We start from the raw sequence: 52,517 nt of genomic DNA on the forward strand, positions 1-52,517 counted from the left end.
TTTTCTACTTTCTTTTCCTTCTTTTTTTCTTCTTTTTTAGGTTTAACTTCTTCTTTTTTTTCAATTTCCTTTGGTGCAACGATAGGTGAACCAGGATTAGGTGAAGTTTTGGTAGCTACAAAAGTTATAGGAACCACCTTATTTAATTTTTCATCTCCCAATCTATTGTTCATTTTAAAAATCAAGAGAAAACTCAGATGAAAAATTAAAGAAATTAGAATATATTTCTTCATAGATTACCCCTACTCATAAAAATTTAAACCTAAATTTTCAACATCATTTTCTTTTATTTTTGTTATTAAATTCATAATTGTTTGATATCTTAAGTCTTTGTCAGCCGAAATTGTAGCTTCTTTTACACTTTTCAAGTGTTCATCCAATTTTTCAAATTCTACTGCATAAATTTTTCCATTATCTGAGATATGGTAAGTCCCTTGTTTATCAATTATGATCTCTATACTCTTATTTTTATCTGTTTTTTGAATTGTGGAGCTCGGTAGATCAACCTGAATTGAACCAAAGTTATTAAAAGTTGTTGTCACCATAAAAAATATTATTAATAAAAAAACAACATCTATTAAAGGAGTTAAATCAGGTTGAACAGAAGCTCTTTTTTTTCTATACTTTCCCATAATTATCTCCTAAAAATATTAATTATAGTTGTAGATATTTTATCTATTTCATTTTCAGCCTTCTCTAACCTTCTATTCAAATAATTGTATACCACTATTGTTGGAATAGCTATTATAAGACCAAATGCAGTCGTTAAAAGTGCTTCTGCTATTCCATCTGCTACTATAGTAGCATCTCCAGAGCCAAACTTTGATATGTTTGTAAAAGCTTTAATCATACCTGTTACAGTTCCTAAAAGCCCAAGCATAGGTGCTATACCTATTACACTTGCTAAACAATTAAGTTTTGATTCAAATGGAGCTGTCTCTTCTATTATGATTTCCTTTATTATATTTTCATAATCTTGGACCTCCAAATCCCTTTTAGAACTTATTAGAAATCTTTCAATTGAGCTAGCTACACAACTTTTCTTGCTTTTGCATAATTTTATAGCTTCCTCTATTTTATTTTCTAAAATCAATTTATTTATTTCAATTTTAAAATCTTTCCCTATTCCTCTTTCATTTCTTGAGAAAAATACTATCCTTTCAATTATCACTGAAAGCGTTAATATAGAGATAACACATAATATCCATAATATTGGTCCACCAACTTTTAAATAATGTAACATAGATCCTCCAAAATACTTTTTATATAGATATTTTTAACTTATATTATTTTAAAAGTCAATATATTTTTTTATAAAATTATATAAGCTTATAAAAATACTTATTTTAAAAAAAATCTTCTCATTAATTTTTCTATTTTTATTTACTTGCTCATATAAAAATTTAAAAAATATATTAATCTTATGTTTTTTATATACTAAAAAAATACTGCCCTGAAATTTTTATACTTCACAGCAGTATTTTAGATAAATTAATCTTAAACAGAGAAATAAATTTCTTATTTCTTTTTACTAGCTTCAAATTTTTCCCAAATTCCAGCTTTAGTTAGAATAGATTTAACTGTTCTTGTTGGTTGTGCTCCATTTTGTAAGAATTTTAAAATTTCTTCTTCCTTTAAAATTACCTTAGAATCTTCCAAAGGAAAATAATTTCCTAAATAAGCTACAGCTCCACCATCTCTCTTTGATAAAGCTTCCATAGCTACAATTCTATAAGAAGGTCTCTTTTTATCCCCTAATCTAGTAAGTCTTAATTTTAACATTATTTCACATCTCCTTTTTATTTATAAATTTTTATTTTAATATATATTTTTAAAAGGGAAATTTCCCTCTACTTCCCATAATAGAACCAAAATTTGGTAGTTTTCCCCCACTGAACATCTTCATCATAGACTTCATTTGTTCAAATTGCTTTAAAAGCCTATTCACATCAGCAACATCTGTTCCACTACCCTTAGCTATTCTTTGCTTTCTACTTGCCTTTAAAAGTTCTGGCTTTTTTCGTTCTTCCTTTGTCATAGACTGAATTATGCACTCAACCTTTTTCATCTCTTTTTCAGCTGGAGCCAAATCTCCAATTTGTCCCATTCCTGGTATCATCTTTAGAATGCTCCCCAATGAGCCCAACTTTTTTATTGTTTGAAGTTGTTTTAAGAAATCTTCTAAATCAAATTTTTGACTTCTTATTTTTTCTTCTAAACTTTTAGCCTCGTCTTGATCTATTGCTTCTTGAGCTTTTTCAACTAAAGAAACTACATCTCCCATCCCTAATATTCTAGATACTAACCTATCTGGATGAAATAATTCTATGTCATCTAATTTTTCGCCAATTCCTATAAATTTAATTGGTTTCCCTACAACAGCTTTTATAGATAGAGCTGCTCCACCACGAGTATCTCCATCTAATTTAGTAAGTATAATCCCATCAACACTTAAATTTTCATTAAAAGACTTTGCTAAGTTTACAGCATCTTGCCCTATCATAGCATCTACTACAAGTAATATTTCTTGGGGTTTTATAGCTCTTTTTAGTTCTTTTAATTCCTCCATAAGCGACTCATCAATATGAAGCCTTCCTGCTGTATCAACTAGAATATAGTCAACATTAGTTTCTCTTCCCTTTTCTATAGCCCTTGTTGCAATACCAACTACATCTTTATTCTCTTCCTCAGAATAAACCTCAACTCCTACCTGCCCAGCAAGAACCTGAAGTTGTTTTATAGCAGCTGGTCTATAGACATCTGCTGCAACAAGAAGAATTTTTTCATTTTGCTTTTTCAAATATTTGGCAATTTTTCCAACAAAGGTTGTTTTTCCAGCTCCCTGTAAGCCTACCATCATAATAACTGTTGGTTTTTTAATACCCTTTGTAAGCCTTGAGCTTGACCCACCTAAAAGTTCTACCAACTCATCATTTACTAATTTTATAAATTGTTGAGCTGGATTTATGCCTCTTATAACTTCTGTACCTATAGCCTTTTCACTTATTTTATTAGTAAAATCTTTAACAACTTTATAGTTTACATCTGCTTCTAAAAGAGACATCTTAACTTCTCTTAAAGCTTCTTTTATATTATCTTCACTTAATCTTCCATGTCCACGGACTTTTTTAAAGATTTCCTGAAATCTATTTCCTAAATTTTCTAACATAAACTCCCTCTATTAGATTATCTCATCTATTATTTTATCCAATCTCTCAATGACGAAGTCAGCTTTTAATTTTAAAAGCTCTTCTTTCAATTCCAGTTTCTTTTTATATATACCTAATTTTGCTTCATAGTCATTTAAAATTACTACTCCTCTTTTGATATTATCATGAACTGCTTGACGACTGACATCTTTACTTTTCGCTATTTCAGAAAGAGAAAGATCTTTTTCAAAATGCTCTATCATATATTCTTTTTGTTTTCCACTCAAAAGTTCTGAGTATATATCTAAAAGACTAGCAATTGTAACAAATTCTTCTAAGTTCATAAATATCACCCACTAATTATAGTCTATGTATTTTATTTTGTCAAGTATTTTTTCTTTACATTATTTTTTATTTTAGCTCATAAACTTTGTTAAGTCCTCATTTGATGTTTCATTTAACATCTTACTTATGTTTATTAACTCTATCATTTTCTTATTTTTATCTTCTTCTGATAAGGTTTGATTTGCACTTAAAATCAAATTTGCATATGAAAATATACCTTGAATAAATATAGCTTTCTTAAAGGTACTCACATCTTCCATAAAAATAAATTCTAAAAGTTCTTTCTTTAAATTTTCAAAAATATCATTTATCAAAGACTCATTATTAAAAACAGCTACAACTATATCTACTTTTTTCTCATTTTTTCCCATGCCTTTCACCTCTCTTAATCCTATTTTATTATTTTCTATTAATATACAATATTTTAAAATTTTGTAAAGCTATTTTTTATAAGTACCTAAATGAATTTTATTCTTCCGAAATACTTAAAAATTCTATTTATTTTAAAATAAAATTTATAGACTATTATTATTAAATTATGTTATAATCAATAGAATATAAATTTTTAGGAGTGATTTTTATAAATGGTTGAAGCATTTAAAATTATAGGTGGAAAAAAACTTACAGGAAATTTAGCTGTAGATGGTTCTAAAAATTCTACACTTCCTATTATGATAGCGACTTTAATTGAAAAAGGAACTTACATCCTGCATAATGTTCCTAATCTCAGAGATATAAAAACTCTTATCATGCTTCTGGAGAGTTTGGGACTGAAAATAGAGAAATTAGGTGATAATTCTTATAAAATTATAAATAACGGTCTAACAAGTATTGAAGCAAGTTATGATCTAGTGAAAAAAATGAGAGCTTCATTTTTAGTTATGGGAGGAATGCTTGCAATAAGTAATGAAGCAAAAGTTGCTTTACCAGGGGGGTGTGCAATTGGAGCTCGTCCAGTTGATTTACACTTAAAAGGCTTCGAAGCTTTAGGAGCAAAAATCAATATTGAACATGGTTATGTTAAGGCTTCTGCTGAAAATGGTTTAACAGGTTCTACAATAATTTTGGATTTTCCTAGCGTTGGTGCCACAGAAAATATAGTCATGGCTGCTGTTAAAGCTAAAGGCCTAACAATTTTAGAAAACGCAGCAAAAGAACCAGAAATTGAAGATCTCTGTAATTTTTTAATAAAAATGGGAGCAAAAATCAAAGGTGGTGGAACAAGCAGAATCGAAATCGAAGGTGTAGAAAAATTAAATGCCTGTGAATATTCAATTATTCCTGATAGAATAGTCGCTGGTACTTACATCATTGCTGCAATACTTTTTGATGGTTCTATTACTATAAGTGGTATTGTGAAAGAACATCTTTTAAGCTTTATTTTAAAATTAGAAGAGATGGGTGTAAAATTTGAAATTAAAGATAATAAATTAAAAGTTTTATCTAAGTTATCTGAGCTTAAACCTACAAAAATAACTACCATGCCTCATCCAGGTTTTCCAACAGATTTGCAATCTCCAATAATGACTCTTATGTGCCTAGTTGAAGGAGTAAGTGAAATTAAAGAAACCATTTTTGAAAATAGATTTATGCATGTTCCTGAATTAAATAGAATGGGAGCAAAAATTGAAATTGACTCTTCCTCTGCAAGTATTACGGGAGTTGATAATTTCTCATCTGCTGAGGTTATGGCAAGCGATCTAAGAGCTGGAGCTTCACTTATTTTAGCTGCTTTAAAAGCTAAAGGTCAGAGTATAGTTAATAGAATTTACCATGTAGATAGAGGTTATGAAAATTTTGAAGAAAAATTTAAAGCTCTAGGTGCTGATATTGAAAGAATTAAAGTTGAAGCATAAAGGAGAAGTATGGAAAGAATAATTGGAGTAAATGCCGTGACAGAGGCTCTTCTAAATAAAGAAAAAAATATTGAAAAACTTGAGCTATATAAAGGTTTAAAAGAAGAAACTACAAGAAAAATTAAAGAACTTGCTTCTAAAAGAAATATAAAAATCTTCTATACTGGTAAAAAAATAGAAAACTCCCAAGGTGTTGCTGTCTATGTAAGTAAGCATGATTATTACTTAGAACAGCAAGTCGTTTTTGATGAATTAACTCGAAAAGATAAATCTATCATTTTAATTCTAGATGAGATTCAAGACCCCAGAAATTTTGGTGCAATAATAAGAAGTGCTGAAGCTTTTAAGGTGGACCTCATAATAATCCCAGAAAGAAATTCAGTTAGAATAAACGAAACTGTTGTGAAGACTTCTACTGGAGCAATTGAATATGTAGCTATTACAAAAGTAACAAATCTATCAGATACAATAAACAAACTTAAAAAAATGGGATACTGGGTTTATGGTGCTGCTGGTGAGGCTACACTGAATTACAACTTGGAATCTTACCCTGATAAAATTGCTTTGGTCTTGGGAAATGAAGGCAATGGAATTAGAAAAAAAGTCAGAGAGCATTGTGACAAACTTATAAAAATTCCTATGCATGGCAAAATTAACTCCTTAAATGTTTCTGTTGCTGCTGGAATTTTACTTTCTCGTTTTACCAATAGCTAAGAGGTTCTAGATGGATATAGATAATTTGATTATTAAAGCACAAAATGGTGATGATGAATCTATGGATGAAATCATCAAAATATATTTCCCTCTTGTTTCTACAAATGCAAAAAAATTTTTCTTGGTAGGTGCTGAAACTGAAGATTTGGTTCAAGAAGGTCTGTTAGGACTATTTAAAGCAATAAAAGCCTATATGCCTCAAAAATCTTCTTTTAAAACCTTCGCGAATCTATGTGTGAAGAGACAAATTTTTTCAGCCATAAAAACAGCAAATAGTCAAAAAAACTATCCTCTTAATGAGGCTATTTTAAATTTTAATAATTACAATAAAAAAGATGATAATTTAGATGATAATTTTTTCTCATTTGATATATCACCTGAAAATATTTTTTTTAATAAAGAAAAATTACAAAATTTTAAAGAATACACTGAAAAAAATTTTAGTAATTTAGAAAAACAAGTTTTTGAATACCTAATCAGAGGCTATACATATAAAGAAATTGCAAAACAACTTAAGACTGCAACAAAATCCATTGATAATGCTATACAAAGAATTAAAAAAAAATCTGAATCATGGATGAAAAAATATAATTTGAATAATTTATAGAGGTGGAGAAATTGAGAGAATATAATTTTAAGGAAATTGAAAAAAAATGGCAAGAAAAATGGGAAAAGGGTAATATTTTTAAAACTGAAAATGAAGTTCTAGGAAAAGAAAATTACTATGTTTTATCTATGTTACCCTATCCATCTGGAAAATTGCATGTAGGACATGCTAGGAACTATACAATAGGAGATGTTATATCAAGATACAAAAAAATGAAAGGTTTTAATGTTTTGCAACCTATGGGTTGGGACTCTTTTGGTCTTCCAGCTGAAAATGCAGCTATACAAAACTCTATTCACCCTGCAATTTGGACTAAATCTAATATAAAGAATATGAAAAGGCAGCTGAAACTTATGGGGTTTTCTTATGACTGGGAGAGAGAGATTGCAAGTTACTTACCTGAATACTACAAATGGAATCAATGGCTATTTAAGAAAATGTATGAAAGAGGCTTAGTTTATAAGAAAAAATCGCTTGTCAACTGGTGCCCTGATTGTCAAACTGTTCTTGCTAATGAGCAAGTTGAAAATGGAAAATGCTGGCGACATTCAAAAACTGATGTTATCCAAAAAGAGCTAGAACAATGGTTTTTTAAGATAACTGATTATGCTGATGAGCTATTGGAAGGGCACAAAGAGCTAAAAGATGGCTGGCCTGAAAAAGTTCTAACCATGCAAAAAAACTGGATAGGAAAATCTTTTGGAACTGAATTATCCTTTAAAGTCCTTGAAACTCAAGAGCTTCTGTCAGTTTTTACAACAAGAATTGATACTATCTATGGAGCTTCTTACCTTGTTGTGGCTCCTGAACATCCTATTGTGGATAAAATACTTCAAACTAATCCTGCCCTTAATGATAAAATTCAAGCTATGAAAAACACTAATATGATAGAAAGAACAGCTGAGGGCAAAGAAAAATTTGGTGTTGATACTGGCTGGAAAGTTGAAAATCCTATTTCTAAAGAAATTTTACCTCTTTGGATAGCTGACTATGTACTGATGAACTATGGCACAGGAGCTGTCATGGGAGTTCCTGCTCATGATGAAAGAGATAATGCTTTTGCAAAAAAATATAATCTTCCTATTATTAAAGTAATCGAAACTTCTGAAGGAGAGGATAGCTTTTCTTACAATGGAAAATTAATAAATTCAGAGCTTATAAATGGTTTATCTCCTAAAGAAGCTATAGAAAAAATGAATGCCTATGTTGAAGAAAGGGGTATAGGTAAAAAAACAACTAAATACAGGCTAAAGGATTGGGGAATTTCAAGACAAAGATATTGGGGAACTCCTATTCCTGCATTACATTGTGAAAAGTGTGGTACAGTTCTTGAAAAAGATGAAAACTTACCAGTTTTATTACCAAACGATATAGAATTTTCAGGAAATGGAAATCCACTTGAAACATCTGAAAATTTTAAAAATGCTATCTGTCCTTGTTGTGGAGGTCCTGCAAAAAGAGACACTGATACTATGGATACATTTGTTGACTCATCTTGGTATTTTTTAAGATACTGTGATCCTAGAAATTTTAAAGAAGCTTTCTCAAAGGAAATTGTAGATAAATGGACTCCTATTAATCAATATATAGGCGGTGTTGAGCATGCTGTTATGCACTTACTTTATGCAAGATTTTTCCATAAAGTTTTAAGAGATTTATCTATGCTCTCTTCCAATGAACCTTTTAAAAGACTTTTAACTCAAGGTATGGTTTTAGGGCCTTCTTACTATTCTGAAAAAGAAAATAAATATCTAAGCCCTAATGAAGTTGAATTAAAAGCTGATAAAGCCTTTTCTAAAACTGGTGAAGAATTAACTATTAAAATTGAAAAAATGTCTAAATCAAAAAATAATGGAGTAGATCCAGAAGAAATTATCCAAAAATATGGTGTAGATTCTGCTAGATTATTTATAATGTTCGCTGCACCACCTGAAAAAGAATTGGAGTGGAATGAAAATGGTTTAGCTGGTGCTTATAGATTCTTAACAAGAGTCTGGCGTCTTGTCCTTGAAAATTCTGATAAAATAAATGAAGCTGAGATAGAGTATAATAAAATTTCAAAGGAAGACAGAAATTTAATTATAAAACTCAATCAAACTATTAAAAAAATGACAGATTCTATTGAAGCAAACTATCACTTCAATACTTCTATTGCGGCTTGTATGGAGCTTATAAATGATGTCCAAGCATATATAAATAATCCGTCTGTAAGTGAAGAAGCTCCTAAAATATTAGGCTTTGTTCTTAAAAAAATAATTTTAATGCTTTCACCATTCACTCCACATTTTTGTGATGAATTATGGGAGTTATTGGGAGAAAAATCTTTTCTGTTTAACGAAGCTTGGCCTAATTATGATGAAAAATTCTTATCTACTGATGACGTAACAATTGCAGTCCAAGTAAATGGAAAAATGAGAGGAAGCTTTGAAATAGCTAAGGATAGTTCTAAAGAAAAGATAGAAAGAACTGCCCTTGAACTTTCAAATGTTCAAAAACATCTTGAAAATATGAGTATTGTCAAGCTTATTGTTGTACCAAATAAAATAGTTAATATTGTTGTTAAGCCTCAGTAAAATAAAAAAATATGAAGAAGAAAGTGCCACATTTTATTTTTAAAATGTGGTATTTTAATATAATTAAGTTATACATCCATATTTCCAAACTATTTTCACCTTAAATATAAGAAAATTAACATGCGCTAATCTTTAACAAAAAAATAGTTCCAGATTTTATTTTTCTGGAACTACATAAAAATTTATTTGATTTTTTCATCAACACCATTTGGCACAGAGTCAAAAAAAACAGCCTAAGCTGCCTTCTAATCTTTATAATGGCGGGAGTGACGAGGCTCGAACTCGCGACCTCCTGCGTGACAGGCAGGCGCTCTAACCAACTGAGCTACACCCCCAGAATTTTTTATGGTGGTCGCAATAGGACTTGAACCTATGACCCCCTGCTTGTAAGGCAGGTGCTCTCCCAACTGAGCTATGCGACCATTATTTAAAATGGTGCCCAGAGGCGGAATCGAACCACCGACACGGGGATTTTCAGTCCCCTGCTCTACCGACTGAGCTATCTGGGCTTTTATTTTAAATGGCGGAAGGCTAGAGACTCGAACTCTAAAGTCTTACGACGCCGGTTTTCAAGACCGGTTCCTTACCAATTAGGATAGCCTTCCAAAGTGGTACCCCGTAGGGGAATCGAACCCCTGTTTCCAGAGTGAAAATCTGATGTCCTAACCACTGAACGAACGGGGCATTTAAAAAAAATGGTGGATCTAGTTGGACTTGAACCAACGACCACTCGGTTATGAGCCGAGTGCTCTGACCAAACTGAGCTATAGATCCACAAGTGGCGTGTCTGAAGGGATTCGAACCCCTGACCCACGCCTTAGAAGGGCGTTGCTCTATCCAGCTGAGCTACAGACACATATAGATGGTGCGTCATACAAGATTTGAACTTGTGACAACACGATTAAAAGTCGTGTGCTCTACCTACTGAGCTAATGACGCTTAAAAATAAATGGAGCGGGAAACGAGGTTCGAACTCGCGACATTCAGCTTGGAAGGCTGACGCTCTACCAACTGAGCTATTCCCGCATAATTCATAATATTTATTTTTGGTGGCGGGGGCAAGATTTGAACTTACGACCTTCGGGTTATGAGCCCGACGAGCTACCAGACTGCTCTACCCCGCGATATAAATGGTGCCTAGAGCCGGAATCGAACCGGCACGGTACTAAGTACCACAGGATTTTAAGTCCTGTGCGTCTACCTATTCCGCCATCCAGGCATTTTTATTGTTATATCCCTTAGGACATTAGTTATAATACCATAGCTAGAGAATATTGTCAAATACTTTTTTACTTTTTTAAAAATTTTTTTGTAAAATTTTAATTTTAATTGATTTTAAAATACTTTCTTCCAAAAAAGTTGGCTGCTCTATGTATAGTTCCTTTTCTCTTTTACTTTTTGACTTAATAAATTTCTCCACCTTAGATGCTTCAGATCTATCTCCACAAGAAAAAACTAGCTCTATTTTTACAGGTTTATACATTCTTGTATATTTTGCTCCTAAGCCTTTCCTGTGCTTTTCAAATCTTTCAGAAGCATCCTTAGCTATACCAGTATAAATATTATTTCCTTCACAACGCAATATATAAACTTCATATGCCATAATTTTCTCCTTGTTTTATATAATACTAAATTTTTAAATACTTGTCTATCCTTCCATCATTTTATTGCTATACTTTCAATAATAATGTATAATTATTTTAAAAATCTAATCTATGGAGTGATATATGGATAAATTTGCTAAAAGAATTAAAAATATAGAAATTTTGACCTTTTTTTTGGCTACAATAATATTAGTTTCATTTTCAATCTATATTATATATGAAAGAGAAAATGTTTTTCTTGGACTTTTTAAAATAATAACTTCTCCAGCAATTCTTGTAACTGACTTCATTTTGGTTGGTGGAATAGGTGCTGCATTTTTAAATGCTTTTTTAATTTTTTTCTTTAATCTTTTTCTTGTAAAAATATTTAAAATCAAGATTAACGGAATAGTTATTGCCTCTTTTTTTACTGTTTTTGGTTTTTCTTTTTTTGGAAAAAATATTTTAAATATACTGCCCTTTTATTTAGGAGGTATACTCTACAGTATATACTCTTCAACTAATTTTTCAGATTGCCTAACTACAATTTCATTTTCTAGTGCCCTAGCTCCTTTTGTAAGTGCAGTTGCTTTTAATGAAAATAGTATAACCAATGAAGCGTCCTTTATCAATGCTATATTAATAGGAGTTCTTATAGGTTTTACTATAGTTCCTCTGGCTAAAAGTTTCTATGATTTCCATGAAGGTTTCGATCTTTATAATTTAGGCTTTACTGCTGGAATATTAGGTGCTGTTATTATCGCTGTCTTAAAAATGTATAATTTTGAAATTGCCAGGCAAAATTTGATTTCTACAGAATATGATACTGCCTTAATAATAATATGTGCCTCAGTTTTTCTTTCTCTTATTATCATTGGATTTTTTATAAATGATAACTCTTTTAGAGGATATCTAGATTTAATTCAAGATAGTGGTTACAAAGCTGACTTTACTTCAAAATATGGCTATGGACTTTCTTTTATAAATATGGGTATCTGTGGTTTCGTTGGAATTATTTTTGTTGTTATGACAGAGCAGACATTTAATGGCCCTGTTTTAGCTGGACTTTTTACTCTTGTTGGTTTTGCTGCAAATGGAAAAAATATCTTAAATACCATACCTATACTTCTTGGAATCCTCCTTGGAAAATTTGGAACAAATGTCAGTTCTTTCACTTTAGCTATATCAGGTTTGTTTGGAACTGCACTTGCTCCCATTGCTGGGGTTTTTGGTCCTATTGCTGGAATAGTTGCTGGTTGGTTACATCTAGCTGTTGTTCAAAATATAGGTTTGGTTCATGGAGGCTTAAATTTATATAACAATGGTTTTTCTGCTGGGATAGTTGCTGGATTCTTACTTCCTATTTTTAATATGATTTCGGATAATAACAATACCAGAAAAATTAATCTTCAAAGAAAACACATGCTCTTCTTAAAAGATGTACAAAAAGCTATAAAAGAAAGGAATAAGGAAGAAAATAGATGAGAATATTAAAAATACCTGAGCTAAAATTTCTTAAAATTGCTCTTAAAAAAAACCCAAAAGCAAATTTTAATTTTGAATACTTGGAGAAATCTAATGCTATTGCAACACTTATATTAAATAAATCTGAGACAAAAACTCTACTTGTTAATCAGTATAGACCTGGAGCAAAGACCAATCTCTTTGAAATTCCCGCTGGTCTTATTGATGGAGATGAAAAACCTATTGAAACTCTTTATAGAGAAGTAAGAGAGGAAACAGGTTTTGAAAAAGAGGATTATGAAATAATCTATGATTCTAAAAATGGTTTTTATGTATCTCCAGGTTATACAACAGAAAAACTTTTTCTATATATAATAAGATTAAAATCTGACAATATCTCTCCAAAAGAATTAAAACTTGATGAAGGGGAAGATCTTTTTTCAAAGTGGTTTCCATTAGATGAAGCTTTTAAAGTTTCTATTGATATGAAAACTACATTCATACTTAATATTTATCTAAATTTAAAAGGAGTTGCTGCAATTTAAAATCTAATTTGCAACAACCCCTTTTATATTATTTTTTATAATTCATTTCTCCATTGTAGTAAAACCTTATTTTCATTTTCTCCTATCACCCCTTGTTCTTTAGCAAGTTCCAATAAGACATCATAATTAGTCAAAGTAGTAAAAGGAATTTCAGCCTCAGAGAATTTTTGTTTAGCCTTCTCTAAATTATAGCTAAATATAGCTATAACACCTAAAACTTGAAATCCTTCTTCTTGTAATGCCTTTACTGCAATAACGGAAGATTTCCCAGTAGAAATTAAATCCTCAATTACCACAACTTTCCTCCCCTTCTCTATCTTTCCTTCAATCTGATTAGTCTTTCCATGTTCTTTCGCAGAGCTCCTAACATAGAGCATAGGTAAATTCATAATATCACTTATCCAAGCAGCATGAGGAATACCCGCAGTTGCAGTTCCAACAATATATTCAACCTCAGGATATAGATTTTTAATTTTTTTTACAAAGCCTTCTGCTACCTGCCTTCTAATTTTAGGATATGACATTATAAGTCTATTGTCACAGTAAATTGGAGATTTTATGCCCGATGTCCATGTAAACCAGTTTTCCTTATTAACTCTTAACTCTACAGCTTTAATTTCTAATAATGAATTTATTATTTCTCTATCTAACATATTTATCCCCCATTTCAAACATAGTTTTTATAAGCTTATATCTTTCTTCTGGATTTGCATTTCCAGTTATCGACCTACCCACAACAACATAACTGGCTCCATTTTTATTTGCATCTATTGGCGTTGCAACTCTCTTTTGGTCACCTTTTGAATCTTCTGCTAATCTTATCCCTGGATTTATTATTATAAAATCTTCCCCACTTTGCTCTCTAATTTTTTTTGTTTCAAGAACAGAAGATACCACTCCATCAACTCCACTTTCTTTTGCAAGCCTTGTATAATTTAAGACAGATTTTTCTATACTTGTTTGAATATTTTGCTCTTTTCTCATATCCTCTTCACTTGTTGAAGTGAGTTGAGTAATAGCAATAATTTTTGTTTTTACTCCTGCTTCTATTATGGCTCTTTTAGCCCCTTTTAACATTTCAGAACCTCCAGCAGCATGAACAGTAAGTATATCAATATTAAGTTTTGCTAAGCCTTTTACAGCCGAGTAAACAGTATTTGGGATGTCATGCAATTTTAAATCCAGAAATATTTTGTGACCTCTTTTTTTTATCTCATCTATTACTATTGGACCATTTTGTAGATATAGCTCCATTCCAACTTTTACAAATAATTTTTCCTCTTTAAATTTATCTAAAAATTCCAATGTCTTTTCCAATGTTGAAAAATCTAAAGCTATTATTACTTCCTTCTTCATATTCCTCCTTATATTTTTATCTAAAAGCTCTTCCTTTTAAATCTAAAATATGTCTAGCTTTTAATTCATCCAATGCCAACTCCAATTTATCTATTATTTTAGGACAAACTAAAGGATCTGTAAAATTAGCAGTTCCTATTGCAACAGCACTTGCCCCTGCCGAAATAAAGTCTATTACATCCCATTCATCCATAATTCCACCCATACCAATTATTGGAATATTAACTGCTTGTGCAACTTGATAAACCATTCTGATTGCCACAGGCTTTATAGCAGGGCCTGATAATCCTCCTGTTATATTAGCTATTATTGGTTTTCCAGTTTTTCTATCAAGAGCCATACCTACTAAAGTATTTATCATTGTAAGCCCATCTGCTCCACCCTTTTCAACAGCATGAGCCATAGTAACTATATCTGCTACATTGGGAGATAGTTTAACATAGACTGGTACTGATGAAACCGCTTTTACTTTTTCAGTTAAATCTTTTGCTACACTTGGATCTGTACCAAATTGTATGCCTCCACATTTTACATTGGGGCAGGATATATTAAGTTCTAAAGCTTTTACATTAACTACCTTAGAAATTTTATCGGCCACATAAATATAGTCATCAATATCACTGCCAGCAACATTTGCAATTATTGGAACATCATATTTCTCTAATTGTTTTAATTGATTCTCTATTATTTCATCCACTCCAGGATTTTGTAGACCTATAGCATTTAACATCCCACTTGCCGTTTCTGTTACTCTTGGAGTTGGATTCCCAAACCTTGCTTCTTTTGTTGCTGCCTTTATCATTATTGCACCCAACTTCGAAATATCATAAATTTGGGCATATTCTATACCGAATGCAAAACAACCAGATGCTGGCATAATTGGATTTTTTAAATCTAGACCTGGAATTTGTACTCTTAATCTCTCACTCATTTCATACCCCTATTATTAAATCTCAACATCACTGGCTAAATAAACTGGTCCGTCATAACATACTCTTGTGTAATCTACTTTTTTATTGTTGATAGAAGCTCTTATTTTGTTTTTCTTTTTACATACACAGGCGTAACAAGCTCCTATTCCACAGGCCATTCTATTTTCAAGTGAAACATAACCATCTTCTCCAAGTCTATCTATCAAAGCTTTCAACATTAAGCCTGGTCCACAACTATAGTACTTATCAAAATTCAAAGAGTTTTCTTCTTGAAGTTTCTTTATAGTATCAGTTATGAAACCTTTTATACCATAGCTGCCATCAACTGTTGAAATATAAGTTTTTCCTAATTTAGAAAATTCCTCTTCATAAAAAATTTCTTCCTTTGTATTAAAACCCAATAGATGAATTGTTTTTACTCCCTTCTGATTAAACTGTTTTGCCAATTCATATAGTGGTGGAATGCCTATCCCTCCACCTATTAAAAGCGCTGTTTGTTCTTTTTTTAATGAAAAAATATCAAAACCTCTACCTAAAGGTCCCATTATATCTATTTCATTTCCTTTTTTTATATTAGCTAGAAATTTTGTTCCCTCTCCTACTATTCTATATACTATAGTTACTAAATTATTTGTCCTATCTATTTCGGAGATTGAAATAGGTCTTCTTAATATATGTTCTTTCCCATCTCCTATCCTGATATTTATAAATTGCCCAGGAGTTCTACATTCCTTTACAAAATTCCCCCTAATTCTCATTTTATATATATCTTTTGCTATCTGTATGTTTTCCTCAACGATACAATCTTCCATTCTCATAAAATTTCTCCCATTTCCTTATATACTTAATTCCTATCCTATACTACAGTGCTTGCACTCTAAAAGACATTGCTTCAATTACCTTTAACAGTGCATTTGCAGTATCAAGAGATGTAAAACTTATTATTCCATTTTCTGTTGCCTTTCTTCTAATTTTAAAACCGTCTTTTTCACTTGATTTACCTTTAGTAGTAGTATTGATAACTATATCAACATCTCCATTTTGTATTGCATCTAAAACACTATATTCAGACTTATCTATTTTACCAATTTTTTTAACTTTTAAGCCATGTTCTTCAAAATATTTTCCTGTTCCTTCTGTAGCTAAAATTGAAAAGCCAATATCAGAGAATGCTTTCCCAAGTTCTAAAGCTGCAGCTTTATTCTTATCATCTATAGTAAACAATATTCTACCGTAATCTTTAATTTTTATTCCTGCAGCCGTAAGTCCTTTATATAACGCCTTTGCTAGACTTCTATCTGTCCCTATTACCTCTCCTGTAGACTTCATTTCAGGACCTAAAGTTGTGTCAACATTTTTCAATTTTTGAAAACTAAATACTGGAACTTTAACTGAAATCATTTCTGCTAAATCTGCTAAATCCTTTTCATAGCCCAAATCTTTTAATTTTTTTCCTAATATACATTGCATTGCAATGTTTGCAACTGGAATTCCTGTTATCTTGCTCATAAATGGTATAGTTCTTGAAGCTCTCGGATTTACCTCTAATACATAAACTTCATCTTTGGTTACCACATACTGTATATTTATAAGCCCTTTAACTTTAAGACCTATTGCCAATTTTTTTGTATAATTTATGATTTTATCTATTTCAATCTGACTCAAACTTTGCGGTGGATATATAGCTATTGAATCTCCACTGTGTACTCCTGCTCTTTCAATATGTTCCATTATCCCTGGTATGAATGTATGTTCACCATCACAGATAGCATCAACTTCAATTTCTTTTCCTACTAGATATCTATCAATTAAAACTGGATGTTCTGGATTTACATTTACAGCATTCTTCATATACTTTTTTAAATCTTCATCATTATAAACTATTTCCATAGCCCTACCTCCTAAAACATATGAAGGTCTGACTAAAACTGGATAGCCTATATCATTTGCATTTTTTAAAGCTCCCTCTACATTAAACGCTGTCTTTCCTAAAGGCTGTGGAATTCTTAATTCTGATAATAAATGCTCAAATCTATCTCTATTTTCAGCAGTATCTATAGATTCAAGAGAGCTTCCTAAAATTTTTACCCCATGAGAGGAAATTTTCTCAGCTAGGTTTATAGCTGTCTGTCCTCCAAACTGTACTACAACTCCCAGTGGTTTTTCAAAATCTATAATTGCCATTACATCTTCCTCTGTCAACGGCTCAAAATATAATTTATCAGATATTGAAAAATCCGTTGAAACAGTTTCTGGATTATTATTAATTATTATGGCTTCATACCCCATTTTCTTTATAGCCATAATTGCATGCACAGTTGCATAATCAAATTCAACCCCTTGTCCTATTCTTATTGGACCTGAACCTAAAACTACTATTTTTTCATTATTAAATCTCACAGATTCATTTTCTATTTCATAAGTTGAATAGAAATAAGGAGCGTTAGCTTCAAATTTTCCAGCACAAGTATCAACCATTTTAAACACTGGTTTTATATCATTCTTCTGTCTGAGATCAAAAACTTCTCTCTCCTTCATCCCCCATCTATGAGCAATTATCTTATCAGAAAAACCAAAAGTTTTAGCCTTCTTTAATAATTCTATATTTTCTTTATTTTCTTTTAATATATGTTCCAACTCAATTATATGCTTAAATTTATTTAAGAAAAATAAATCAATTTTTGTATACTCGTGTATCTCTTCAATAGATACATTCCTTCTAAGTGCTTCACCTATAAAAAATAATCTTTCATCTCCTGCCATTTTTATTCTTTTTATTATTTTTTCTAAAGAAAATTCCTCCCCGTTTGGCAGACCTAAATGATGAACTCCATATTCAAGTGATCTTATAGCTTTCAATATAGACTCTTCAAAAGTTCTTCCTATCGCCATAACTTCACCTGTTGCTTTCATTTGAGTACCTAAATATCTATCTCCATCTCCAAATTTGTCAAATGGAAATCTCGCAACCTTACTCACTATATAGTCAACTGTTGGCTCGGATATAGAGCAAGGAAGATTTGTAATAGGATTTTTAATCTCATCAAAATTTAAGCCTACTGCAATTTTTGCTGCTATTCTTGCTATCGGAAAGCCTGTGGCTTTCGAAGCCAGAGCTGATGAACGAGAAACTCTTGGATTTACTTCTATAATATAATAATTTAATGAGTTTGGGTCTAATGCTATCTGTACATTACAACCTCCCTCTATCTTCAATGCCCTTATAATTCTCAAAGAAACATTTCTAAGCAAAGTAGTTTCTTCCTCTGTAAGAGTTTGAGTTGGAGCTACAACTATTGAATCACCTGTGTGTATTCCAACGGGATCTACATTTTCCATATTACATACTACGATTGCATTATCTGAGCTATCTCTCATAACCTCATATTCTATTTCTTTATAGCCAGCTATAGATCTCTCTATTAAGCATTGTCTTACAGGAGAATAATTAAGACCATTGTTTACAATCTCTCTTAGTTCCTCATCACTGTTACAAATTCCTCCACCTGTACCCCCCATTGTAAAAGCAGGTCTAACTATAACAGGATAACCTATTGTTTTCACAAAATTTTCAGCTTCCTCTAAACTATGAACTATATCAGATTCAGGAACAGGTTCATTTAGTTCATTCATCAAATTTCTAAATAATTCTCTATCCTCAGCTTGCTTTATTGAATGCAGCTTAGTGGCTAAAATTTCAACTCCACTTTCATCTAAAACTCCACTTTCATGTAAAGCTACAGCTAAATTTAACCCTATTTGTCCTCCTAGTGTTGGAAGAAGTGCATCTGGTTTTTCCTTTCTTATTATCTTTGTTAAAAATTCTAAGTTCAAAGGTTCCATATATATTTTGTCTGCAATTTCCTTATCAGTCATTATTGTAGCTGGATTAGAATTTACAAGTATTACTTTATAACCCTCCTCCTTTAAAGATAAGCAAGCTTGAGTTCCAGCATAGTCAAATTCTGCAGCCTGTCCAATAATAATCGGACCAGACCCTATAACTAATATCGTCTTTATATCTCTTCTCTTTCCCATTTCTTTTACTCCTTATATATCCATTATAGAAACTTTTACTTTTTCCTCAGCCCTAATTTTTTTTGTCAAACTTCTTGTGTCTATTCCACAGATCCCAACTATTCCCATTTCTTTTAAAACTTCATCTAAATTATATTCTGCACTGAAGTTTGATGGTTTTTCACACAACTCTTTTATTATCATTCCTTTTAAAGTTCTTTTCATATTCTTAAAGTCTTTAGAATTAACTCCCGAATTACCTATCAAGGGGTAAGTAAACAAAACTATTTTCCCTTCATAATTTTCATCCGTTAAAGTTCTCTGATAACCTGACATAGCAGTGTTCAAAACTATTTCTCCCTCTACATTTCCATCAGCACCGAAGGCAAAGCCAGTATACTCTGTTCCATCTTCTAAAACTAATTTTTTATTACACATAGTCATCTCCCGTATATTTTAATTTTTTCCTTTTATTTCATCTTTATCAAGATATACAATTTTTCCATCGCAAATTGTTAAAACTGGAATCCCATTTACTTTTTTCCCAGCATAAGGTGTGTTTTTTCCCTTACTTAAAAATTTTTCTGTATCTATTATCATTTCTTTTTCTAAATCTATTACAACTAAATCGGCTAAAGCACCCTCTTTCAATTTACCATAAGGTAAATTAAAAAGCTGTGCCACATTTTCATTCATTAATTTAACAAGTAATTCTAAAGAAAAAATATCTGTTTTTACAAATTTAGTATAAAGCTGTGAAAACGCAGTTTCTGAACCAACTATACCAAATGAAGATTTAGCTATTCCTCTCTCTTTTTCAGCCTGAGTATGAGGTGCATGGTCTGTTGCAATTATATCTATAGTTCCATCTAAAATTCCTGCTATTATTGCATCTCTGTCTTCTCTCCCTCTTAAAGGAGGATTCATTTTCCACATTCCATTGTCTTCCAGTATATCCTCATCACAGCTAAGTAGATGATGTGGTGTGACCTCACAGCTTACTTTTATTCCATTTTTTTTAGCTTCTCTAACTGCTCTTACAGACTCCTTAGCAGATATATGACAAACATGATAATGACAGTTCGCTGCTTCAGCTAAAAGAATATCTCTTGCAACTTGAACTGATTCACATATTGAAGGAATTCCTGCTAAACCTAATTCAGCACTCCTTTTTCCTTCATGCATTCCTCCTCCCCTTATAAGAGAATTATCCTCACAATGAGCTACAATAGGCTTTCCTAACTTAGCTGCCTTTAGCATTGCCTCATACATTATATTTGCACTTTGAACCCCTCTTCCATCATCTGTAAATGCAAAAACATTCTCAGCAATAGCTTCCATATCAGAAAGCTCTTTTCCATATTCTTCCTTTGTTATAGCACCATAAGGTATAGCTCTTATACACGAGTCCATATTTATAATATCAAGTTGTTTTCTTAAAGTTTCAGCTGAATCTGGTACAGGATTTAAATTAGGCATGGTCATAACCGTTGTAAACCCTCCTCTTGCCGCTGCTCTCGAGGCTGTATAAATAGTTTCTTTTTGTGAAAATCCAGGTTCTCTCCAATGCACATGAACATCTATAAAACCTGCTGTTACAAATCTTCCCTTCACATCTATTGCTTCTCCATCACATTTTATATTTTTTTCTATCTTTTCTATTTTTCTGTCTTTAATTAGGATATCGCTTTCAATCAATTTTCCGTCTTTTAAAATTTTACAATTTTTTAATAACATTTCTCCTCCTATAAATTATTCTTTTCTATTATATATTCAAGTATGGCCTGCCTTATAAACATTCCATTTTTCATCTGTTCAAAAATACGCGATTTTTCGCTTTCAACTAAAATATCAGCAATTTCCACATCTCTATTTACAGGAGCTGGATGCATTATTATAGCTTTGTCTTTTAATTTTTTATATCTTTCCTCAGTCAAAGCATATTTTTTGTGATAATCTTCCTTAAAAAATATTTTTTTATCCTCTTGCCTATGTCTTTCATGCTGTACTCTTAAAAGCATGCAGACATCTAGCTCTTCTATCACATCATCTAGCTCCACAAAATTTCCTAATTCTTTATCTTTCCATATATCAGGTGCTACAAACCTGACTTTCGCCCCCAATCTTGTCAGTGCTTTTTTATTACTTCTGGCAACTCTTGAGTTTTTTATATCTCCTGCTATTATTATTTCTAAATTTTCAAACTTCCCAAACTCTTCATAAATAGTCATTAAATCTAGCAAACATTGCGAGGGATGTTCACCACTTCCATCACCCCCATTTATTATAGGAATTTTTAAAGCCTCTAAATCCTTATAATACTCATTTTTTGAATGTCTTATAACTAAAATATCTATACCTATCATTTCTAAAGTTTTGCATGTATCATATAAACTTTCTCCCTTTTGAATAGATGAACTCTCTGTTTCAAAGTTTATTAGATTCATTCCTAGCTTTCTTTCTGCTATTTCAAAACTTTTTTTAGTTCTTGTTGAATTTTCAAAAAATAAATTTGATACAAATAAATCTTCCCTTTTCTTGGGTTTTCCTCCTTTTTTCAACTCAATTGCTCTTTTTATAAGAATTAATATCTCCTCATCATTCAAATCATTCATTGAAAATAAATTTTTCATAAAAAAACCTCCTAAATAGTTTCCTACTTAGAAGGTTAAAATTTGGGCAATCTAAATAGGAAAATTTAATGGCTCTGTTATATTTTAAAGACTTCATAAGTTTAACACTCATGCCTTTCTAATTTTTCTAAAGATTTAGATTATAAGTAAAACTTTAAAAGTCTAACTTTGAACAAGCCTTTTCAAAAATTATAAAATTAGCTAAACTAAATTATAAATACACACTCCTCTCCATCAAATTCTTGAAGATGAACTTCTATCTTTTCATCTCTTGATGTTGGAATGTTTTTTCCTATAAAATCTGCTCTTATCGGTAATTCTCTATGACCTCTATCAATTAAACATGCCAGTTGAATTTTTGCTGGTCTTGCAGTATTAAGTATGGCATCAAGTGCTGCTCTTATTGTTCTTCCCGTGTATAGCACATCGTCAACAATTATAACCACTTTATCTGTTAAATCTGTTTCAAATTTATGTTCTTTTATATCCAAATTTTTCTTGTTAATATCATCTCTATAATATGTAATATCAATTGTTTCTAAGGGAATAGAAATTTTTTCAAGTTCTTCTATCCTATTTTTTATCCTCTCAGCTAGAATATCTCCCCTACTTTTTATTCCTAAAAGAACTAATTTATCTATGTCCTTATTTTTTTCAATAATTTCATAACAAATCCTTGTCATTGATTTTTTCATACCAATCTCATCTAACAAAATTTTCATAGTCAACTCCTCAAAATTTTATATAAAGAAAACCCAAAGTAAATTACTTTGGGTTGAATACACAAAAAAAGATGGATTTTTTCCATTATTTTATATATAACCCTTGTTAGCCTCTCTGGACCCACTTAAAAGGAATTTTTTATCTCTATAATTCTATAATAAAAACACTCAAAAGTCAATTTTAAAAATAATATTAGACTTTTGAATTTGATTATTTATTATTAAAGCATTATAATAAACAAAACAATAAAACTAGGGGGTAAGTTAATGAAAAAAGAAAAGTGGGAATATTTAGAAAAATTAGTAGGAAAAACTCCTTTGTTAGAAATTAGATTTGAATATAAAGGGGAAGAAAGGAGAATTTTTGTAAAAAATGAAACTTATAACTTAACAGGTAGCATAAAAGATAGAATGGCTTTTTATACTTTAAAAAAGGCTTATGAGAATGGTGAAATAAAAGAAAATTCTCCAATAGTCGAAGCAACTAGTGGAAATACTGGTATTGCTTTTAGTGCCATAGGAGCAATCTTGGGGCACCCTGTAACTATCTTTATGCCTGAATGGATGAGTGAAGAGAGAAAAGCCTTAATTCGTTCTTTTGGAGCTGATATTATTCTTGTTTCAAGGGAAGAGGGAGGATTTTTAGGAAGTATTGAAAAAACAAAAGACTTTGCTATAAAAAATGCAAACACTTACTTACCAAGCCAATTTTCAAATATTTATAATAGCGAAGCCCACTACTATGGCATAGGTCTTGAAATTGTTAAGGAGATGGAAAGCTTAGAGTTGCAAATCGATGGCTTTGTTGCTGGAGTAGGAACTGGAGGTACTATAATGGGTATAGGAAAAAGGGTTAAAGAAAATTTTCCTAAGGCTAAAATTTGTCCACTAGAGCCTTTAAACTCTCCAACTTTATCCACAGGTTATAAAGTAGCAAAGCATAGAATTGAAGGAATTTCTGATGAATTTATACCAGATTTACTTAAACTAAATGAATTGGATGATATAGTAAGTGTTGATGACGGAGATGCCATTATAATGGCACAAAAACTAGCAAAAATTGGTTTAGGAGTGGGGATATCTTCTGGTGCCAACTTTATAGGTGCTGTTTTACTTCAAAATAAATTAGGAAAAGATACTAATATAGTAACTGTTTTTGCTGATGATAATAAAAAATATTTAAGTACAGATTTAATGAAGAAAGAAATAATAAAAGATGATTTTTTATCCAAGGATATTTTTTTAAAAGAAATTAAAAATATTATAAGAGAGTAGAAAATAATTTAAATAATTTAATTTAATTAAATTTTTATAATGATTTTTATAATAATATGTTATAATATATTATAAAATTACTTTATATTAAGGAGGTTTTTAAATGAAAAAATTATTGTTATCTTTATTTGTTGTTTCAGCTATTTCTTCTCTAGCTGCTGGTGATTTTAATGTCTATGGGAAATTTGGGGTTGATTTAAATTCAAAATTCAGCAAAATTAAAGATGAAGATGGTACAAGTCTTCCTCTACCTACAAAAGCTAAATCAGGCTATTCTTTCTTCCTAGAGGGAACTACTGTTGTTGCTCCAAATACTGAATTTGGTGTTGGTATTGGATATATAACAAGAAAAGGGAAAAATTTTTCATACTATGACGATTTTTTTACTCCAGCTAGAAGAATATCAGGAAGAATGCCTTCTTATAATTCTATCCCCCTTTATTTAACAGCTAAATACAATTTTAATACTGGTATTTTTAATCCTTATATTAAATTTGATTTAGGTTATTCTTTTAATAAACTTAATAATGAGAATGAATACGATGGAAAATCGAAAGTTTCTTATGATATTGATCTTTCTAAAGCAACTAATGGTCTTTATACTGGACTTAGTGTTGGTGTCGAATACAATAATTTTTTAACTGAACTTTCTTATGTCTATACTAAAGCTAAATTAAAATGGCAAGATGGAGATAGTTCTAAATGGGATAATAAAACTATTAGATTATCAGTTGGTTATAAATTTAATTTCTAAAAATAAAAATCAAGGCTGGTCAAATATGACTAGCCTTTTTAATAAAAAATTTTATTTAATTAAAGTATTTAAGTTTTTAATAAACTGAACAGGGTTATCAATAGGAAAGCCCTCTAAAATTAAAGCTTGATTATATAGTATATCTACAATTTTTTCAAAGTTCTCTGTTCCTTCTGCCAATTTTAATTTTTCAAAAAGTCCATGTTCTGGATTTATAGCCAAAACTTTTATTGCTTTATTCATTTCAGCTCCTGGCATATCTGCTAAAACTTTTTCCATCTCTAAGCTTATAGGTCCCTTTGCTAAAAGTGAAGAAGCCCCATTTCCAATGTTATTATTCACTTCAACTTCCGATACCTTATCTTTTAATATATCTTTAACTTTTTCCATTAAAGTTTTATTATCTTCTGCAATTTTTTTAATTTCTTCTTCTTTTTCTTTACTTTCATCCAATTTAAAATCTGAACTATTTATAGATTTAAAATCTTTACCTTCATAATTCATCATAGCTGTAAGTGTAAATTCATCTATTTTATCTGTTAAAATTAAAACTTCTCTACCTTGCTCTTTCAGTTTTTCCATTTTTGGCAACGACTTAACCATATCTAAACTTTCACCAGAAACAAATAAAATTTCTTTGTTTTCTCCCATTCTATCCACGTACTCTTTTAAAGTTACATATTTATCCTCATAAGATGAAGTAAATATTAATAAGTCCTGAAGTTTTTCCTTGTTCATTCCAAACATATCTTGCACTCCAGCCTTTATATTTCTTCCAAATTCCTTCCAAAGCTCTATATATTTCTCTCTATCATTTTTTAGTAATTTTTCAAATTCAGATATAATTTTCTTTTCTAAATTCTTTGAAATAGCTTGAAGCTCTGAATTTTGTTGTAAAATTTCTCTTGAAATATTAAGAGATAAGCTATCACAATCTACTAAACCAGAAATAAAGCTAAAGTATTCTGGTATTAACTCTTCACATTTATCCATTATAAACACATTTTTTGTATATAACTGTAAACCTCTTTTAAAAGACTTAGTATAGAAATCAAATGGCAATTTTTTAGGTATAAATAAAAGTGAGTTATATTCAATATTACCTTGAACTTTTAAGTTAATATGCATTAAAGGATCGTTCCAATCATGGAAAGTAGCCTTATAAAACTCATTATAGTCCTCATCTTTTAATTCTTTTTTATCTTTTTTCCAAATCGGCTTTGTAGAGTTTATTACCTCATCTTTAAAATAAATTTCATATCTTATATAATTTGAATATTTTTTTACTAGATCCTTTATCTTCCAATCTTCCAAAAATTCTGCATATTCCTCGTCCTCTTTTAAATGCAGAGTAATTGTTGTTCCTCTTTTTTTGCTTTCTATTTCTTCAATCTCATATTCCCCAGTTCCATCTGAGCTCCACCTCACTCCCTTTTCTGAATATGGAGATTTTGTTGTAAACTCTATCTTATCAGCAACTATAAAGCCTGAATAAAAACCAACTCCAAATTGTCCTATTATATCCACATCATTTTTCTTCGCCTCTTCCAGTTGTTCTTTAAATATTTTTGATCCTGATTTAGCTATAGTTCCTATATTATCATCAACCTCATCGAAAGTCATTCCAATTCCATTATCAAATATGGTAACAGTTCTAGCTTCCTTATCAACTGATATTTCTATTCTGAAATTATCATCACCATCCAATATGTCTGTTTCTGTCAAAGCTTTAAATTTTAGCTTGTCTATTGCATCATTTGCATTTGAGATAAGTTCTCTTAAAAAAATTTCCTTATTTGTATAAATTGAATGTATCATTAAGTTCAGTAATTCCTTAGTTTCTGCGCGAAAAACTCTTGATTCTTTTTTCATATCTAAACTCCTTCTCTATATAATTTATTTTTAGCACTCTTTCAATATAATGGCTAATAATTTTTTATATTATATATCCTCTTTTTATTTCTGTCAAGAAAAAAGACTGCTGTATTTTAAAGATTTCATAAGTATTAGCTTTCCTAAGTTCTTAAAATATTTAAGCTACTTAGCAAAACTTTTAAAAATCTAATTTACAACAGTCCTTTTAATTTTAACCTAAATTATATAATTTTGTATATTTTTCTTTTAAATAATCAACATAGTACTTTGCATTCAGCTCTTCACCTGTAAGCTCTTTAATTAAAGTCTCTGTTTCTTTCAATTTTCCAAACCTATGGATTTTTTCTTCCAACCATTTTCTAATTTTATAAATTTCTCCTTTTTTTAAAGCTTGTGCCACATCTATATCTTTCTTCATAACATTATAAATTTGTGCAGAATAAGCATTACCTATTGCATATGATGGAAAGTATCCTATAAGTCCTGCATACCAGTGAACATCCTGCATAAGCCCCTCTGAATCATTCTCTGGTTTTACACCCAAATATTTTTCCATTTTTTCTGACCAGATTTTTGGTAAGTCATCTATTCTTAATTCATCTGCAAAAATCAATTTTTCCAACTCATACCTAAGCATTATATGAAGAGAATAAGTAAGTTCATCCGCCTCAACTCTTATAAGCCCTGTATTAACAGTATTTATTTCTCTATGAAATTCTGAAAACTCAATATTTCTCAAAAAAGGATAAAATTCTTTTGCTTTTTCATAGATAGCCATCCAAAATTCTTCACTTCTACCTAAAATATTCTCAAAAAATCTTGATTGAGATTCGTGAAGTCCCATGCTTCCTCCACTACAAAGTAAGGTATCAACAAGTTCATCACCTATTTGCTGCTCATAAATTGCATGCCCTACTTCATGAATTGTAGAAAATATTGTTGAAAAAGGGAGGTTTTTTATATTTTTTGTCGTTATTCTCACATCATTTTTATTCAAATTTAAAGTAAAAGGATGCTCACTTATATCTAAAATTCCTCTTTCAAAATCAAATCCTAAATATTCAGCTAAATATTTTGCAAATTCAAATTGTGTATTTTTATCAATTTCTACTTCTAGTTTGTTACTTTTTTTACTTCTTTTCTCTTGGATTTTTTTTAAAAGAGGAACTAGTTCTTTTTTTAGCTCAGCAAAAAACAGATCTAATTTTTGACTATCCATTCCTCTTTCATAATCATTTAACAATACATCATAGATGCTTTTTTCAGTTTTTCTTCTGTAATTTCCAAATTTTTTGTTATAGTCAAAAATCTTCTCTAAATTTTCTTTTACTATTGAAAAATCTTTTTTTCGCTTTGCTTCTTCCCAAATTCCCTGATTTATTGCTATAAGTCTTGAATATTCTTCATACTCATTGGCAGGAATTTTTTTCATCTTTTCTATCTCTTCTAAAGAAAGAACTACTTCTCTTTTTTCTATATCTGAAAGTTCATCTTTTATTTGGTTTAAATTATTTACCAGTTTTATAAATTCTTCAGAAGTTGAAATATTATACTCCTTCATACTTAAATCAGCACTTAAATCAGATAATAGTTTACGGGCTCTCTTAGCTGCTCTTGTTTCTAAATCCCAACTCACAAGAGCTAAATTTGCAGCTATCATATTTTTTTCTTTAATAATTTCTCTAAACCTTTCTCTCATATTCATTTTAACTCCTAATTACTTACTGCTTTTTTAGCCAGTAAGCGTCCTGTAAAAATTTTTTTGTCATCAATATAAACATCATATTCTCCTAAATCTTCGCCTTTAAATACATTTAATTTTATATTTTCTCTTTGCCTTATTTCCACTCTATATCTTTGAGAATTTTTTAGAGCTATTTTGTAGTCTTTGTCAGGAACAACTGGAACCCTTGTTTGACTATCTTTTACTGAAACTGTAGCTATAGTTTTCTTCTTATCTAAAATATTTGCTACATAATAATTTTCTTTAAAAATTTCTATTAAATCAAGAACTACTTTATCTCTGGAAGTATAAGTTTCTCCTCCCATAACAACTATTACTAAATCTATTTTATCTAAGTTGCTTGCTACAGCTATATTGTACTTAGCTTCTTTATGATAACCAGTTTTTATTCCATATATTCCCTCTTTACCAATAAGATGATTCCTATTTTTTATTTTAACCTTCCCAGAATGGATAGTAGTATTTTTTATTCCTGCTATTTCAATATATTTTTTATATTTTAAGGCCTCCATCGACAGCTTATATATTGCCCTTGCTGTTCCAGAGTCCATTGGTTTTTTTGTCATTCTTGTGGGTAAACCTGCAGGAGTATAATATTTTATATCTTTTTGTAAACCTAATTTTTCAAGTTTTTTATTCATTTTTGTTACAAATTTAGATACACTCCCTTTTCCCACATACCTTGCTATGGCATAAGTTGCATTGTTAGCAGAATATATTGCTGAAGCTTTTATTAAGTCTTCTAATTTATATATTTGTCCTGCCTTTAACGGGATTCCACTCCCACCATAATGTACTACATCTTTTGTTATTTTTACTTTATCCTTAAGTGATATTCTACCAGCTTTTATTTCATCGAATGTTACCATAAGTGTCATCATTTTAGTGACTGAAGCAAGAGGATACAATTTGTCTGCATTTTTAGAATAGTATATATTCCCATCTAAATCTCCTATAATAGCAGCTTTAAAATTATCAGGTAAATCCCAATCTACTTTCTCTAAATTTTTCTTTTTTGGAATTTTTAGTTCTTTTTTTTGTATTTCACGCATCTCTTTTTCATATTTTTCATCAGAGAGCTCTTCTTCAACAAATTCTTCTATTTTTATCTCAGTTATTTCTTTTATTTCCTCATCTAATTCTTCTTTTAACTCTTCAATGACTAAATCTTCGGCTTTACTTTCTATTTCTTTCTCTTCTTGCCTCAATTCTTCTATAAGTTCTTTTTGCTCTATTTTCTTCTCTTCTAGATTTTCACCTATTTTTTTTGGAAGCTCCATATCTTGAGTAATAATTTCTTCTACTACTTTTTCTTCTTGTTTTTTTTCTACGTTATCTAAAACAAAATTTTCATCCAAAAATTGCTTTGAATACTCTTCAACTGTAATTATTTCTTTTAATTCGGAGTAAGCAAAATCTGATATGGCTAACATAGTAAAAATTAAGAATAGTGTATAAATTCTTTTTAACATTTTTTCTCCTCTTATTTCTCTGAAAATCTAACATTTTATATTATAACATTAAATATAAATAAAAAAAATGCAATTTTTAAGTATGTTAATTTTCTACATGAAAAAACTGCTACAGCTTGTTGTTTAATTCAAGTTTATAGCAGTTTATTTTTTCTATTTTTTTATGAGTTTTATTTAAGACAACTTTCCAAAAATTTATCAAATATTCTTTTCATTTCTTTATTTCCTCTCACAACCATCATTTCGGGGTGCCATTGTATTCCATAAAGAAATTTATGATTTTTCATTTGAATAGCTTCTATTACACCATCATTTGCTTGAGCTATTGCTGTTAATCCCTGGCCTAATTTATCTATAATCTGATGATGAAACGAATTTACACTTACTTGTTTTCCAAATAACTCAAAAAGAATATTCTCCTCATCTATTATATTTATATTGTGTGTCGCTAAGTCTGGATAACACTCTTGCTTGTGATTTAGTATTGTTCGTTCATAATAAGCTATATCTTGAAAAAGGGTTCCTTTGAAATAAACATTTAACAGCTGGTGCCCTCTACATATTCCAAGTATAGGTTTTTTAGTCTTTAAAAATTCATCTAATATTATTATTTCATACTCATCTCGTTCTGGAGATACAATACCTATATTCTTTTTAAAATCCTGCCCATATAAAAATGGGTTTATATCGGCACCGCCTGATAAAATTAACCCATCTAATAAAGATAATTGTTTTGCTATAACATCTCTATTATTCGTTACGGGCAGGACTAAGGGTATTCCCCCAGCTTCTATAATAGATTTAGTATAATCTATGTTAAGCGTAGTTCTATGATAATTTAGTAAGACTTTTTCTAGCTCATATGCTGATGTTATGCCTATTATAGGTTTTTTCATAAATTATATCTCCTTATAAAAAATTAACAGTCCCAAGTCCTATTGATAACTTCTTAATAAGCCAAATCCCTAAAATAATTAAACTAGAGATAAATATAATTATAGAATGTATAATATAGCTTAGAAAATCTCTCATTCCAAATTTTCTATTATATTCATTGTAACACATTAAAACAAGCGCAAAATAAGACATAAATGAAAAAATAATATCTATTGAAGAAGTCCCTATTCTGTAGGCAAACTGAGTTAACTCAGGTGAAATACCTATTTTATAAAGTATTAGTAAAAAAATTGGAACAAATAATATATATTTACTTGTCATAGAACCAATGAACAAATTAGCAAATGAATAAAATAACATAAATGCTATAACTAATGGAAGATAAGTTAAATCTATATTTAATAAAGAACTTCCATTTCTTGCTGCAATTATAATTCCCAATTGAGTATAAGAAAACCATGATATAAAAACAGATGAAAAGAGGCACAATACTATAAAATCTTCAAAACCATCAAGAGATTTAAATAAAAAATTCATTAAATTTTTAGCATTTTTAACTTTTTTAATTACTTTATCATAAAGTTTAACTAGAATAAAAAAGGTAAAACAAAACGTTGCTCTTATTTTTGATAAAAGAGGGCTCCATCTTAAAAGTCCTCTTTTGGTATTTTTCTTAAATTTTTTATAAATAATTCCAGAAATTAAAAAATAGCCACTGTTTCCTGCAAAAGAAAAATTTAACTTCAAAAATGCTATATACAAGGAAATTTCCTTCTCTTTTATTTTTTGCATAGATCTTTTTAAAAATTTTAGAAATAAGCATATTTCATTGAAGAAATAAAAAAATAAAGTGATAAATAGTAATACTATTCCCAAAACTTCAAAAGAGGCAAAATTTTTAACATTTAAAGTTCGTAATTCAATCTGTTTTATACTCTTGTTAATAACTTCAATCTCAACAGCTACCCCCATTTTAGAAAATATAACAGATAAAATAATAAAAATGGTTACTGGATGAGGTAAAAGATTTGAAATCATTGCACCCCTTCCTAAAAAACCCTTTTTTTCATTTTTCCCGTTTTTCATAAAAAAACAAACCTCCCTTTAATAATTTTTGTAGTTTATACTACATAATAATATTTATGTGTAGTTTTGTCAACAAAAAATGAGTGTACAACAGCAAAATAATTAAAATTGACATTATTTTATAATGCTACACTCATTTTTTTATATAAATATTTTCTAGAAATTTTTTATTTTTATATCTAACTTTCTGATGAAAAAAGAAAATTTTTCATTAGACTATTTTTTTGCCATTTTTTATAAATCCTTTCCTTATTTTTTTCAAAAAGTGTTGTCAGAATTATATTACAAAACTCCATAGGTACTATATATGAATTAAAGAATCCATTATTTTCAATTGGTATTTTAAAAACTACATCACTCAAAAAACTTATTTCAGAAAAAATATTACTTGTTATAGTTATTACTGAAGCCGCTTTCTCCTTTGTTATCTTTACAGCTTTAATTTCATCTATTAAAAATTTAGGAAGTGTAAATACAATAAGAAGATCTCCTTTTTTTATATGTGAAAGGACATCATAAAGTCCTAGACCTCCTTCATTAATACATTCGGCATTATAGCCCAATTTTTTTATATACCAATACATAAACTGTGATATAGCACGACTTGAACCTATTCCTAAAAAATATATTTTTTTTGCGTTTTCTATCATCCTAACTGTTTTATCTATTTTTTCAAAATCTAAATTCAATAGAAACTCTTCTATATTTTTTAAATCTCCACTTACAATTTTATTAGCAATATCATTTTGTGAATTAAAATTATCCCAATTTCTAGCTATTCTTTCATTTGGATTCCTTTCACTTAACTCTAATGCAACATAATTTTTAAAATCATTGAATTTATTAAAACCTATATTTTTTGAAAATCTTAATACTGATGCATCACTTACACCTATTTCTTTACCCAGTTCTAAAGCAGATAATAAAATTACTTTCCTAGGATTTTTAGCTATAAATTCGGCTATTTTTTTCTCAACCCTCGTGAGAGTTTCATAATTATCTTTATAAAACTTGTGTACTCTATCCATATTTGACTACCTCCTTTCAAATCTTAGATAACTTATAAACATCTTACCATATACAGAAAAAAAGAAAAAGGAGATTTTAAAATCCCCCCTTCACTTATAAAAATATGTAATTTTCTTATAGTTTACTTAGCTGCATCTCTTTTTGCTATGTAGTCCTCTATTGCATTTTTTATAGCCTCTTCAGCTAAAACAGAACAATGCATTTTTACAGCTGGTAATCCTCCTAAGGCTTCAACAACAGCTTTATTTGTAACTTGTAATGCTTCTTCAACAGTTTTACCAATTATTAAATCTGTTGAAATTGACGAACTGGCTATAGCAGAAGCACAACCGAAAGTTCTAAATTTTACATCTGTTAATATATTATCTTTTACCTTTATAAAAATTTCCATTATATCTCCACAAGAAGGGTTTCCAACTTTTCCATATCCATCTGGATTTTCAATTACTCCAACATTGTGTGGATTCATAAAATGTTCCATTACCTTTTCTGTATACATAATTTTCATCTCCTTAAAATTTTAAAATTATTTTTAAAAATCAACCATTTAATCCTTATTTGCTTGATATGCATTCCATAATGGCGAAATAGCTCGCAATTTAGAAATTATTTCAACTAAACATTCAACTGTATAATCTATTTCTGCTTTAGTATTGTACTTTCCTAAAGAAAATCTTATTGTTCCATGAGCACACTCAGCTGGTATACCCATTGCCAGAAGTACATGTGATGGTTGTAAGCTATCAGATGAACATGCTGAACCTGAACTTACTGCTATGCCTTTAAGACTTAGGTTTAAAAGAATTGATTCTCCTTCTAAATATTTAAAAGTAATGCTAGAAGTTCCTGGAAGTCTTTTAACAGTTTTGGCATTTATAATTACCTCAGGAATTCTTTTTACAACTTCTGCTTCAAAATAATCTCTTAACTGTTCTTCTCTCGCCCATTCCTCTTTCATTCCTGCAACAGCCATCTCTAAAGCTTTAGCTATTCCTACTATATATGGTGTATTAGAGGTTCCTGGTCTTCTTTTTCCCTCCTGATTTCCACCTGTCATTACTTTCCCTAAACGAACTCCATCTCTTTTATAAAGAACTGCAACCCCTTTAGGTGCATAGAACTTATGACCTGAGAATGATAGAAGATCTATTCCCATCTTTTCTGGATAAATTTCAAGTTTTCCCATACTTTGGACAGCATCAACATGAAATATAATTTTTCTTTCCTTTGTGATTTTTGCTATTTCTTCAATAGGTTGAAAACTTCCAACCTCATTATTGGCATGCATTATACTTACTAAAATCGTATCTTCTCTTAAAGCTTTTTTAAATTCGTCTAAAATTATAACTCCATTTTCATCAACAGGAATAACTGAAATTTCAAATCCATCTTCCATTAAATCTATAAAAGTATCTTTTATTGCTGGATGCTCTATTGAACTTGTAATTATATGTTTTCCTCTATGTTTATATGCTCTTGCAATTCCTCTTACAGCTAAGTTATCAGATTCACTTCCTGATGCAGTAAAAATTATTTCACTTGGCTTTGCTCTTAAAATATCTGCTATCTTTTTTCTTGCTTCAGATACCGCCTTCCCTGTTTCAGCACCAAATAAATGTAAACTAAATGGATTGCCATAATATTCTGAAAAGTAAGGTAGCATCGCTTCCAAAACTTTTTCATCTACTTTTGTAGTGGCGTTATTATCTAAATAAACTTTCATAAACTCTCATCTCCCTAATTATCTCTAGATATTTTATATCATTATTTACTATAATTGTCAAGAATATAATTTCTAATTTTTTTTGTTTTTCAATTAATTTTAAAAGCTGTGCCTTCCATCCCATGTAAAGATTTTAAACACAGCTTATTCTTATTTCTCAAGAGAAATTAATTTTTTTATTCCATAATCACAGTACTCTTTTATTTCACAGTCTCCACATTTAGGTCTTCTTGCAATACATTTATCCCTACCATGTAAAATTATATAGTGAGAGAAATCTATCCAATATTTTTTGGGAACAATTTTCATAAGTTCTCTCTCTATTTTTATAGGATCTTGATTTTTGACAAGTCCTATTAGATTAGTTATTCTTCTAACATGTGTATCCACAGTTATTCCATCAGCTAATCCCCAAATTTCACCTCTTACAACATTTGCTGTTTTTCTTCCAACTCCAGCTAATTTAGTCAACTTATCCATATCTTTTGGAATTTCACCATTGTATTCTTCCAATAATTGAATACTACATTTTTTTATATTTTTTGCTTTATTTCTAAAAAATCCAGTACTCTTTATATAGTCTTCTATTTTCTCTAAGGGAAGATTTGCAAAGTCTTCTGGCGTATTAACTTCTTTAAACATACTTTTTGTCACTATGTTTACTCTGACATCTGTACACTGAGCTGATAATATAACTGCAACCAGAAGTTCAAAAGGACTATTAAATTTTAAAGCACACTGTGGCTTTCCGAATTTTTCTTTCATTTTTATTAATATATTTTTTACTTTTTCTTTCTTGGTCATTTTTTCCTCAATCTAAAACTAAGATTAAATAATCAATGGTATCATAAGTTTTTATTTCTCTTAATTTAAATTTTAAACTTAAAAATAATTTCTGAGATATTATATTTTCTTTAAGAATTAAAGCTTTAATAAGTTTTATTTCCTTTCTTTGAACCCTTAATTTTTCAATACTCGTTTTCAATATTTCTTTTGAGTGTTTTTTTCCTCTAAATTCTTTATTTAAATATATAGCTATCTCTGAAATTTCATCTTTTAATCTATGCCTTACCATAGCAATAAAATCCTCTGAATTATTTTCAAAAATATGAAATATATATTCTTTAGATTGAAGTATAGATTTGTATTCTCTATTATGAAGTTCTTTTAATTCTCTTTCATTTTTAAAATATTTATTCACATAATCCTTATGTATATGCTTATAAATTACATCTATATCTTTCTCTTCCATATTTCTAAGTTTAAATTTAGACAAAAGTATCACCTATTTTTGACTATATTATAAAATTTCTTTTTTCCTATTTTTAAAAGTCCTAAAGTTTTAGAATCAATCAAAAATTTTACATCCACTATCTTCTCATCATTTAAAGACATTCCATTTTGTTCAATTAATCTTCTACCTTCACTTTTTGTCTTTAGAATTTTTCTATCTACTAATATATCTAAAAGTTCCTTTCCAAAATCTACTTCTAAGAGTTCAATAGTGGGAGCATTATCTAAGTTATTCCCTGCACCAAAAAGAGCTTCAGTAGCTTCTTTAGCTTTATCAGCTTCTTCTTTTCCATGAACTAGTTTTGTCACCTCATAGGCCAATATTTTTTTTGCCTCATTTATTTGAGCATCTTTTAAAGCTCCTAATCTTTTTACTTCGTCCATAGGTAAAAAAGTTAAAAGTGCCAAACATTTTTCTACATCTCTGTCTCCTACATTTCTCCAATACTGATAAAATTCATAGGGAGAAGTTTTTTCAGCATCTAACCAAAGAGCACCCTTTGCAGTTTTTCCCATTTTTTGACCTTCGCTATTTGTAAGAAGTGTACAAGTCATAGCGTATGCAGGTTTTTTTTCTTTTTTTCTAATTAAATCTACACCTGCTATCATATTGGACCATTGATCGTCACCACCTAATTGCATTATGCAACCATATTTTTTTTGTAATACCAAAAAATCATATCCTTGCATCAACATATAATTAAACTCAAGAAATGAAAGACCATTTTCCATTCTAGATTTAAAACATTCAGCAGATAACATTCTATTTACAGAAAAATGAACCCCTACATCTCTTAAAAAATCTATATAATTCAAATCAAAAAGCCAGTCTGCATTATTTACAAGTATTGCTTTTTCATCTGAAAAATCAATAAATTTTTGCATTTGCTTTTTAATACACTCTATATTGTGTTCTATCTTTTCTCTAGTAAGCATAGTTCTCATATCTGTTCTACCACTTGGATCTCCAACCATAGCTGTTCCTCCACCAAGAAGTGCAATAGGTCTATGACCATGCTTTTGCATATGAGCCATAAACATCATGGCAATAAAATGCCCTACATGCAAACTATCTGCTGTGGGATCAAAACCTATATAAAATGTTATCTTTTCTTTTTCTAATAATTCTTTTGTTTCTTCCTCATGTGTAAATTGCTTTAAGTAACCTCTTTCCATAAGAGTTTCATATACATTTCTCATTTTTTCTCCCTCCCTTATTCTATAACTGTAGAAAAATACAATATATATATTTTATTATATTAAAGGGACTATTGCAGCCTATCATTAAGTAAGTTTTGCAATAGCCCCTATTTTTACTTTAAAATAGCTTTATTTTATTCCAATCTCCTTATTTAAAATTTTTTTATTTTGTTATTTTTTTATTTATTCCACAAATAAATCCAACTATAAGTGCTGGAAGTACCCAAGCTAAGCCCATATTGCTCAAAGGAAGCATAGCATAAATTTTTGAAAATTGTTGAGGTAATGTTACTCCTGCTACTCCTAAGGCCTCATACAATCCAATAAGACCACTTACAAGAACTACTCCTTTATGAACTTTATCATTTTCAATTTTTAATAAATTTAAAAATATTAAAGCTATGCTTATTGGATAAAGAAAAATAAGAATAGGAACAGATATTACAACTATAAAATTAACCCCAAATATAGCTATAACATATGCCCAGATAGTAGTTATCAAAACTAATTTTTGATAAGGTATATTTAAAAGTCCACTAAAATACTCAGCCACAGAAACTATCAATCCTATAGCTGTAGTTAAACAAGCTCCTGCAACACATACTCCAAGTATAACATAGCCAAATTTCCCTAATAGAGTACTAGAAATTTTTACAAGTAAATCTGTTCTTTGAACATCTTTTAGTAACTCAAAACCTCCAAAAGTTGCTCCTATATAAGTAAGCCCCGCATATACAAGAGCTAAACCAGCAGTTGCTATAAAACCTGTTTTTAATAGAAATGAAATCTCCTGTTTTTTAGTTAATTCTCTTCCATTTCTAACTGCTGCTAAGACAACCCCTGAAAAAGCTATCATTGCTAAGGCATCCAAAGTTTGATAACCTTCAATAAAACCTTTTTTGAAAGGTAAATCAAAACTTTTTTCTGCTACAGGTAAATTACTAAAGAAAACCCCCTTAACTAAAATTATAAATAAAACAATTATTAAAACTGGTGTCAATATTTTTCCTATTCTATCTATAACTTTACTTGATTTTAAAGAGAAAAACAAGGCTATTGTAAAGTATATTCCTAAATAAATATATTTCAATGCTGAAGATGTATAACCTGCATGGAAAAAAGTAACTTCGTAAGCTGTTGCTCCCGTTCTTGGAAGGGCTAAAAGTGGACCTATTGATAATATCAATGCTATTGCATAAATTTTAGAAAATAAAGGCGACACTTTATCTGCAAAATTATGAACACTTTTTCCTGTTATAGCCACCGAAATTAGACCTAAAAGTGGTATTCCAACACCTGTCAATATAAATGCAAATGCAGCTAGTGACCAATTATTCCCTAATTCATAACCTAATATAGGAGGAAAAATCAAATTCCCTGCTCCAAAAAGCATTGCAAAAAGCGCAAAGCCTGTTGTTATAATTTCTGATATCTTGTACATTTTTTATCTCCCCTTTTTATATATTTTTTATAATTTTAAAAAATTTCCCCACTCTTCTTCTTTAAATCCTATTAAAACATTATCATTTAACACTAATAATGGTCTTTTTACTAATTTTCCATTTGTTGCTAAAAGTTCTATCATTTCTCTTTCTGTCATATTATTAAGTTTCTCTTTTAAATTCATTTCTCTATAAAGTATTCCACTTGTATTAAAAAATTTCTTTACTTCCTTACCACTCAATTTTAAATAATTTTTTATTTCTTCAACATTTGGATTTTTAGTTATAATATCTCTATTTTCAAAGTTTATATTATTATTTTCCAACCATTTTCTTGCTTTAACACAAGTACTGCATTTAGGATAATTTATAAATTCTACTTTTTTCATATTTCCTCCAATTATTTTATTATTTTATGATTATACCATAAGTATTAAAAATAAAAAAGAAGTTTATAATATGTCATAAACTTCCTCACTATTAAATTTATATAATTGCTTTTAGGTATTGAATTATTACTATCAAAATTGAAATTATAAAAATAAGTGGCATTACAAATTTCAACCATTTATTATATGAAATTCCAGCTATTTGTAAGGCAACAAATATCAATCCTGTAGGAGTTATAAATAAGATTACTCCCTGTCCCCATGCAAAAGCATCTACAACCATAGATCTAGATATTCCTACTGTATCAGCAAGTGGTGCTAGTATAGGCATAGATAGTACTGCCAATCCTGATGTTGAAGGTATAAAAATTCCTAAAAAAGCAAAAATAAATAACAAAGCTATTGAAAATATTCCTTTATTCATCCCAGAAACTAAATTGGATGAATAAAAAAGTAAAGTGTCTGAAATCATTCCATTCTCCATTATTATATTTATTGCTCTAGCTAAACCTATAATTAAAGCTACTCCCACTACCTCTGAAGTTCCATTGATAAAGCCATTAACTGCTTCTTTTTCACTAAGTCCAGATAAAAACATTATGATTATAGCAATTCCAAAAAACATTCCCGCAATTTCTTGAAACCACCAATCTAGTGAAGCAACTCCCCAGATCATAATAACAAATTGAAATAAAAATAAAAATAAAATTATCTTTTGTTTAAAATCTAAAACAGTTTTAGAATCTTCATCATATCCTTTTATAAATTTTTCCTTCGCTGCAGCTTGAATATCTAAAACTAGAGAACTATCTGGATTTTTTTGTACCTTTTTAAAGTAATAATAAATATATAGCAATGCTATTATTGAGAATATAATTAATGCAAAAAATCTAAATTTTAATCCTTCATTAAATGATATACCAGCTGCATTAGAGGCTATAATAGTCGAAAACGGATTCACTGTTGAAAACATACATCCCACAGCTGAACCTAAAAGTATTGTTGCCATTGGAATTAATATATCAAAACCATTTGATAGAAATAATGGAATTAATATCGTATAAAAGGGAATTGTTTCTTCCCAAAATCCAAATGTTGTTCCTCCTATGGCAAAAAAAATAAATGAAACTATTACTAAGGCAAATTCCTTACCCTTAGTTCTCTGAGAAATACTCTTCATTGCTATATTAAATGTTCCTGTTTTATTAACAACTCCAACTATTCCACTTAATACAAAGACAAAGATAACTATATCCATTGAATCCATAAGACCAGCTACTGGAGCAGCAATTAATTCTGCTAATCCCTGTGCTTTTTTTTCTTCTATTCTTTCATAAGTATCAGGAATTGCCATGGGCTTTTTTATAGTTCCTTCTGTAAATTTATTTAAGTCAATATTTATTCCTAAATTACTTAGATTTTCTTGATTAGCTTCCAAAGTTTTTGTTTCCATTCCCACCTTATCTATAAGAAACACTTTTTCTTCTGTGCTATAGGTCAATCTAGAATACTTTCCTGCTGGTATTATGTGTGTCAATACAGTTACTAAAATTAAAATTAAAAACAATACAGAATAAGCTGTTGGAAATTCAAAACCTTTCCTTTTCAATTACCACTCCCCCCTTAAAACATTAATTGAAATAAGCATAATTCTATAATTTAAAAGTGGAAATGTCAATCTTTTTTTTACAACCTTAGTAACAATTATATTAGTTATTTTAAAACTGTAAATAAAAGGAAAATTTATATTCTTCTATCTTCTTATTTCTCCATCATATTTTTCTTTAATTAAATTAAGTATGTCTGTCATTACTTTATCTATTTCTTCTTCTTCCAAGGTTTTATATTTATCTCTCAATACTATGCTCATAGCAACAGATTTTTTATTATTTTCTATTTTATCACCAGAATATACATCGAATATATCTATTTTTTCTATTAGACTTACTTTTTTTCTAATCTCTTTTATCATATCTCCAACTAATATTTCTCTATCCAAAGTCACAGCTAAATCTCTTAAAACTTCTGGATATTTACTTATGCTTTGATAATTTACTTTTATTTTCATATACTTAAGCATACTGGTCAAATTAAACTCTGCATAATATATTTTCTCTCTTTTTATACCTAATTTTTCAACTAATACTGGATGTATCTCTCCAAAAGTTCCTAGTAATTCTTTTCCTATTTTCAAATCTGCACTAACCCCTGGATGAAAATTACCATTTTTTGATCTCTCTAAAGAATATTTAACTATACCAAGTTTTTCAAAAAGATTTTCTACATAACCTTTTAAATTAAAAAAGTTATAGTTTTCTTTAGATTGACTCCATAATGTTCTTTCTGCTCTTCCACAAAGTGCTATACCTATCTTTAGATCTTCCTTTGCTAGATTTTCTTTAGAGAAATCACTAAATGATTTTGCCACTTCAAAAATTTTTAAATCATTTTGTTTTCTATTTAAATTATCCTTTATATTGCTCACTAAGCTATATATAAGACTTGGTCTCATTATTGCCATATCTTCACTCAAAGGATTTTTTATTTCTATCAAATTTTCACCTAAATTAAATAAAGTTCTTGCTTCTCTAGGAATAAAACTATAGTTTATAACTTCATTTAAACCAGATTCTTTTAATATATTTCTTATTAAATTAGATATAGTAAAATTAGTATTTTCATTACCAGATTCTATACTTGCCTCAGGTATTCTAGCTTCTATATTTTCAAAGCCATACATCCTTATTATCTCCTCGTATATATCTGCAGCTCTTTGAAGATCTGTTCTATAACTAGGAGGAACTAAGATCATATTAACCCCTGCTAAAGATTTTATTGTTATATCTAAATTTGTTAGTATTCTTCCAACTTCATCGTAACTTAAATTTTTTCCTATAAATTTATTCAATTTTTCAAGATTTAAAGGAATTTCAACTCTTATGGGTTTCTCTATGTATCTATCAATAGCTTCAGATAAAATTTCTCCACCTGCTACCTCTGAAATCAAAGAAATTGCCCTATCCATAACAACATTTAAATTTTCTATATCTAAGCCTCTTTCATTTCTATAAGAAGAATCTGTAAAAATACCTAGTTCTCTGGATGTTTTTCTTATATTTTCAGGAGTAAAATAAGCTACTTCTAAAAATATATTTTTTGTTTCATTTTCTATTTGAGTTGACTTTCCTCCAATGATTCCAGCTAAAGCAATAGCTTTAACATCATCAGCTATAACAAGTTCACTATCTTTTAATTCTCTTTCTACACCATCTAAGGTAATTAGCTTTTCTCCAAATTTAGCTGCTCTAATATTTATATTCCCTTGTAATTTATCAAAATCAAAAGCATGCATTGGTTGATTGTATTCAAACATAACATAATTTGTTATATCAACTACATTATTTATAGGCTTTAATCCCATACTTTTTATTCTCTCTTTAAGCCAATTAGGAGATTCCTTTATTTCCACATTTTTTATAATTCTACCCATATATCTTTTACATCTGTCTTTATCTTCTATATTCGCTTTTATTAAAGTATTTACAGATTCTATGGACTCTCTTAAATCTACATTTGGATACTTTACTTTTCGTCCATAATAAGCTGCTATCTCTCTAGCTATACCTATATGTGACAAACAATCAGGTCTATTTGGTGTTATCTCCAATTCAAAAATAACATCATTTAAGTTTAAATACTCTCTATAATCTTGTCCTATAGGTGCTCCTTCAGAAAGTATTATGATTCCATCTTTATTTTCTCCAATTCCTAATTCTACCTCAGAACATAACATACCATGAGATTCTATATCTCTTATTTTATTTTTTCTAATCTTAAATTCTCCTGGTAAAATAGCCCCTATTTTAGCTACAACTACCTTATCATTTAATTTATGGTTCGTAGCTCCACAAATTATTTGTAAAGGTTCTTCCTCTCCTATATTAACTTTTAATAAACTTAATTTATCTGCACTAGGATGCTTTTCAAACTCAATAATTTGTCCTATTACAACATTATCAAGATGTTTTCCTTGAGTTTCTATAGCCTCTACCTCTTGTCCTATCATAGTAAGTGCAAAAGCTAACTCTTCAACATTTTCTTTTATATCTATATATTGTTTTAACCAATTTAACGAAATTAACATTTTTTCTCCTCCAGAATTAATTATCTAAGCTTATCTATTTGAATTGTTTTAAAAATCTTATATCATTTTCAAAAAATGCTCTTAAATCTCCAATTCCATGTCTTAGCATTGTTATTCTTTCTATTCCTAAACCAAAAGCAAAGCCATTAACTTCTTCTGGATCAAAACCTACATATTTAAGAACTTCAGGATCAACCATACCACAACCCATTATTTCTAACCAACCACTATCTTTACAAAGTCTACATCCGTCCCCATGACAAATATTACATTCTACATCCATCTCTGCACTTGGCTCTGTGAATGGAAAGAAATGCGGTCTAAATCTTACCTTTCTTTCTCCAAATACTTCTTTTACAAAATGAGTTAAAATTCCTTTTAAATCAGCGAAAGAAATATCACTACCTATAACTAATCCTTCCATTTGGTGAAACATTGGAGTATGAGAAATATCATAATCTGGTCTATAAACTTTTCCTGGACAAATCATTCTAAGAGGTGCTTTATTTTCTAACATATACCTTATTTGTACAGGAGAAGTCTGTGTTCTTAAAAGAACTGAATCAGTTATGTATAATGTATAAGTTAACTCTCTTGAGGGATGAGATTTTGGAATGTTTAAAGCATCAAAATTATATTCAACTTTTTCAATTTCTGGACCATCGACAACATCAAAACCCATTTTTATAAATATATCTTTTATGAAATTCATTGTTTCATTAACAGGATGAATAGTTCCTCCTTCTTGTCTTATCCCTGGCAAACTTATATCGATAAGTTCTGAAGATAATTTCTTATTAAGTTCTTTTTCTTTTAACTCAAGATTTTTCTTTTCAATTAAATCTATTATAAATTCTTTTGTCTCATTTATAATTTGACCTATCTTAGGTCTTTCCTCGCTAGTTAAATTTTTCATTTTTTTAGAAAGCTCTGTAAATATTCCTTTTTTTCCCATATAATTAATTCTTAAATCATCTAAAGCCTGCAAAGAATTATTTTCTTTTATTGCGTTTTCTATGCTTTCTTTTATTTTTAGAATTTCTTCCTTCATTTTTCCCCCTAATAAAAATATTTATCTCTAAGAAGCTAAATCTTCCTATGATAAAAATCTATCCTTCCCTCATTTATAATAATAAAACCATATTTACCATCTTGGCATGCACCTGGGTTAAATAGATAAAAACTCTCATATTTTTCTAAAATTTCTCTATGAGTATGCCCAAAAATAACAATATCAGCCTTTAATTTTCTGGTTTCTTCTTTTAATTTTTCTAAATCATTTTTTACCTGATAAGCATGTCCATGTGTTATAAAAATCTTAAATTTTTCTATCTCTAAAACTTTTAAAAGACCATAATTTTTTTCAAAAAAATCACAATTTCCATTGACAAGATAAAACTCACCCTCATATATACAGGATAAATTTTCAATATCTCTAAGTCCATCTCCTGCATATACAAGAATGTCTGGTTTTTCTTTTTCATAAATTTTTAATACCTTTTCAAAATGACCATGACTATCTGATAAAACTAAAATTTTTTTCATTTATAATTATTCCTCTGAAATTTCTTCTTCTTCTTTTTTTATTTTTGTTATTGAAGCTACTTTTTCTTCTTCTGCAACTTTCATTATTCTTACACCTTGAGATACTCTTCCAAAACGAGAAATTCCATCCATAGACATTCTTATGACAACTCCATTTGAAGTTATACAAATTAACTCTTCATCATCAGAAACTTCTAAAACAGAGACTATATTTCCTGTTTTTTCAGTGCATTTCATATTTTTTAGACCTTTTCCTCCACGATTATATTGAGGATACTCATCCAGTCTTGTTCTTTTTCCGTATCCATTTTCTGTTATTGTTAGTATATCTGTTTCTGGATTTTTTATTGTCATAGCTGAAACAACTACATCATCATCTCTTAAAGTAATTGCCTTAACCCCCATAGTATTTCTTCCTGTTTCTCTTATGCTATCTGTTAAAAATCTAGTACAATACCCTTTTCTTGTTGCTATAAGTATTTCTTCCTTTTCAACATCCTCTATAAGTCCAACATATATTATATCATCATCATCTCTCAATTTTATGGATATTAAGCCAGAACTATTTATGTTTTTAAATTCTCCTAAAGATGTCTTTTTTATAAGCCCATTTTTAGTTATAAAAACTATTTCTTTTTTAGGATCAAATTCTTTTATAGTTATTACATCCCTTACTTTTTCTCCTTCAGAAATATTTATAATATTTCCTATGAGCCTTCCTCTAGACTGTTTAGATAGATCTGGAATTTCATAAGCCCTTATATTATAGACCTTTCCTCTATCCGTAAATATCATCATAGTATCAAGAGTTGACGCAAGAATTATTTTTTCTGCAAAGTCATCTTCTATAGTATTTAGTCCAGATACTCCTTTCCCTCCTCGTTTTTGTGCTTTATATTTACTAGCTTCTATTCTTTTTACATATCCCTTATTAGTATATGTTATTATAATTTCTTCATCCTTTATTAAATCTTCTGGAAGAATTTCCATTCTTTCTTCTTCTATGGTAGTTCTTCTTTTATCTCCATATTTTTCCTTGATTTCAATTAATTCTTTTTTCATAATATCATAAACTTTTGCTTCATCTTCAAGAATTTCTTTTAATAAAACTATTAATTTTTCAATTTCTTGATATTCCAAATCTATTTTTTCTCTTTCTAACCCAGTAAGTCTTTGTAATTTCATATCTAAAATAGATCTCGCCTGTATATCAGAAAAACCATATTTTTCAATTAATTGTTCTCTAGCTACAGCTCCATCTGAAGAAGATCTTATTAGTTCTATGATTCTATCTATATTAGTTAAAGCTATTTGATAGCCTTTTAAAATATGTGCTCTTTTTTCTGCCTTATCCAAATCAAATTTAGTTCTTCTTGTTATAACATTAAATCTATGTTTTATATACTCAACTAACATTTCTTTTAAATTTAGAATTTTAGGTATGTTATTTACTAAAGACAACATTATAACTCCAAAAGTAGATTGAAGTTCTGTATACTTATACAATTTATTTAAAACAAGCTCTGGTTCTTCGCCTTTTTTTATTTCAATTAATATTCTTATACCTTCTCTATTAGATTCATCTCTTAAATCAGAGATCTCTGTTATCTTTTTTTCTCTTGCCAAACTTGCAATTTTTTCAATAAGAGAAGATTTATTTAGTTGATATGGAATCTCAGTTATAATTATATTTGATTTTCCATTTTTCTGTTCTTCTATATTAACTTTTCCTCTTACTTTTATTTTTCCTCTACCTGTTTTATAAGCTTCTATTATTCCAGTCCTTCCATCTATTATTCCACCTGTAGGAAAATCTGGACCTTTTATATAGTCTATTAAATCCAAGACATCTATATCCTTATTTTCTATTATTGCTAAAACACCATCTACTAGCTCATTTAAATTATGAGGTGGAATATTTGTTGCCATTCCAACAGCTATTCCTGTGGCTCCATTTAAAAGAAGATTAGGTAATTTTGCTGGAAGAACAACTGGTTCATCTAAAGAATCATCAAAGTTTTTTCTGAAATCAATGGTATCCTTGTCTATATCATCTAAAAGTTCATTTGTTATTTTAGCCATTCTAGCTTCAGTATATCTCATTGCTGCAGCAGAATCTCCATCTATGGAACCAAAATTTCCATGACCCTCAACAAGTAAATATCTGTAATTGAAATCTTGAGCCATTCTAACCATACTTCCATAAACTGGAGCATCTCCGTGAGGGTGATATTTTCCTAAAACTTCTCCAACTATTCTAGCTGATTTTTTAAATGGCTTATCATTTGTCATACCTAATTCATTCATAGCAAAAAGTATTCTTCTATGAACAGGTTTTAGTCCATCCCTTATATCTGGTAAGGCACGACTTATGATTACACTCATAGAATAATCTAAATAAGATTCTTTTAATTCCTCCTCTATATATCTATTACTTATATTTGTAGACATTTAAATCCTCCCAATTTTTCAGAAAAATTAAATTTTTAATTTTCTGAAATTTATATATCTATGTTTTTAACATATTCTGCATGTTCTTCTATAAACTCTCTTCTTGGTTCAACTTTATCTCCCATCAATTTATCAAAAAGAATATCTGCTTCTCTTGCATTATCTATTGAAACTTTCAAAAGTAATCTCACGTCAGGGTCCATAGTTGTTTCCCATAGTTGTTCAGGATTCATTTCACCTAATCCTTTGTATCTTTGAATATTATATTTTTTATTTTCAATATTCATATTTTCTAGAATATTTTTTAGCTCCATATCATTATATGCATATATAATCTGTTTTCCTGAACTTACTTTGTAAAGTGGAGGACAAGCTATATAAACATTTCCAGCATAAATTAAATCTATCATATATCTATAAAGAAAAGTCAAAATAAGAGTTCTTATATGCGCTCCGTCCACATCTGCATCTGTCATAAGAATTATTTTTCCATATCTCAATTTAGAAATATCAAAAGTTTCTCCTATATTTGTTCCAAAGGCTGTAATCATAGCTCTTATTTCTGAACTTTCTAAAGATTTATGTAAACCTGCCTTTTCAACATTAATTATTTTTCCTCTAAGTGGTAGTATAGCCTGATTATATCTATCTCTTCCTTGTTTTGCAGAACCTCCAGCAGAATCTCCTTCAACTATAAAAAGTTCACATTCCTCTGGTTTTTTAGAAGAACAGTCAGCCAATTTTCCTGGAAGCGAACCTATTTCTAAAGGAGATTTTCTTAAAACAGCTTCTCTTGCTCTTTGAGCAGCTTCTCTTGCCTTCTTAGAATTTAGTATTTTTTCAATAACAACCTTTGTTATATTTGGATTATCTTCCAAAAATATTTTCAAATTATTAGACACTACACTATTAACTATACCTACTACTTCAGAATTTCCTAATTTACCTTTTGTCTGCCCTTCAAATTGTGGTTGAGGAATCTTTATAGAAACTATTCCTACAAGCCCTTCTCTTATATCATTTCCCATTAATTTTCCATCTTTTTCTTTTATTAAACCTTGTGCTTTTCCTACATCATTTATAATCTTTGTAAGAGCTGTCCTAAATCCTTGAACATGTGTTCCACCTTCATGAGTATTTATATTATTTACAAAAGAATAGATTGTTTCATTTTGTGAAGTATTGTAAGTGAAAGAAATTTCAACTCCTACATTATCCTGTTTAGCCATTGTAAAAAATGGTTTTTCTATTATCTTTTGGCTTTCTTTTGTTATTTCTGATAGAAAATCTAAGATTCCTCCATCATAACTATATGTTTCTTCTTTTTTTTCTGTTTTTCTTAAATCTGTTAAAATAATTGTAAGACCACTGTTTAGGTAAGCTAATTCTTTTAATCTATTAGATAAAGTAAAATAATTATATATTAAAGTTTCAAAAATTGAACCATCAGCTTTAAATCTAACTGTTGTTCCATGTTCTTCTGTTTCCCCTATAATTTTTACATCTTCCTCTGGTTTCCCTCTATTGTATTTTTGATAATATACAAATCCATTTCTTTTTACTTCTACTTCCAACCATTCAGATAAGGCATTAACAACAGAAACTCCTACTCCATGAAGTCCTCCAGAAACAGTATAATTATCATTTTCAAATTTTCCTCCAGCATGTAAAACTGTAAGTACTATCTCCAAAGCTGATTTATTATATTTAGGGTGAATATCAGTTGGAATTCCTCTTCCATTATCTATTACTTCTATAATATTATCTGGAAGAACTTTAATTTGTATTTTATCACAATAACCTGCTAAAGCCTCATCTACAGAGTTATCAACTATTTCCCAAACTAGATGATGTAGTCCTCTCTCTGATGTTGTACCTATATACATTCCTGGTCTCTTTCTAACAGCTTCTAAACCTTCTAAAACTGTTATATTTTGTGCTTTATAATCAGTCATTTCTTCCTCCAAACAAAATATTTTATTTAACTCTTATTTCAATATCTTTTATAAAAAACTCTAAATTTATTTTATCTAAGAAAATATCTTTCTTATTATACATAAAATGCTTAAGTGCAGAATTGTTAACACTTATATAAAGTAAGTTCTTCCTTATATAGTCTATTTTTATATCTTCAGACAAATTTCCAAAAATTTCACTTTTTTTGACCTTTAATATGGCAGACTGTAAATTATTATTTATTTTAATTTCTTCATCGATTATATCTTTTATACTAATTATTTTCATCTTTAAAAATTTCCCCCCTATCTACATAAAAATTTTGGGATTTTATTTTTAAATCATCTGTTGAACTTATAAAAACTTGAAGTTCTTTTTTTTCTAAATATTTAAGTATAGATAATCTTCTATCTTCATCAAAATATGAAGTTATATCATCAATAATAATAACAGGATTTTCTTTTCTGTTTTTTTTAATCATATCAATTTCTGAAAGTTTTAATGCAAAAATTATTGATTTTTTTTCACCTTGTGACGCATTTATTTTTGCTTCATATCCATTTAAAATAAATTTAAAATCATCCCTATGAGGTCCTACTAAAGAGAATTTATATTTTATTTCTCTATTTCTTTTTGCTCTTATTTCCTTTTTAAATTCAGATTCTATTTCCTCTACTTCTATTTTATTTAATTTATAAAATGAATTTTCATATTTTATACTTAATTCCTGTTCTGAATTAAATAATTTTCTATAAAGTAAATTTAAAATTATAGATAAGCTTTTTATATATTCCATCCTAGAAATTATTATTTTTGAACCATATTTTATAAGTTCTTCTTCATATATATCAAATTCTGGGTTCTTTATCAAATTATCCTTTAAATATTTATTTTTTATTTTTAAAAGCCTATTATAGATCTTTAAATTTTCTAAATATTCTTTATCCATTTGTGCCAATTCCATATCAAAAAATTCTCTTCTATTTTTAGGTGAACCATTAATTAGTATAATGTCCTCTGGAATATAAGCAATCATATTAATTTTCCCATAAAACTCCGTTTGATTTATCTTTTTTTTATTAAAAAAAAATTCTTTTTTTGTACCCATATCATTATCGTACTTAACAGAAAGATTACTCTTAGAAATAATATTTTCATACTCTAAATTTACGATTAAACTTTTTTGAGTATATTTTATCATTTCTGTAGTTTTATTAGTTCTAAAGCTTATTCCTGTTGAATTAAAATATATAGCTTCTAATATACTAGTTTTACCTTGTGCATTTTTTCCATAGAAAACATTTATTTGTTCTGAAAGACTTAGAGAAGCATCTTTTAAATTTCTAAAATTATAAAATTTTATATTAAGTATTTTCAATGCTTCACCTCAATCTATTCTATAATAAATATTCTATTTAAAACTTCTACTTTATACTCTGGATATAACTTTCTTCCTCTTCTCATTTCAAATTCATCATTCACTTTAATTTCAGAATTAATTATTAAATTTTTAGCTTCTGTTCCACTAACACAAATTCCTACATATTTTAAAAATTGATCAAGTTTTATAAACTCTGTTGATATTTTTATTTTCTCTATTTTTTTCATAAAAACACTTCCTAACAAAAAATTCCTATTTTATAGTATAGCATAATTTTAAAAACTTTTCTTTTATTTTTGTAATAAATAAAAATAAAAAGCTACTACATTTTAAAAATTTTATGAGTTTTGCTACTATATCTTTATAACAATTTCTAGATATTTTTATCTAAACTATATTTCTTAAAAATATTTAGACCACTTAGCAAAACTTTAAAAAATATAACTTATAATAGCTTCTTATTTTTAATAATTTTCTTTAATTATATTTTTTATATCGTTAGATATCATTTTATAATAAACTTCTTCTGAAGTTTTTTTCAGTTCTTTCATAAATTCTTTTGTTGTTTTACTATTTTTTATCATAATTTCTAAAGCTTTTTCTTCTATTTCAATTCTAGTTAATTCATCAAAATCTTTTAGAATTTCTCTTATTTCTTTTTCATTTTCAATTTTATTAGTTACTTTATTTTCTAATTCATAAGTAAATTTAGATTTCATTTTATTTTTAACCGTATAACTATCTATACTATTTTCTTTTATAATATTTGTTCCTCCAAATTTATCTATGTATCTTTTTCTAGCTTGATTTATTTGTGCCTTATCTTTTAAACCTTTTCCTTTACTAACATTTTCAAATAAACTTAAATTAGGATTTCCTTTTTTCTTAGCTTTTTTTATTGTTTTTAAAATACTATTTATATCTTTAACTAATGTTGAACTTATATCTTTATCTAAATCTATCAATATGCATAAAACTCTTCTTAGAACACTTTCTCCATCTTTTTTTAAAATATCTTCTATTTTATTATCAGCTCTTTTATTCCATTTAGAATAAATTTTAGGATTTTCTTTAACCCTCTCTATTAAATCTTCTATTTTGTCATTATAATTAACCTCTTCATCTAAATCTATAATTTCTTCATTTCCATCTAAATTTTCTTTATAAACACTTTTTTCTTTTGATTTATTAATAAATTCTGATGTATGACAATCTCCATCTCTCTCCTTATTAAAAACATAAGAAATATAATAAGTATCTTCTTCTCTTACAAATCTTTCTTCATAGTATTTTATATAATTCATTTCAACTAAAACATCAAAGGCTTTTAAAATTCTTGTAAGAACTGGTTTCATCCTACTTAATATATATACTTTTACACCTGACTTTGTTTCTCTAAAAGTTGATTGTTCTATTTTTAATGGAATTATAGCCGCAATAGTTCTGACATTTATATCTCCTCCTGCAGCCCTATATCTTATTTTACTAATATATTTATATATTCTTGAAGCTATCGGATCTCTAGTCATTATTTCTAATAAATTTTTAGTATTATATTTTATATATCTTTTAGATTTTATTTTATTTACTATATTTTTATCTAAATAAACTTTATAGAATATTTTTTTCCCTATTTTTAATTTTTGATATGTTAAAAGTTTAAATTCTTTATCTTCAAATTTATTTTCTCCAAATTTTGTATGATTCGAAATTTCAAATTGATATTGAGTATTTTTTAAATTTTTAAGAGCTTGCTCAACTTTGGAGTAATAAGTTCTATTCATTTTATTTCCTAAAAAATTCACTATAAAATCTGAAATTTCAAACTCTATTACTGTTTCTTCTTCGCTTTTATCTTTTCTATCCAAATACATTGATATTAAAAACATATATATTTTTTCTTCAAAAATGGAAGGCTGAAATACTTTATCATTTTTATCTTTAGAGATAAGTGTACTATGCATAATAACGCCTAAATCTTGAAAGTTATATTTAAAATTTACTCTTTTATTTTGTTTTTGAGGAGTAAAAAAAGGAAAAACAATCATTTCAACAGGGATATTTATATAATTTTCTTTTAAATTTAAGTAATTTCCTGTATCTCTTATTAAAATTTCTTGTAATTCTATTTCAGGCAATTCATTTTCTTCTATTTCTACATTTTTAACTCTATTGAAATCTAAAATATCATCAGCAAGAGAGCCTGTTTTTGATACTTCAAAATTATCAATTTCTATTGAATTTTTATTTTTTTTCTTACTTTTTTCTAAATTTTCATCTAAAATATCTACAGATTTTTTTTTCAATTTTATCCCCCTAGTTAAAAATAAATATAAAAAATTTTATCACAGTTAATGTATATATT

47 protein-coding genes, 11 tRNA genes and 1 pseudogene are annotated in these 52,517 nt (G+C 28.8%); 8 read left to right on the forward strand and 51 right to left on the reverse strand.

All coding sequences use genetic code 11. From position 1 onward, the window contains the following. The 7 genes and pseudogenes from Q4A58_RS01925 to Q4A58_RS01955 form a co-directional block, all read right to left on the reverse strand. A pseudogene (locus Q4A58_RS01925) lies at positions 1-233 on the reverse strand (energy transducer TonB); the annotation flags it as partial. 9 nt (positions 234-242) lie between these two features. Then, positions 243-632 carry a biopolymer transporter ExbD gene (locus Q4A58_RS01930; protein ID WP_303116136.1) on the reverse strand — a complete coding sequence of 130 codons (390 nt, stop codon included), beginning with the start codon at positions 630-632 and terminating at the stop codon, positions 243-245. Positions 633-634: 2 nt separating this feature from the next. Further along, complete coding sequence (locus Q4A58_RS01935) at positions 635-1,243, reverse strand: MotA/TolQ/ExbB proton channel family protein (RefSeq protein ID WP_303116138.1); 609 nt, start codon at positions 1,241-1,243, stop codon at positions 635-637. Between the two features lie 275 nt (positions 1,244-1,518). Continuing rightward, positions 1,519-1,782: a 30S ribosomal protein S16 gene (gene rpsP / locus Q4A58_RS01940; protein ID WP_303116140.1), complete on the reverse strand. Its 264-nt coding sequence runs from the start codon at positions 1,780-1,782 to the stop codon at positions 1,519-1,521. 49 nt (positions 1,783-1,831) lie between these two features. Continuing rightward, positions 1,832-3,169, reverse strand: a complete 1,338-nt coding sequence (gene ffh, locus Q4A58_RS01945) for a signal recognition particle protein (protein WP_303116142.1) — start codon at positions 3,167-3,169, stop codon at positions 1,832-1,834. A 12-nt stretch (positions 3,170-3,181) separates the two neighbouring features. Next, positions 3,182-3,493 carry a YlxM family DNA-binding protein gene (gene ylxM / locus Q4A58_RS01950; RefSeq protein WP_303116144.1) on the reverse strand — a complete coding sequence of 104 codons (312 nt, stop codon included), beginning with the start codon at positions 3,491-3,493 and terminating at the stop codon, positions 3,182-3,184. Between the two features lie 72 nt (positions 3,494-3,565). After that, positions 3,566-3,865, reverse strand: a complete 300-nt coding sequence (locus tag Q4A58_RS01955) for a hypothetical protein (RefSeq protein WP_303116147.1) — start codon at positions 3,863-3,865, stop codon at positions 3,566-3,568. Positions 3,866-4,078: 213 nt separating this feature from the next. Between Q4A58_RS01955 and murA the strand changes: the two genes are divergently transcribed. Genes murA through leuS form a run of 4 tightly spaced genes read left to right on the forward strand, consistent with a single transcriptional unit; the run spans position 4,079 to position 9,244 of the window. Further along, complete coding sequence (gene murA, locus Q4A58_RS01960) at positions 4,079-5,350, forward strand: UDP-N-acetylglucosamine 1-carboxyvinyltransferase (RefSeq protein ID WP_303116149.1); 1,272 nt, start codon at positions 4,079-4,081, stop codon at positions 5,348-5,350. Between the two features lie 9 nt (positions 5,351-5,359). Next, complete coding sequence (rlmB, locus tag Q4A58_RS01965; protein ID WP_303116151.1) at positions 5,360-6,064, forward strand: 23S rRNA (guanosine(2251)-2'-O)-methyltransferase RlmB; 705 nt, start codon at positions 5,360-5,362, stop codon at positions 6,062-6,064. Between the two features lie 10 nt (positions 6,065-6,074). After that, entirely contained in the window at positions 6,075-6,671 is a 597-nt protein-coding gene (locus Q4A58_RS01970) for a sigma-70 family RNA polymerase sigma factor (protein ID WP_303116153.1), read from the forward strand. A gap of 11 nt (positions 6,672-6,682) precedes the next feature. After that, complete coding sequence (leuS, locus tag Q4A58_RS01975; RefSeq protein WP_303116155.1) at positions 6,683-9,244, forward strand: leucine--tRNA ligase; 2,562 nt, start codon at positions 6,683-6,685, stop codon at positions 9,242-9,244. 258 nt (positions 9,245-9,502) lie between these two features. On the opposite strand, the gene Q4A58_RS01980 is transcribed toward leuS, so the two are convergent. The 12 genes from Q4A58_RS01980 to Q4A58_RS02035 form a co-directional block, all read right to left on the reverse strand. Then, positions 9,503-9,579 (reverse strand) — tRNA-Asp (locus tag Q4A58_RS01980). Positions 9,580-9,590: 11 nt separating this feature from the next. Next, a tRNA-Val gene (locus Q4A58_RS01985) sits at positions 9,591-9,666 on the reverse strand. 11 nt (positions 9,667-9,677) lie between these two features. Beyond that, a tRNA-Phe gene (locus Q4A58_RS01990) sits at positions 9,678-9,753 on the reverse strand. A 12-nt stretch (positions 9,754-9,765) separates the two neighbouring features. Continuing rightward, a tRNA-Ser gene (locus tag Q4A58_RS01995) sits at positions 9,766-9,849 on the reverse strand. A gap of 4 nt (positions 9,850-9,853) precedes the next feature. Further along, positions 9,854-9,928, reverse strand: a tRNA-Glu gene (locus tag Q4A58_RS02000). A gap of 12 nt (positions 9,929-9,940) precedes the next feature. Continuing rightward, positions 9,941-10,018 (reverse strand) — tRNA-Ile (locus Q4A58_RS02005). 5 nt (positions 10,019-10,023) lie between these two features. Next, positions 10,024-10,100, reverse strand: a tRNA-Arg gene (locus tag Q4A58_RS02010). A gap of 7 nt (positions 10,101-10,107) precedes the next feature. Further along, a tRNA-Lys gene (locus tag Q4A58_RS02015) sits at positions 10,108-10,183 on the reverse strand. Positions 10,184-10,194: 11 nt separating this feature from the next. After that, positions 10,195-10,270: transfer RNA gene (locus Q4A58_RS02020), tRNA-Gly, on the reverse strand. A 21-nt stretch (positions 10,271-10,291) separates the two neighbouring features. Further along, positions 10,292-10,368 (reverse strand) — tRNA-Met (locus Q4A58_RS02025). 7 nt (positions 10,369-10,375) lie between these two features. Beyond that, positions 10,376-10,463 (reverse strand) — tRNA-Leu (locus Q4A58_RS02030). 78 nt (positions 10,464-10,541) lie between these two features. Then, positions 10,542-10,847 carry a GIY-YIG nuclease family protein gene (locus Q4A58_RS02035; protein WP_303116157.1) on the reverse strand — a complete coding sequence of 102 codons (306 nt, stop codon included), beginning with the start codon at positions 10,845-10,847 and terminating at the stop codon, positions 10,542-10,544. A 124-nt stretch (positions 10,848-10,971) separates the two neighbouring features. Here Q4A58_RS02035 and Q4A58_RS02040 point away from each other — a divergent pair, with 124 nt between their 5' ends. Together Q4A58_RS02040 and Q4A58_RS02045 are read left to right on the forward strand one after the other, a co-directional pair. Beyond that, a complete protein-coding gene (locus Q4A58_RS02040) occupies positions 10,972-12,312 on the forward strand; it encodes a DUF1576 domain-containing protein (protein WP_303116159.1) in 1,341 nt (446 codons plus the stop codon). After that, the gene (locus Q4A58_RS02045; protein WP_303116161.1) at positions 12,309-12,836 is read left to right on the forward strand and encodes an NUDIX hydrolase; all 528 of its coding nucleotides are present in this window, start codon (positions 12,309-12,311) and stop codon (positions 12,834-12,836) included. The genes Q4A58_RS02040 and Q4A58_RS02045 overlap by 4 nt, the downstream gene beginning before the upstream one ends. Before the next feature lie 35 nt (positions 12,837-12,871). On the opposite strand, the gene pyrE is transcribed toward Q4A58_RS02045, so the two are convergent. The 9 genes from pyrE to pyrR form a co-directional block, all read right to left on the reverse strand. Next, positions 12,872-13,489 (reverse strand): orotate phosphoribosyltransferase, encoded by a 618-nt coding sequence (gene pyrE / locus Q4A58_RS02050; protein ID WP_303116163.1) that lies wholly within the window; start codon positions 13,487-13,489, stop codon positions 12,872-12,874. After that, positions 13,479-14,192 carry an orotidine-5'-phosphate decarboxylase gene (gene pyrF, locus Q4A58_RS02055; RefSeq protein ID WP_303116165.1) on the reverse strand — a complete coding sequence of 238 codons (714 nt, stop codon included), beginning with the start codon at positions 14,190-14,192 and terminating at the stop codon, positions 13,479-13,481. The genes pyrE and pyrF overlap by 11 nt, the downstream gene beginning before the upstream one ends. 16 nt (positions 14,193-14,208) lie before the next feature. Then, positions 14,209-15,123, reverse strand: coding sequence for a dihydroorotate dehydrogenase (locus Q4A58_RS02060; protein WP_303116166.1), 915 nt, complete (start codon positions 15,121-15,123; stop codon positions 14,209-14,211). Between the two features lie 15 nt (positions 15,124-15,138). Next, positions 15,139-15,942, reverse strand: a complete 804-nt coding sequence (locus Q4A58_RS02065) for a dihydroorotate dehydrogenase electron transfer subunit (protein WP_303116167.1) — start codon at positions 15,940-15,942, stop codon at positions 15,139-15,141. A gap of 43 nt (positions 15,943-15,985) precedes the next feature. Continuing rightward, the gene (gene carB, locus Q4A58_RS02070; RefSeq protein ID WP_303116170.1) at positions 15,986-19,162 is read right to left on the reverse strand and encodes a carbamoyl-phosphate synthase large subunit; all 3,177 of its coding nucleotides are present in this window, start codon (positions 19,160-19,162) and stop codon (positions 15,986-15,988) included. Positions 19,163-19,174: 12 nt separating this feature from the next. Continuing rightward, positions 19,175-19,579, reverse strand: coding sequence for a carbamoyl-phosphate synthase domain-containing protein (locus Q4A58_RS02075; protein ID WP_303116172.1), 405 nt, complete (start codon positions 19,577-19,579; stop codon positions 19,175-19,177). A gap of 18 nt (positions 19,580-19,597) precedes the next feature. Beyond that, a complete protein-coding gene (locus Q4A58_RS02080; RefSeq protein ID WP_303116174.1) occupies positions 19,598-20,878 on the reverse strand; it encodes a dihydroorotase in 1,281 nt (426 codons plus the stop codon). Between the two features lie 8 nt (positions 20,879-20,886). Beyond that, complete coding sequence (locus tag Q4A58_RS02085; protein ID WP_303116177.1) at positions 20,887-21,774, reverse strand: aspartate carbamoyltransferase catalytic subunit; 888 nt, start codon at positions 21,772-21,774, stop codon at positions 20,887-20,889. A 206-nt stretch (positions 21,775-21,980) separates the two neighbouring features. Next, positions 21,981-22,496 carry a bifunctional pyr operon transcriptional regulator/uracil phosphoribosyltransferase PyrR gene (gene pyrR, locus Q4A58_RS02090; protein ID WP_303116180.1) on the reverse strand — a complete coding sequence of 172 codons (516 nt, stop codon included), beginning with the start codon at positions 22,494-22,496 and terminating at the stop codon, positions 21,981-21,983. Between the two features lie 267 nt (positions 22,497-22,763). Between pyrR and Q4A58_RS02095 the strand changes: the two genes are divergently transcribed. Together Q4A58_RS02095 and Q4A58_RS02100 are read left to right on the forward strand one after the other, a co-directional pair. Then, a complete protein-coding gene (locus tag Q4A58_RS02095) occupies positions 22,764-23,771 on the forward strand; it encodes a PLP-dependent cysteine synthase family protein (RefSeq protein ID WP_303116182.1) in 1,008 nt (335 codons plus the stop codon). A gap of 103 nt (positions 23,772-23,874) precedes the next feature. After that, complete coding sequence (locus tag Q4A58_RS02100) at positions 23,875-24,525, forward strand: outer membrane beta-barrel protein (RefSeq protein ID WP_303116184.1); 651 nt, start codon at positions 23,875-23,877, stop codon at positions 24,523-24,525. 51 nt (positions 24,526-24,576) lie between these two features. Here Q4A58_RS02100 and htpG read toward each other — a convergent pair whose 3' ends face one another. From htpG to Q4A58_RS02215, 23 genes are all read right to left on the reverse strand, one after another. After that, positions 24,577-26,397, reverse strand: a complete 1,821-nt coding sequence (htpG, locus tag Q4A58_RS02105) for a molecular chaperone HtpG (protein WP_303116186.1) — start codon at positions 26,395-26,397, stop codon at positions 24,577-24,579. A 214-nt stretch (positions 26,398-26,611) separates the two neighbouring features. Next, on the reverse strand, positions 26,612-28,099 hold the full coding sequence (locus Q4A58_RS02110) for a carboxypeptidase M32 (RefSeq protein ID WP_303116220.1): 1,488 nt from the start codon (positions 28,097-28,099) through the stop codon (positions 26,612-26,614). Positions 28,100-28,113: 14 nt separating this feature from the next. Further along, entirely contained in the window at positions 28,114-29,616 is a 1,503-nt protein-coding gene (locus tag Q4A58_RS02115; RefSeq protein ID WP_303116187.1) for a D-alanyl-D-alanine carboxypeptidase family protein, read from the reverse strand. A 170-nt stretch (positions 29,617-29,786) separates the two neighbouring features. Continuing rightward, positions 29,787-30,512, reverse strand: a complete 726-nt coding sequence (locus tag Q4A58_RS02120) for a gamma-glutamyl-gamma-aminobutyrate hydrolase family protein (protein ID WP_303116189.1) — start codon at positions 30,510-30,512, stop codon at positions 29,787-29,789. Between the two features lie 13 nt (positions 30,513-30,525). Then, positions 30,526-31,599 carry an AbgT family transporter gene (locus Q4A58_RS02125; RefSeq protein WP_303116191.1) on the reverse strand — a complete coding sequence of 358 codons (1,074 nt, stop codon included), beginning with the start codon at positions 31,597-31,599 and terminating at the stop codon, positions 30,526-30,528. A 179-nt stretch (positions 31,600-31,778) separates the two neighbouring features. Further along, complete coding sequence (locus tag Q4A58_RS02130; RefSeq protein WP_303116192.1) at positions 31,779-32,627, reverse strand: MurR/RpiR family transcriptional regulator; 849 nt, start codon at positions 32,625-32,627, stop codon at positions 31,779-31,781. Positions 32,628-32,749: 122 nt separating this feature from the next. Next, a complete protein-coding gene (gene nifU, locus Q4A58_RS02135) occupies positions 32,750-33,130 on the reverse strand; it encodes a Fe-S cluster assembly scaffold protein NifU (protein ID WP_303116221.1) in 381 nt (126 codons plus the stop codon). A gap of 45 nt (positions 33,131-33,175) precedes the next feature. Then, the gene (gene nifS, locus Q4A58_RS02140; RefSeq protein ID WP_303116194.1) at positions 33,176-34,351 is read right to left on the reverse strand and encodes a cysteine desulfurase NifS; all 1,176 of its coding nucleotides are present in this window, start codon (positions 34,349-34,351) and stop codon (positions 33,176-33,178) included. A 150-nt stretch (positions 34,352-34,501) separates the two neighbouring features. Next, positions 34,502-35,155, reverse strand: coding sequence for an endonuclease III (nth, locus tag Q4A58_RS02145; protein WP_303116196.1), 654 nt, complete (start codon positions 35,153-35,155; stop codon positions 34,502-34,504). Between the two features lie 7 nt (positions 35,156-35,162). Beyond that, a complete protein-coding gene (locus Q4A58_RS02150) occupies positions 35,163-35,627 on the reverse strand; it encodes a GNAT family N-acetyltransferase (RefSeq protein WP_303116197.1) in 465 nt (154 codons plus the stop codon). 5 nt (positions 35,628-35,632) lie between these two features. Continuing rightward, positions 35,633-36,844, reverse strand: coding sequence for a tyrosine--tRNA ligase (tyrS, locus tag Q4A58_RS02155; RefSeq protein WP_303116198.1), 1,212 nt, complete (start codon positions 36,842-36,844; stop codon positions 35,633-35,635). A gap of 163 nt (positions 36,845-37,007) precedes the next feature. Further along, positions 37,008-38,285 (reverse strand): branched-chain amino acid transport system II carrier protein, encoded by a 1,278-nt coding sequence (gene brnQ / locus Q4A58_RS02160; RefSeq protein ID WP_303116200.1) that lies wholly within the window; start codon positions 38,283-38,285, stop codon positions 37,008-37,010. A 27-nt stretch (positions 38,286-38,312) separates the two neighbouring features. Beyond that, complete coding sequence (locus Q4A58_RS02165; protein WP_303116201.1) at positions 38,313-38,675, reverse strand: arsenate reductase family protein; 363 nt, start codon at positions 38,673-38,675, stop codon at positions 38,313-38,315. A 97-nt stretch (positions 38,676-38,772) separates the two neighbouring features. Continuing rightward, complete coding sequence (locus Q4A58_RS02170; RefSeq protein WP_303116202.1) at positions 38,773-40,284, reverse strand: YfcC family protein; 1,512 nt, start codon at positions 40,282-40,284, stop codon at positions 38,773-38,775. 144 nt (positions 40,285-40,428) lie between these two features. After that, a complete protein-coding gene (gene pheT / locus Q4A58_RS02175) occupies positions 40,429-42,819 on the reverse strand; it encodes a phenylalanine--tRNA ligase subunit beta (RefSeq protein WP_303116204.1) in 2,391 nt (796 codons plus the stop codon). A gap of 34 nt (positions 42,820-42,853) precedes the next feature. Further along, positions 42,854-43,870: a phenylalanine--tRNA ligase subunit alpha gene (gene pheS / locus Q4A58_RS02180; RefSeq protein WP_303116207.1), complete on the reverse strand. Its 1,017-nt coding sequence runs from the start codon at positions 43,868-43,870 to the stop codon at positions 42,854-42,856. Positions 43,871-43,905: 35 nt separating this feature from the next. Continuing rightward, entirely contained in the window at positions 43,906-44,364 is a 459-nt protein-coding gene (locus Q4A58_RS02185) for a metallophosphoesterase (RefSeq protein WP_303116209.1), read from the reverse strand. 6 nt (positions 44,365-44,370) lie between these two features. Beyond that, a complete protein-coding gene (gyrA, locus tag Q4A58_RS02190) occupies positions 44,371-46,815 on the reverse strand; it encodes a DNA gyrase subunit A (protein ID WP_303116210.1) in 2,445 nt (814 codons plus the stop codon). A 50-nt stretch (positions 46,816-46,865) separates the two neighbouring features. Continuing rightward, positions 46,866-48,770: a DNA topoisomerase (ATP-hydrolyzing) subunit B gene (gene gyrB / locus Q4A58_RS02195; protein WP_303116211.1), complete on the reverse strand. Its 1,905-nt coding sequence runs from the start codon at positions 48,768-48,770 to the stop codon at positions 46,866-46,868. A gap of 22 nt (positions 48,771-48,792) precedes the next feature. Then, positions 48,793-49,059, reverse strand: coding sequence for a hypothetical protein (locus Q4A58_RS02200; protein ID WP_303116212.1), 267 nt, complete (start codon positions 49,057-49,059; stop codon positions 48,793-48,795). After that, positions 49,046-50,149, reverse strand: coding sequence for a DNA replication/repair protein RecF (locus Q4A58_RS02205; RefSeq protein ID WP_303116215.1), 1,104 nt, complete (start codon positions 50,147-50,149; stop codon positions 49,046-49,048). The genes Q4A58_RS02200 and Q4A58_RS02205 overlap by 14 nt, the downstream gene beginning before the upstream one ends. A 14-nt stretch (positions 50,150-50,163) precedes the next feature. Next, entirely contained in the window at positions 50,164-50,379 is a 216-nt protein-coding gene (locus Q4A58_RS02210) for an RNA-binding S4 domain-containing protein (RefSeq protein WP_303116216.1), read from the reverse strand. A 237-nt stretch (positions 50,380-50,616) separates the two neighbouring features. After that, complete coding sequence (locus Q4A58_RS02215) at positions 50,617-52,458, reverse strand: replication initiator protein A (protein WP_303116219.1); 1,842 nt, start codon at positions 52,456-52,458, stop codon at positions 50,617-50,619. Positions 52,459-52,517: the final 59 nt, after the last annotated feature.

This window comes from Fusobacterium sp. (assembly GCF_030528405.1).
In the GTDB taxonomy this organism is placed as follows: Bacteria; Fusobacteriota; Fusobacteriia; order Fusobacteriales; family Fusobacteriaceae; genus Fusobacterium.

Bases quoted from the DNA above. Each gene is read 5' to 3' on its own strand.
- pyrR (WP_303116180.1), bottom strand. From the start codon at position 22,496: ATGAAAATTTTGTTAGATGAGATTGGTATGAAAAAATCAATGACAAGG.
- Q4A58_RS02200 (WP_303116212.1), bottom strand. From the start codon at position 49,059: ATGAAAATAATTAGTATAAAAGATATAATCGATGAAGAAATTAAAATA.
- Q4A58_RS01935 (WP_303116138.1), bottom strand. From the start codon at position 1,243: ATGTTACATTATTTAAAAGTTGGTGGACCAATATTATGGATATTATGT.
- Q4A58_RS01955 (WP_303116147.1), bottom strand. From the start codon at position 3,865: ATGGGAAAAAATGAGAAAAAAGTAGATATAGTTGTAGCTGTTTTTAAT.
- Q4A58_RS02060 (WP_303116166.1), bottom strand. From the start codon at position 15,123: ATGAGTGAGAGATTAAGAGTACAAATTCCAGGTCTAGATTTAAAAAAT.
- Q4A58_RS02165 (WP_303116201.1), bottom strand. From the start codon at position 38,675: ATGAAAAAAGTAGAATTTATAAATTATCCTAAATGCAGTACTTGTGTT.
- nifS (WP_303116194.1), bottom strand. From the start codon at position 34,351: ATGAAAGTTTATTTAGATAATAACGCCACTACAAAAGTAGATGAAAAA.
- tyrS (WP_303116198.1), bottom strand. From the start codon at position 36,844: ATGAGAAATGTATATGAAACTCTTATGGAAAGAGGTTACTTAAAGCAA.
- pheT (WP_303116204.1), bottom strand. From the start codon at position 42,819: ATGTTAATTTCGTTAAATTGGTTAAAACAATATATAGATATAAAAGAA.
- Q4A58_RS01930 (WP_303116136.1), bottom strand. From the start codon at position 632: ATGGGAAAGTATAGAAAAAAAAGAGCTTCTGTTCAACCTGATTTAACT.
- Q4A58_RS02100 (WP_303116184.1), top strand. From the start codon at position 23,875: ATGAAAAAATTATTGTTATCTTTATTTGTTGTTTCAGCTATTTCTTCT.
- Q4A58_RS02045 (WP_303116161.1), top strand. From the start codon at position 12,309: ATGAGAATATTAAAAATACCTGAGCTAAAATTTCTTAAAATTGCTCTT.
- ffh (WP_303116142.1), bottom strand. From the start codon at position 3,169: ATGTTAGAAAATTTAGGAAATAGATTTCAGGAAATCTTTAAAAAAGTC.
- brnQ (WP_303116200.1), bottom strand. From the start codon at position 38,285: ATGTACAAGATATCAGAAATTATAACAACAGGCTTTGCGCTTTTTGCA.
- Q4A58_RS02130 (WP_303116192.1), bottom strand. From the start codon at position 32,627: ATGGATAGAGTACACAAGTTTTATAAAGATAATTATGAAACTCTCACG.
- Q4A58_RS02210 (WP_303116216.1), bottom strand. From the start codon at position 50,379: ATGAAAAAAATAGAGAAAATAAAAATATCAACAGAGTTTATAAAACTT.
- Q4A58_RS02065 (WP_303116167.1), bottom strand. From the start codon at position 15,942: ATGAGAATGGAAGATTGTATCGTTGAGGAAAACATACAGATAGCAAAA.
- rlmB (WP_303116151.1), top strand. From the start codon at position 5,360: ATGGAAAGAATAATTGGAGTAAATGCCGTGACAGAGGCTCTTCTAAAT.
- Q4A58_RS02110 (WP_303116220.1), bottom strand. From the start codon at position 28,099: ATGAGAGAAAGGTTTAGAGAAATTATTAAAGAAAAAAATATGATAGCT.
- pyrE (WP_303116163.1), bottom strand. From the start codon at position 13,489: ATGTTAGATAGAGAAATAATAAATTCATTATTAGAAATTAAAGCTGTA.
- Q4A58_RS01970 (WP_303116153.1), top strand. From the start codon at position 6,075: ATGGATATAGATAATTTGATTATTAAAGCACAAAATGGTGATGATGAA.
- Q4A58_RS02095 (WP_303116182.1), top strand. From the start codon at position 22,764: ATGAAAAAAGAAAAGTGGGAATATTTAGAAAAATTAGTAGGAAAAACT.
- pheS (WP_303116207.1), bottom strand. From the start codon at position 43,870: ATGAAGGAAGAAATTCTAAAAATAAAAGAAAGCATAGAAAACGCAATA.
- Q4A58_RS02040 (WP_303116159.1), top strand. From the start codon at position 10,972: ATGGATAAATTTGCTAAAAGAATTAAAAATATAGAAATTTTGACCTTT.
- Q4A58_RS02125 (WP_303116191.1), bottom strand. From the start codon at position 31,599: ATGAAAAACGGGAAAAATGAAAAAAAGGGTTTTTTAGGAAGGGGTGCA.
- murA (WP_303116149.1), top strand. From the start codon at position 4,079: ATGGTTGAAGCATTTAAAATTATAGGTGGAAAAAAACTTACAGGAAAT.
- Q4A58_RS02120 (WP_303116189.1), bottom strand. From the start codon at position 30,512: ATGAAAAAACCTATAATAGGCATAACATCAGCATATGAGCTAGAAAAA.
- Q4A58_RS02115 (WP_303116187.1), bottom strand. From the start codon at position 29,616: ATGTTAAAAAGAATTTATACACTATTCTTAATTTTTACTATGTTAGCC.
- gyrB (WP_303116211.1), bottom strand. From the start codon at position 48,770: ATGACTGATTATAAAGCACAAAATATAACAGTTTTAGAAGGTTTAGAA.
- Q4A58_RS02075 (WP_303116172.1), bottom strand. From the start codon at position 19,579: ATGTGTAATAAAAAATTAGTTTTAGAAGATGGAACAGAGTATACTGGC.
- Q4A58_RS02080 (WP_303116174.1), bottom strand. From the start codon at position 20,878: ATGTTATTAAAAAATTGTAAAATTTTAAAAGACGGAAAATTGATTGAA.
- htpG (WP_303116186.1), bottom strand. From the start codon at position 26,397: ATGAAAAAAGAATCAAGAGTTTTTCGCGCAGAAACTAAGGAATTACTG.
- Q4A58_RS02185 (WP_303116209.1), bottom strand. From the start codon at position 44,364: ATGAAAAAAATTTTAGTTTTATCAGATAGTCATGGTCATTTTGAAAAG.
- gyrA (WP_303116210.1), bottom strand. From the start codon at position 46,815: ATGTCTACAAATATAAGTAATAGATATATAGAGGAGGAATTAAAAGAA.
- ylxM (WP_303116144.1), bottom strand. From the start codon at position 3,493: ATGAACTTAGAAGAATTTGTTACAATTGCTAGTCTTTTAGATATATAC.
- Q4A58_RS02085 (WP_303116177.1), bottom strand. From the start codon at position 21,774: ATGAAAAATTTATTTTCAATGAATGATTTGAATGATGAGGAGATATTA.
- Q4A58_RS02035 (WP_303116157.1), bottom strand. From the start codon at position 10,847: ATGGCATATGAAGTTTATATATTGCGTTGTGAAGGAAATAATATTTAT.
- rpsP (WP_303116140.1), bottom strand. From the start codon at position 1,782: ATGTTAAAATTAAGACTTACTAGATTAGGGGATAAAAAGAGACCTTCT.
- carB (WP_303116170.1), bottom strand. From the start codon at position 19,162: ATGGGAAAGAGAAGAGATATAAAGACGATATTAGTTATAGGGTCTGGT.
- nth (WP_303116196.1), bottom strand. From the start codon at position 35,155: ATGACCAAGAAAGAAAAAGTAAAAAATATATTAATAAAAATGAAAGAA.
- pyrF (WP_303116165.1), bottom strand. From the start codon at position 14,192: ATGAAGAAGGAAGTAATAATAGCTTTAGATTTTTCAACATTGGAAAAG.